Below are 57,671 nucleotides of genomic sequence, written 5' to 3'. Positions count from 1 at the left end.
GCAGCAGGGCGTAGGCGGCAAGCAGGACTGTGAAGAGGGTGCAGCCTTCGCTCGCGGCCAGTTGCTTCACCGTGCCGGAGAGGGGGGAGGGCAGGAGGGTGGTCTGTTCGCCGCCGCTGTCGTCGCTGCTTTCCGTCTCGAAGCCGGGCAGGGTCAGGCGGGCGGGGGCACCGGACAGGGTGGTGCGCCAGAATTCGGTCTGGCGGTCGGCTTCTCCCGCCTCCAGCCACGCCGCCTGCCAAAGCGCGAGGTCGGCATGCTGCACCGTCAGCTCGGACAGGGCGGGCGGGCGGCCCTGGCGCACGGCGTTGTAGGCGGCGGCGAGGTCTGCCATCAGCAGCCCGATGCTGGCGCCGTCGGCGGCGATGTGGTGCAGGGTGACCAGCAGCCCGTGCTCGTCGGGGCCAAGCCTTAGCAGGTCGGCACGCCAGGGGGAGTCGCGCTCCAGATCGAAGGGGGCGGCGGCGAGACGTTCGGCGAAGCCGGGGGCGGCGTCCGGCCGGTTGCTCAGGTCGTGGTGATGGAGGCGGACAGGGCGGTCGGGGAGGGGGACCGCCCACAGGCGACCGTCGCCGTCCTCCCGGTAGGCGGTGCGCAGGATTTCATGGCGGGCGGCGACCGCGTTCAGGGCTGCTTCCAGCGCTGTGGGATTGAGGCGGCCGCTCAGCCGGAAGGCGCCCGGCATGTGGTAGGCGGGCGATGCGGGGTCGAGACGCTGCAGGGTCCACAGTTGGCGCTGCGCGGGAGAGGCCGGGACGGGGGCCGCCGCGTCGCCCTGTCGCTTCGGAACGGGGAGCCGCGAAAAGGCGATGCCGCGCGCCCGCAGCGCGTCGAGGAAGCCGCGCCGCTTGTCCGTCGGCAGCCGGGCGAAGCCCCGCGCGATGTCATGCAGGCTGGGGGCGAGCGTATCGGCCATGGAGGCGTACCGTGTTGTCGTGGGGTGGGGAAATGCGGAATCCCCCTCTCCCCCCGCTCACGCGCAAACTTCGTTTGCGCTGACGCGACGGGCGGACCATAGGTCCGCCGATAGTGGGGAGAGGGGATCCAGGGGAAAGGGCGATTACGCCGCGGCGCGGTCGAGTTGACCCGGCTCGGCTTCCGTGGCGCGCAGGGCCTGGGCGAGGCCGGCCGGGGTCGGATGGTCGAAGACGAGGCCCGGCGGCACCTCCACCCCCAGGCGGCGGCGCAGGCGGGACACCAGCTTGATGACCATCAGCGAATGGCCGCCCAGGTCGAACAGGTTGTCGGCCGGACCGACCCGCTCACGTTCCAGCAGGGTGGCGATCAGCCCGGCGATCAACGTTTCCAGTGGGGCGGCGTCGTTGGCCGGTTGCGCCGAAACGCTGACCGGGTCGGGCAGGGCGGCGCGGTCGATCTTGCCGTTGCCGAGCCGCGGCAGGCGGTCGAGCGCCACGATCTCGGCCGGGACCATCGCGTCGGGCAGGCGGGCGCGCAAGGCTTCCCGCAGGGCGGCCGGGTCGGAGCCGGCCCCGGCCGTGGCGACCACATAGGCGACCAGCCGGTCGGTGCCCACCAGCTTCACCGCCGCCTGGGCGATGCCGGGCAGCGCGAGGAGGGCGGCCTCGATCTCCGCCGGTTCGACGCGGAAGCCGCGGATCTTGATCTGGTCGTCGATGCGGCCGATCAGCTCCAGCCCGCCGCCGGGCAGCACCCGGGCGCGGTCGCCGCTGCGGTAGAAGCGGGTGCCGTCGGGGTCGGTGAAGAAGGCCGCATCATCCGGGCGGTCGAGATAGCCGCGGGCGACCTGGGCGCCACCGATCACCAGCTCGCCCTCTCCACCCGTTTCAACCGGCTTGCCGGCCGGGTCTAGCAGCCGGACGCCGCTTCCCGCCAGAACGCGGTCGAGCGGCAGGCGGTCGGGCAGCGGCGCGTCCGAGGGCAGGGCATGGACCATCACGCCGACGGTGGTCTCGGTCGGGCCATAATGGTTGAAGACGCGGCAGGCCGGGGCGGCATTGCGGATCGCCTCCAGCAAGGGGCGGGTGGCGGGCTCGCCACCGAGGATCAGCGTGGCGGGCAGGACGGGAGCCGGGTGGTCGATGAGGGCGGCCAGATGCGACGGCACGATCTTCAGGCAGTCGATGGCCTCATCCCAGAGGAAGCGGGCGAAGGCGGCGCCGTCGGTCATCGTCGCCTCGTCCGCCACCACCAGACAGCCGCCTGCCGCCGGCGCCCCGAACAGGGTGGTGTTGCCGAGGTCGGCGGCGACGGTGGAGGTCAGGGCGAAGCGGCGGCAGGCGGTCAGGCCGAGCGCCGCCGTCACCGCCGCGACATAGGCGGCGAGCTGGGCATGTTCGACCACCACGCCCTTCGGCGTGCCGGTGGAGCCGGAGGTGAACAGCAGATAGGCGGCGTCCTGCGGCGCCGGGGGCGGTAGCGCGATGTCGGGCGCCCGCCGCTCCAGCAAGGCGGCGACATCGGCGGCGGTCAGCAGCCGGCACGGCCGGGCGGCATCGAGAACTGCGGTACGGCGGGCGTCCGGCCATGCCGGATCGACCGGCACATAGGCGCCGCCCGCCCGCATGACGGCATGCAGGGCGATGACCAGTTCGGCGGAGCGCGGCAGGGCCAGCGCCACCCGCTGCTCCGGTCCGACGCCGTCGCGGCGCAGATGGCGGGCCAGCCGGTCGACCAGCGCGTCCAGCGCGGCGTAGCTGAGGGTGCGCGCGCCGTCCTTCAGGGCCGGGGCGTCGGGGCTGTGTGCGGTCTGGGCGGAAAGCAGGGCGGGGATGGTGGTCTCGGCGCTCATCCCGGTTGTCATTTGGGCGGTCATCAGGCCATCTCCTCGAGTCCGGCGGCGACGGCCTGCCGCTCCACCATCGCGCCCATGGCGACGACGATGCGGCGGGGGCCTTCATAGGGGTCGCGGGCATGGGCGGTCAGCATGTTGTCGACCATCACCGCGTCCCCGCGCAGCCACTGGAAACGCACGGCGCAGTCCTCGTAGGCGTCGCCGATCAGGGCCATGGTCTCGTCCGGGATGGTCTCGCCGTCGCCGAACAGCACGTTGCGGGGCAGGCGGTCGATGCCGACGAGGTCCAGCAGATCCTCGCGCAGGTCGGGCTCCAGGCAGGCGGGGTGGTGGAGTTGCAGCTGATTGAAGAAGCTGCGCTCGCCGGTCAGCGGGTGGCGGATCACCGCCGGGGCGCGGGTGCGGGTCTGCGGCGTCTCGTCATCAAGCCAGCGCAGCTCGATGCCGCCGGCGGCACAGCGCGCCGCCACCGCCGCACGGTCGTCGGTCTTGAAGAAGTCGCGCCAGCCGACATCGAAGCGCGGGGTGAAGGTGCGGACATAGAGCAGGCCGCGCGTCTCCAGCGTCGCCACCAGATCGGCCGGCAGGCGCCTCAGCATCTCGCGGCAATCGACGATGGGGGTGCAGCCGCCGACCGGCGCCACCTGTTCGGCGAAGAACCACTGCTTGCGCGGCCAGCGGTCGAGATGGCTGCTCTCGTTGTGGTAGAGGATCATCTGCCGCTCCGGGTAGGGCGTGGAGCGGTAGGTGTTGCGCCCGCCCTCCTTCTTCGGCAGGTCGCCGTAGGAGCCGAACAGGCCGGTCGGCTCCATCGCTTCGGCGAAGGCCTCGAAGGCCTGTGGGTCGGGCAAGGCGAAGCCGCGGAACAGGATGGCGCCGTGGCGTAGAAGCAACTGGTCGATCAGGCCGCGGTTGTCGTGCGCCCAGGCGGCGGGGTCGAGGCCCGGCACGGCGGGCTCCAGCATGATCGGGAATTCGGAGCCCGGCATGGGGAAGGACCGGCGGACGGACATATCGGGGGAGGGGGTGGCGCTGGCGCGCCGGGTCTGGTCCATGGGGTGGAACTCCTGACCGGCAGAAGGAATATTGGGGCAGACGGGTTGGGTGGGGTCGGCGACGGCGCGCTCCAGCAGCGCCACCCAGTTGCGGTGGAAGCGCCGCATGGTTTCCGGATCGAACAGGGCGCTGGCGAACACCCAGTCGGCGGCCAGCGTCGGACCGTCGGCGGTCTGCTCCGGCTCCAGGAACAGGGCCATGTCGAACTTGGACTGGCGCTCGGCCGGGGCCGACTGTTCGACGGTCAGGCCGGGCAGTTCCAGCGGGCCGCCGGGGACGTTCTGGAGGACGAACAGTGCCTGGACCAGCGGGTTGCGGCTGCGGTCGCGCGGCACGCCGACCGCTTCGACGATGCGGTCGAAGGGGAGGGCGTCATGGTCGAAGGCATCCAGCGCCATCCGGCCGGTGCGGTCGAGCAGGCTGTCGAAGCTGTCTTCCGGCTCCAGGCGGGAGCGCAGCGGCACGACATTGACGAAGAAGCCGATCAGCCCTTCCAGCGCGCGGTCGGGGCGGCCGGCGGTGTCGGTTCCGACCAGCAAATCGTCCATGCCGGTCTCCGCATGCAGCATGGCGTTGAAGGCGGCGAGCAGCGCCATGAAGGCGGTGGCGCCGCGGCGGTGCGCCCAGTCCTCCACCCGCGCCAGCAGGGCGGGGTCGAGGGCGAGGCGCAGGCTGCCGCCGCTGGTGGTGGCGACCGGCGGTCGCGGCCGGTCGGTCGGCAGGGCGAGCGCCGTCGGCGCACCGGACAGGCGGTCGTGCCAGAAGCCGGTCAGCCTGGTCAGGCGCTCGCCCGACAGCAGATCGCGCTGCCACACCGCGTAGTCGGCATACTGCACCGGCAGCGGCGTCCAGTCCGGCGCCCGCCCGGCCAGCGCCGCGCGGTAGGCGGTGGCGAGGTCGCTGCACAGAACGCCGACCGACCAGCCGTCGGCGACGATGTGGTGCATGGCGAACAGCAGCCGGTGGCTGCCGGGCTCCAGCCGCAGCAGCCGGGCGCGCAGCAGCGGGCCGGCAGCGAGGTCGAAGGGGGTGCGGGCATCCTCCTCCGCCAGGGCCAGCGCGCAGGCGGTCCGCTCGGCCGGCGGCAGGCCGGACAGATCCTCCAGCGGCAGGGGCACGAACAGGGCGGGGGCGGCGACGGCGGCCGGCTCCTCATCCTGCTCGGGATAGGCTGTGCGCAGCACCTCGTGGCGGGCGACCACGGCGTTCAGCGCGGTTTCCAGCGCCACCGGATCGAGGTCGCCGGTCAGCAGCAGCGAGGCCGCCATCACATAGGCGCTGCCGCCGCCGGACAGCCGGTCGACCAGCCACAGGCGCTGCTGGGCGGGGGACACCGGCATGGCGTCGCGCCGCTCCACCGGCAGCAGGGGCGGGGTGTCGTCACCGGCCGGAGCGGTGAGGGCGTCGAGCCGGGAGGCGAGATCGCGCAGGACCGGTGTCTCGAAGACGGCGCGCAGGGGCAGGCCGGGCCAGCCGTCGCGGCGCAGGCGGGCGATCAGCCGGGCGGCGAGCAGCGAATGGCCGCCGAGCGCGAAGAAATCGGCGTCGCGGGCGATGTCGGTGCCGGGAAGCAGCTCCCGCCACAGAGTGGCGAGGCGGCGTTCGGTGCCGGTGGCGGGCGGCTCGGCCGCGATGGTGCCGGCGGGCTGGTCGGGGTCGGGCAGGGCCTTGCGGTCGAGCTTGCCGTTGGCGTTGCGCGGCCAGTCGGTCACCCGCACCCAGCGGGTCGGGACCATGTAGGGCGGCAGCAGGGCTGCGGCGTGCGTGGCGAGATCCGGGCTGGAGACCGCGGCGCCGTCGTCGGCTGCTTCCCACCACGCCGTCAGATGGTCGGCGCGGATGTGGACGGCGGCGCGGCGGACGGCGGGGTGGCGTTCCAGCGCGGCTTCGACCTCGCCGGCTTCGATGCGGAAGCCGCGCAGCTTCATCTGGAAATCGCCGCGCCCGGCCCATTCGATGACGCCGTCGGCCGTCCAGCGGCCAAGATCGCCGCTGCGGTAGAGGCGCGAACCCGGCGCGCCGTCCGGATCGGGCACGAAGGAGGCGGCGGTGCGGCGCGGATCGCCGAGATAGCCGCGCCCCACCCCGACGCCGCCGACGGCGATCTCGCCCACCGTGCCGACCGGCGCGGGGGAGAGGTCGCCATCGACGACGCGCAGCTCCGCCCCCGCCGTCGGCCGGCCGATGGGGACGGCGCTTCCGGCGGCGGGGGCGGTGTGCAGCGGGTGGAAGGCCACGTCGTCGGCGCATTCGGCCGGGCCGTAGGCGTTCATCAGCGGCACGGCGGGGTAGGCGTCGAACCAGGCGGCGGCATCGGCGGCGCTCAGCGCCTCCCCCGTCGGCAGGACCCAGCGCAGGGCAGGCAGCGGGCGGGGCCGGCCGTCGGCATCGCGGGTGTCCGCCAGCGTCCGCATCAGCGACGGCACCGGCTCGAACAGGGTGACGCCGGAGGTCGCCAGCCGGTCGAGCAGGGCGTCGGGGTCGCGCACCACCGCGTCGGGGACGATCTCCACCACGCCACCCAGCAGCGGGGCGGTCAGCGTCTGCCAGACGGAGATGTCGAAGCAGGCGGGGGCGGTCTGGGCGATCACGTCCCGGTCGGACAGGCCGAGCGGGTCGAGCTTCGCCAGCATGTTGTTCAGCATGCCGTCGCGGGTGACCATCGCCCCCTTCGGCGTGCCGGTCGAGCCGGAGGTGAACAGCACATAGGCGCGCTGGTCGCCGCGGGCAGGGCGCGTGCGCAGGCTGCCGGCGTCGGCGCGGGCCAGCAGGTCGGCAGTGGTCAGGGCGGGCAGGCCGCAGGAGACGGCGGGATCGCGGACCAGCAGCGGATTGCCGGCCTGTGCCATCACCTGGGCCCAGCGGGCGGGCGGATGGCCGGGGTCGAGCGGCACCCAGGCGCCGCCGGCCCGCAGCACCGCGACCATCAGGCACAGCAGCTCCAGCCCGCGCGGGGCGAGCAGGGCGACGGCATCGTCGGGGCGGACACCGGCGGCGATCAGGCCGCGGGCCAGCTGCTCCGAGTGCCGCCAGAGTTCGCCATAGGTCAGGCCGGCACCCTCGCAGCGGGCGGCGAGGCGGTCGGGGTGGGCGGCGACGCGGGCGGCGACCCTCTCGACCCAGCCGGGCGACAGGCTGTAGGGGGCGGGCGTCACGCTCCAGCGGCGCAAGGCTTGCGCCTCCGCCTCGCCCATGCGCGGCAGGGCGGCCAGCGGGGTGGCGGCGCCACGGGCCAACGACAGCAGGGCGGCGCGGAAGCCCTCGGCGATCCGGCTGAGCGACGTCGCATCGATGCGGCGGGCGTCGGCGTCGATGGCGGCGCCCAGCGCCTCGCCGGGGAAGACCTCCACCGTCAGGCCGTAATGGGTGCGTTCGACATTGGCGCGCTGGCGCAGGTCGAGCGCGCCGACCCGGCGCCGCCGGCCCTCCAGCATCGGCAGGTTCTGGAAGACCAGCAGCGTGTCGAACAGCGGGCCGACTCCTGCCTGCGCCTGGATGTCGGCCAGTGCGCTGTGCTCATGCTCGCGCATCGCGGCGCTGTCGGCCTGGATGCCGCGCAGATAGTCGCCGAGGCGCTGGCGGCCCGGCGCACGCACGCGCAGCGGCAGGGTGTTGATGAAGACGCCCAGCATATGCTCGGCGCCTTCCAGATCGGCCGGCCGGCCGGCGGAGGTGACGCCGAACAGCACGTCGTCCCGCCCCGAGCGGGCGGTCAGAACGAGGCCCCAGGCGCCCTGCACCAGCGTGTTGAGCGTGACGCCCAGCCCGCGCGCGGCGGCGGTCAGACGGGCGGTCTCCGCCTCGTCCAGCGTGACGGTGCGGGTGAGCGGGACGGCGCTGCCGGAGTCCGGGGTTGACTCCGGGGCCGGCGCCAGCAGGGGCAGCGGCGTGGCACCTTCCACCCCGGCGAGGAAGCTGCGCCAGAATTCGGCTGAGCGGCCGCTGTCCTGGCGCAGGGTCCAGGCGATGTGGTCGCGGAAGGGGCGGCGGGCGGGCAGGGCCGGGGTCTCGCCGGCCAGACAGGCGCGGTAGCGTTCCAGCACCTCGTCCAGCAGCAGGATCGAACACCAGCCGTCGACCACCAGATGATGGCGGCTCCACAGCAGCAGCCAGCGGCCGTCTCCGCAGCGGATCAGCACCAGCCGCATCAGCGGGGCGCGGTCCAGCGCGAAGCCGCGCGCCCGGTCCTCCGCCAGGAAGGCGGTCAGGGCGGCGTCGCGGGCGTTCTCCGTCAGGTCGCTCCAATCGCGCCGGGCGACGGGGAGGGTGGCGGCGCGCTCCACCAGCTGCAGCGGTCGGTCGGCACCCTCCCAGCGGAAGGCGGTGCGCAGGATCGGGTTGGCGGCGACGGTGTCCTGCCACGCGGCGGTGAAGCTGTCAGGATCGAAGGGGCCGTCCGCTTCGACCACCAGCTGGTTGACATAAGCGCCGCCGGCAGGGTCGATCAGGCTGTGGAACAACAGGCCCTGCTGGAGGGACGACAGCGGATAGGCGTCCTCCAGGGCCGGACGTTCGGCTTGCAGGGTTGCGAGCGCTTGCGGATCAAGGCCGCTGAGGGCGAAAGGCTCCATGCGCTTTTCGGCGGGCTCTTCGCTGGGCTTCCCGGCGGGCTTGGCCGCAGGCAATGCGGCGGCGATGGCGGCGATCGTGCGCTTCTGGAAGAACAGCTTCGGCTTCAGGGCCAACCCCTTCGGCCGCGCCTTGGCGATGACCTGGAGCGCCAGGATCGAATCGCCGCCGATGGCGAAGAAATCCTCATCCACGCCTACCGACGGGCGGCCCAGCACCTCGGCCCAGAGGGAGGACAGGGTCTCCTCGGCCGGGGTCAGGCTGCGTGAAGTCGCGGGGGCGACGGTTCGCGCAGGTTCGTCGTCGGGCAGGGACTTGCGGTCGATCTTGCCGTTGGGCAGGCGGGGCAGGACCGGCAGTGCCCGCAGGCTGGCGGGAACCATGGCGTCGGGCAGCGCCGCGGCCATGGCGCTGCGTAGCGCCTCGGTGTCGAGTGCTTCCGGTGCCACGAAGGCCGCGAGGCGCAACCCGTCACCGGTCGGGGACGGGCGGGCGACGGTGACGGCTTCGGCGACCCCGGGCTGCCCGCGCAACCAGCTGTCGACCTCGCCCAGCTCGACGCGGAAGCCACGGATCTTGACCTGATCGTCGGCGCGGCCGAGGAACTCGATCGGGCCGTCGGTCGTCATGCGCACGCGGTCGCCGGTGCGATAGAGCCGTCCGCCTTCGCCCCACGGGTCGGGAACGAAGCGCTCGGCGGTCAGGGCCGGGCGGGCGAGATAGCCGGCGGCGACGGTGGGACCGCCGATGGCCAGTTCGCCGACGACGCCGAGAGGGACGGGATCGCCATGGCGGTCCAGCACCACGGCGCGGATGCCGGGCAGGGGGGTGCCGATGGGGACCGGCAGGGTCGGATCCTGTGGGGCCGGGGATGTGAGGCAGCCGACGGTGGTCTCGGTCGGGCCGTAATGATTCAGTACGCGGCAGCCGGGGGCGAGACTGCGCAGTCGAGCGACGAAGCCGCCGTCCAGCGCCTCGCCGCCCAGGACGAGGCAGCGGCGCGGCAGCAGGCGGGCCGGGTCGGGGACCGCCATCAGGGCGGCGAGATGGGACGGCACGATCTTCAGCATGTCGACCGGCCGTGCGGCGAAATGACGGGCCAGCGCGTCGGGATCCTCGGCCAGCGCCGGGGCGACCAGCCGCAATGTCCGCCCGCCGAGCAGCGCACCGAACCATGCCGTATAGCCGAGATCGGCGGTGACCGAGGCCAGCGTGGCGAGGGTGGCGTCTTCCGGCAGGTCCATTGCCGCCAGCACGCCCCGGGCGTAGGTGGCGAGGTTGCCTTGCGTAACGACCACGCCCTTCGGCGTTCCGGTGGAGCCGGAGGTGTAGATCAGGTAGGCCGGCAGGTCCGGGTTGCCGGGGAGGTTGTCGGCGAGGGGGGCGGGCTCGGCCTCGTCGGATTGCCCGTCGATGTCGAGCCACGTCGCATCGCATCGCCAGTCGGGAGCCATGCCGGTGCCGACGATGGCGCGGCTGCGGCTGTCGGACGCCAGAAAGGCGAGACGGGCGTCGGGCAGGGCAGGGTCGAGGCAGAGATAGGCGGCCCCCGCCTTCCACGCCGCGATCATGCCGATGGCCAGCGCCGCACCACGCGGCAGCCACAGCCCGACGCGGTCGCCGGGACGCACGCCGGCAGCGCGCAGGCGCCGGGCGAGCCGGGCGGCGGCGGCGTCGAGGCCGGCATAGGTCAGGGCATGGCCGCCGTCCTCCACGGCGTTGCGGTCGGGGTGGCGGGAGGTGGCGGCGTTGAACAGGGCGAGGGCGGTGAGGCGAGATCCCCTCCCCCCGGGGAGAGGGAGAATTGGGGCGTCGAGGAGCGAGCAATCGGCTTCTTCGGCAGTCGCCTGCACCGTCGAAACCGGGGCATCCGCGTCCTCCAGCACACGCTCCAGCAGCGCCAGGAAGCCGCGCCGCATGCGGGCGGAGGTTTCCGGCGCGAACAGCGCCGGGTCGGCGCGCCACTGGCCGTTCAGGCGGTCGCCGCCGTCCACCCAGCGCAGGTTGAGCGCATTGGCGGCGCCGCGCTGGTGGGCGAACAGCTCGCGCCGGACGTTTCGGTCGATGGCGGCGCGCTGGCTGACCGGGACGTAGGTGGTCATGTGATGGAACAGCGGGCCGCCGGTCCCGGCCATCGACGTGATGCGGGCCAGCGGCAGGCGGCGGTGGCGCAGCAGCGCCATCAGCGTGCGATGGGCGGTGTGCGCCACGTCCGCGACCGTCGGATTGCCGGACAGGTCGGCGGACCAGGGCAGGGCGTTCAGCGTATAGCCGATCATCGCGCGGTCGGCGGCACCCTGGCGGCCGGACACCGGCGTGCCGATGGTGAAGCGGTCCTGGCCGCTCCAGCGGTGCAGGAAGATCTGGAAGACCGCCGTCAGCAATGGGAACAGCCCGACGCCGAGCCGGTCGGCGGTTGCGCGCAGACTCGCGGTCGCGACGGGATCCAGATGGAAATCGGCCTCCTCCGGCCGGCCGGGCGCGGTGCTGCGGTCGGCGGGCAGGTCGGGCGGCGGGGCGATGTCGACGGTCTGCGTGCGCCAGAAGCTCTCCAGCCGGGCGGCGTCCGGGCCGGATTGCAGGGTGCGCTGGCGCTCCAGCCATGCGGCGTAGCGGCCGCTCGGCAATGCCGGCTCTGCGGCGCCGGACGACAGCGCCTCGTAGGCGGTGAAAGCCTGTTCGCACAGGATCTCGAAGGACAGGTAATCGCCGGCGATGTGATGCAGCACGACCAGCAGGTGAAGCCGCTCCGCCGCTCCGGTCCCCGCCTCCGCCAGAAGCCGCACCCGGCAGGCGATGCCGCGGTCGAGCGGCAGCGGCGCGTCGGCCTCGCGCTCCAGCCAGTCCAGGCGGTCGGCATCGCTCAGCGGATCGGCGGCGTGGATGGAGACATCGGGCTGCAAGCCGTGCAGGCGCTCCATCACCAGCCGGCCGCCCGCGTCCTCGCGGTAGAGGCTCGACAGCGCCTCATGCCCGCTGATCACCCGGGCGAAGGCGGCGGCGAGGCGCTGCGGATCGGTGCCGGGGGCCAGCTCCGCCGCGTAGGTCATGTTGTAGGCGGGATCGTCGGGGGCGAGGCGCCATGCGGTCCACAGGGCGCGCTGTTCCTCTCCGGCGTGAAGCACGGCGGCGGTCGGGAAGATGCTGTCCATGCTGTTGTCCCCTACACTGCCGGAAGCTCTGGGGAGCGCACCGGATCGGCCATCGCCACCACCACCTTGCGGGCGCCGGTGAAGGGATCGCGGCCGTGGGCGGCCAGCATGTTGTCCAGCATCATCACGTCCCCCTCCTGCCAGGGGAAACTGCGGGTGCACTTGTCCAGGACGGCGCGGATATGGTCGAGGTCGGCGTCGGCGATGGGGCTGCCGTCGCCGTGGAAGACGTGGCGGGGAAGCTCCGTCTCGTCTTCCACCACCGCCAGCAGGCTGTCGCGCACGGCCGCCGGCAGGTTGGAGACGTGGAACAGGTGGGCCTGGTTGAACCACACCTCCTCTCCCGTCGCGGGATGGCGGGCGACGGCCTGACAGATCTGGCGGGTGCGCAGCTCGCCGTCCTCGGTCCAGTCCCAGGCGATGGCGTTGACGCGGCAGAAGCGCTCCACCGCCGCCGGGTCGTCGGTGTTGAACGCCCGCTGCCAGGGCAGGTCCAGCCCGTTGCCGTAGTTGCGCACATACATCAGCCGCTTGGCGGCGAAGCGGTCGCGGACGGCCGGATCGATCCGCCGGAACACCTCGCGGCTGTCGGCGATCGGCGTCGCCCCGCCGGTGGCGGCGGCGGTGACGCAGTGGAACCAGATCGTCCGCGGCCATTGCAGGGTATAGGCCTGCTCGTTGTGCAGCGGGATCGACTGGTGCGCCGGATATTCGGTGGAGGTGTAGACGCCCTTGTCCACCGCCGAGCGCGGGGTGGAGCCGAAATCATAGTCCAGCAGCGGCTTGCCGAAGCTCTCCACGAAGGTGCGGAACGGGGTGTCGCCGTGGATGCCGAAGCCACGGAACAGCAACCCGCCGGCCTGCCGCAACCGCTCCTCCACCAGCGCGCCGATGTCCGGCAGCAGCTCGCGCCATCCCTCCGGCCCCAGCGGGCCGTCCGCCGGCGTCACCAGCAGCGGCAGCTCGCCGTCGGGAAGCAGGGGGCTGACATGGAGGCGGCCGGATTGGGGGCAGCCGGTCTGCGGGAGGGCTTGCGGAGCCGGTCGCGGGTCGGAAAGGCGCTGGTCCATCGGTCGATTGTTCCGTCCAATTGCAGGCCCGAATGCGGGCAGATCGGCAAAAACGTCTTTACTGCAAGTAAGAATCGTTCGCATAGTGGGGCGCGATAGTGCGTCCTGCCGGCGGGTGGGCAGCAATCGCGGCGGGTGCCGGTGCCGGGTTGGGCACGCGGCAGTGCGGAGGTGGCGGAGACACCACGCAGTCTGCGGGTATCGCCGGTGCCATCCTTCAGCCGTGCCGAACGTTAGCCTACTGCAAATCGACTTGCAAATGAGAATCAATCTCATTATGCAAGAAAGCAGGACGCGATCTTCCCAGGGGGTCTTCCCCGAAAACGATCAACCCGTCCGCGCCCTCACCTGAAGGAGCTTCGGCCATGAGCTGGGACAGCCCCGACACGCGGTTCCACGTCGTGATGAACGAGGAGGAGCAATACTCGATCTGGCCCGACCACAAGCCGGTGCCGGCCGGTTGGCGCACCGTCGGCGTCAGCGGCCCCAAGGAGGACTGCCTCGCCCACATCGAGCGGGTGTGGACCGACATGCGCCCGCTCAGCCTGCGCCGCGCGCTGGGCGAAGCCGCCTGAGCGGCGGCACCCAATTCCCTATTCCCCCTGTGAGGGAGGTCTTCGCCATGACCGCGATCCTTGCGGCGTCCTTCGGGCTGGACGGTTTCCGCGGCCAGCCGCCGATCCGCCTGCGCGACGATCCGCTGCTGCGCCGGCAGGAGGCGCGCGAATCGAACGCGCGCTCATATCCCCGGCGCATCCCGCTGGCCTTGACCGAAGCACGCGGCATTTATGTGCGCGACAGTGCCGGGCAGTTGTTCATCGACTGCCTCGCCGGGGCTGGAACGCTGGCGCTGGGCCACAACCACCCCGACGTGGTGGCGGCGATCCGGGCGACGCTGGACAGCGGGCTGCCGCTGCACACGCTGGACCTCACCACGCCGGTCAAGGACGCCTTCGTCGAGGAGCTGTTCGCCGCGCTGCCGCCGGCCTTCGCCCGCGACGCCCGCATCCAGTTCTGCGGCCCGACCGGCGCCGACGGGATCGAGGCGGCGATGAAGCTGGCCCGCACCGCCACCGGGCGGCGGACCGTCGTCGGCTTCTCCGGCGGCTATCACGGCATGACCCAGGGCACGCTGGCGATCATGGGCAATCTGGCGCCGAAACGGCCGCTGGGCGGTGGGACCGGCGACGTGCACATGCTGCCCTATCCCTACGACTACCGCTGCCCCTTCGGGCTGGGCGGGGAGGCCGGGGTCGATGCCGGGCTGGCTCTGCTCGACCAGCTGCTGAGCGATCCGGAATCCGGCATCGTCACCCCCGCCGCCGTGGTGGTTGAGGTGGTGCAGGGCGAAGGCGGCGTGGTGCCGGCGCCGCTGCGCTGGCTCCAGGGCCTGCGCCGGCTGACCCGCGCCCATGGTGTGCCGCTGGTGTTCGACGAGGTGCAGACCGGGCTCGGCCGCACCGGGCGGCTGTTCGCCTTCGAGCATGCCGGGATCGAACCGGACGTTCTGGTGCTGTCCAAGGCCATCGGCGGCAGCCTGCCGCTGTCGGTGGTGGTCTATCGGGCGGAGCTGGATTGCTGGGCGCCGGGCGCCCATGCCGGCACCTTCCGAGGCAACCAGCTGGCGATGGCGGCGGGCATGGCGACTCTGCGCCGCATCCGCGCCGACCGGCTGGACGAGCATGCCGCCGTCCTGGGTGCGCGGCTGACCGCCCATCTGCGGGCCATCCAGGTGGACCATCCCTGCCTGGGTGACGTGCGGGGGCCGGGCCTGATGATCGGCGTCGAGATCGTGGACGAGCACCGGCCGCCCTCGCGCACCGGCGCCCGCCCGGCCGACGGCGAGCTTGCCCGGTCCCTGCAACGCCAGTGCCTGGAACGCGGGGTGATCCTGGAACTGGGCGGGCGGCATGGCGCCGTGGTGCGCTTCCTGCCGCCGCTGATCGTCGAGGCCGCGGAGGTGGACGAGATCGCCGAGCGTTTCCGTGCCGCCTTGCGTGCGGCCCTTGCCGAACGGGCGTCCGGTGCGGTGCCCACCGGGCTGGCAGCGGAATAGGCGGGGCCTAAGATGCTGGTAAGTCTCAATCGCGCCGAACTTGATCGCGTCGAGCGGACGGCGCCGCTGTCGCTGGCGCAGGAGCGGCTCTGGCTGCTCCACCGGCTGGACCCGGCCGATGCCGCCTACAACCTGACGCGGGCCTTCCGTCTGGCGGGCGCCCTGGATGCGGCGGCGCTGGAACGGGCGTTGGAGGCGCTGTCCTGGCGCCATGCCATCCTGCGCACCCGGTTCGAGGAGCAGGACGGCGCGCCGGTGCAGCTGGTGCTGTCGCGGCCGGCGCTGCGGTTGGACCGCGAAGCGGGGGATCTGGACGAAGCAGGGTTGGCGGAGCGGATTCTTGCAGAGACGCAACGGCCCTTCGACCTCGCCGCCGGACCGCCGCTGCGCGCCACGCTGCTGACGCTGACGGGCGGCGACGCGGTGCTGCTGCTAGCGATGCACCACATCCTGTCGGACGGGCCGTCGAATCCGATCCTCGCGCGCGACCTGCTGACCGCCTATGGCGCGGCGGTGGCCGACGAGGACGCGGAATCGGCAACCCTGTTGCCGCCGCTGACCCTGCATTATGCCGATTACGCGCTGGAGCAGCGCGGCGAGGCGGCGCAGGCGCGGATCGACCATGCCGTCGGGCGGGCGCTCGCCCGGCTCGGGACCGGCATTCCGGCGCTGGAGCTGCCGACCGACCGGCCGCGTCCGGCGGTTCGCGGCAGCGGTGGTGCGCGGGTGGAGTTCGCCCTGCCCGCCGAGATGGCGGCGACTTTGCGCGCTTTCTCGCGGGCGGAGGGCTGCACCCCCTTCGTGCCGCTGCTCGCGGCGTGGCAGGCGCTGCTCGGGCGCTGGTCCGGGCAGGCGGATTTCGCCGTCGGCGTGCCCGATGCCGGCCGTGCCGACGAGGCGCTGGAACCGCTGGTCGGCTTCTTCGTCGAAACCCAGGTCTTCCGCGCCCGGCTGACCCCGGACCTGACCGGCCGCGCCCTGTGCCGGCGGCTGCGCGGCGAGGTGCTGGCGGCGCTGAACGACGGTGCGGCTCCGGTCGAACGGCTGCTGGAGCGGCTGGACCCGGTGCGCGACGGCAGCCGCACGCCGCTGTTCCAGGCCATGCTGAATGTGCGGATGGAGGCACCGGCCAGCGTCCGCCTGCCGGGGCTGACGGTGATGGCCCTGCCGGTGCCGGAGACAACCGCGAAGCTCGACCTCGCGCTCGATGTGGCGGTTGGGGAGGCGGGCGTCGCTCTTGCGCTGGATTACGCCACCGAGCTGTTCGACGCCGCGACGGCGGAGCGGTTGGCGGTGGGTGTCCGGACGCTGCTGGGCGGGATGCTCGCCGATCCGGAGGCGCCCCTGGCCGACCTGCCGCTGACGACCGCGGAGGAACGGCTGACGGAGCTGACGCGCTGGAACCGTACCGCCCTGCCGCTCGACCCGGCGGAGGATCTGGCGGCGTTGTTCGAGCGCAAGGCCGCCGAGCTGCCGGACTGCGTGGCGTTGGTCGCCGGCGACGGGACGCTGACCTATGGCGCGCTGAATGCGCGGGCCAACCGGCTGGCGCGCTGGCTGGTTGAGCGTGGCGTCGGGCCGGACCGGCTGGTCGCGGTGGCGCTGCCGCGCGGCGCCGATCTGCTGGTTTCGCTGCTGGCGATCCAGAAGGCGGGCGGGGCCTATCTGCCGCTCGACCCCGACCAGCCGGCGGCACGCAACGCCCATATCCTGACCCATGCAGCGCCGGTGCTGATCATCGACGCGCCGCTGGACGAGTTCGCGGCCGGGTTCGAGGCGTTGGCGGGTGGCAATCCCGGGCGGCCGGCGCATCCGCACCAGCTTGCCTACACGCTCTACACCTCCGGATCGACCGGCGTGCCGAAGGGCGTGCAGATCGAGCGGCAGGCCTTCGCCAGCTTCCTCCACGCCATGCAGATGCAGGTCGGGCTGACGGCCGACGACCGGCTGCTGGCGGTGACGACGCTGGGCTTCGACATCGCCGGGCTGGAGCTGTTCCTGCCGCTGGTCACCGGCGCCCGCGTGGTGCTGGCGACGCGGGAGGAGGCGCGCGATCCCCAGGCGCTGGCCCGGCTGATCGACCGGCACGGCATCACCGCGATGCAGGCGACGCCGGCGACATGGCGGATGCTGCTGGAGGCGACCGAGCGGTCCTGGCCGGGCCTGCGCGCGCTGTGCGGCGGCGAAGCACTCGGCGGCGATCTGGCACGGCGCCTGCTGGCCCGCGGGGTGCGGCTGCTGAACGTCTATGGCCCGACCGAGACGACGGTCTGGTCCGCCGCCTGGGCGGTGGAGCGGGTGGCGGAGGGCGAGGCGGTGGTCCCCATCGGCCATGCCATCGCCAACAACCGCCTGCACATCCTGGACGGCCGGCTGGAGCCGGTGCCGCCCGGAATCGTCGGCGATCTGTGGATCGGCGGGATCGGGCTGGCGCGCGGCTATGGCGGACTGCCGGGGCTGACCGCGGCGAGCTTCCTGCCCAACCCCTTTCCCGACGATCAGGCGCCGGGAAGCGGGGTGGGCAGCCGCCTCTACCGCACCGGCGACCGCGCCCGGCGGCGCAACGACGGCACCATCGAGTTCCTCGGCCGCCGCGACCAGCAGATGAAGGTCCGCGGCTTCCGCATCGAGGCGGGAGAGGTGGAAGCGGCACTGGACAGCCATCCGCTGGTGCGTCAGTCCGCCGTCACCGCGCATGCGCCGGCCGGTGGGGAGGCGCTGCTCTGCGCCTATCTGGTGACGGCGGACGGTGGTGAGCCGGCCGACCTCCATGCCCATCTGGCGGCGCGGCTGCCGGCCTACATGCTGCCGTCGGTCTGCGTCGTGTTGGACCGGCTGCCGCTGAACGCCAACGGCAAGGTGGACCGCAAGGCGCTGCCGGCGCCGGACGCGCCCGCGCGCTCCGCCGTCTTCGAGCCGCCTGTCACCGAAACAGAAACCCAGCTCGCCGAGCTGTGGGACGAGGTGCTGGAGTGCCACGGGGTCGGGGCCAGCGACGATTTCTTCCGGCTGGGCGGCCATTCGCTGCGGCTGGTGCGGTTGCAGACCCGCATCCGCGGCGTGTTCGGCCATGACCTGCCGCTGGCCGAGCTGTTCCGGGCGCCGACGCTGCGCGCCATGGCGGCGCTGATCGACACGCGCGGCGTGCGCAACGAGGCCGACGACCTCGCCTTCATGGCCGGTCTGCTCGCCGATGCCGAAATGGCCGATATCGAAATGACCGACGCCGAGAAGGCGGGTGCGCCATGATGCTGCTCGGTCCGCTGTTGCGCCGCTTCCGCTGGCGCCTGCCGCTAGCGCTGGCGCTGGGGGCCGCCGGGTCGCTGGCCGGGCTGTCGGTGATCGCGCTGGTCAACCGGCTGATCGCCGGCAGCGCGTCGCCGGACGCGCCGACCATGACGCTGATCGCCCTGCTGCTGGCGGGGGTGTTCGGCTTCGGCTTCGCCGCACAGGAGATGCTGACGGCGCTCGGCCACCGGGTGGTGTGCGAGATGCGCACGGCGACGGTGAAGCGGCTGCTCGACACCGATGTGGAGCGGCTGGAGGCCATCGGGGCGCCGGCGCTCTACGCCACGCTGACCAAGGACATCGCCGCGGTCGGACAAGCCTTCAACCGGCTGCCCTTCATCTTCAGCAATGGCGTGCTGGTGCTGGGCGGTTTCCTCTATCTCGGCTGGCTGTCCTGGCAGCTGTTCCTGCTCAGCGCGGCGGTGGTCGGGCTGGGGGTGGCGGTCGCCTATGGCTGGGTGTCGGCGATGCGCCGGCTGATGATCGAGGTGCGCGAGACCGACGACCGCCTGTTCGCCGGCTATCGCGGCGCCGTCGAGGGCCGCAACGAGCTGGCGCTGAACAGCGCGCGCAAGCGCGTCTTCCACCGCCATGACGTGACCGGGGTGGCGGAGCATGCCCGCGACACCGAAACCCGCGCCGACCGCTATTGGGTGCTCAGCCTGAGCTGGACGGCGCTGGTCATCCTGGGGCTGATCGCCGGCATCTTTGCGGCGGGCGAGGCGCTGGGGCTGCCGCGGGCGCACACCGCCGGCTTCGTGCTGGTGCTGATGTTCCTGCGCATGCCGCTGAACGATCTGGTCGGCACGCTGCCGATCCTGCTGTCCGGCTCGGTCGCCCTGGCGAAGGTCGAGGCGCTGCGGCTGGAGCCGCATCGGGCGGAGTTCGGCGGATATGAACCGGCGCAGACGGCGCTGCCCGCCCATGGTCCGCTGCTGAGCCTGTCCGGCGTCGTCTACGACCATCCGGCGCAGGGCGGGGAGCCCGGCTTCCATCTCGGCCCGGTCGACCTGACGGTGCAGGCGGGGGAGACGCTGTTCATCGTCGGCGGCAACGGCGGCGGGAAATCCACCCTGCTGACCCTGCTGGCCGGCCTGCGCCGCCCGTCCTCCGGCAGCATCCGGCTGGCCGGGCTGGAGGTGACGGAGGAGCGGCGCGGCTGGCACCGCGAGCAGGTCAGCGCCGTCTTCTCCACCCCGCATCTGTTCGAGCGGCTGGTCGGGCCCGGCGGACAACTGGACGAGGATCTCGCCCAGGCTTTCCTGCGCCGGCTGCGGCTGGACCGCAAGGTGACGCTGGAGGGCGACCGGCTGTCCGACATCCGGCTGTCGCAGGGGCAGCGCAAGCGCCTCGCCCTGCTGGCCGCCGTCGTGGAGGAGCGGCCGATCCTGCTGCTCGACGAATGGGCGGCCGACCAGGACCCGCTGTTCCGCCGATTCTTCTACGAGGAGCTGCTGCCGGAGCTGAAGCGCGGCGGCCGGACCATCGTCGCCGTCAGCCACGACGACCGTTTCTTCCACCTCGCCGACCGGGTGCTGCGTTGCGATGCCGGGGTGCTGACGCCCTGGAGCGAGACGCCTGCGCAACCGATGCAGGCGGCGCAATGATCCCGAGAAGCCCGAACCCTTTCCCGAACGTTTTTCCGCCGCGTCCGGCGCGGCCGGACATGAGGAGGCGCCTTCGATGACCGCCGTTTCCGACACCCTGTCTGCCGATCCGGCCGCATCCGGCGGCGCCCCGTCGCCCTGCCGTACGCTGGGCCGCTCCTTCCGGTCCCTGTGGGAGGGAGCCGAATTGACCGTTCGGCTGGACGGCGCCGTGCAGCAGCGCTGGCGCCTCAGCGGCGAAGTGACCGGCGAGGCGCCGTCCGCCGAGCTGTCCCTGGTGCAGAGCGTGGCGGAGGGGGAAACCCGCCGGCTGGCCGCACTCGCCGCGCTGGAGGCGGCTTTCGTCCGCGCCGGTGATCCGGCCGTCCTGAGGCTGCTGGCGCCCGACGATCTGGCCGAGGCGCTGCGGCTGGACGGCGTGGCGGCGGAGGATGCCGGCGGCAACCTGCTGGCCTCGGCCGGCATGCTGTTCCAGCGGCCGGATCTGTGGCTGCTGGGGGCGGGATCCGGCGGTTATCCGCAGACGCATGTACTGTCGAACGGGCGCTACCACCCGCGCCGGCCGCCGAAGCCGACGGGCCTGCTCTATGCCCGCCACATTCCGTGGCTGGAGCAGACGCTGTCCTTCCGCGTCGCCGACATCGGCGAGGATCTGGAGCGCTTCCACCGCTGGCAGAACGACCCGCGCGTCGCCTTCTTCTGGCAGGAGGAGGGCGATCTCGCCAAGCACCGCGCCTATCTGGAGGCGCAGCTGTCCGACCCCCACACCATGCCGCTGATCGCCAGCCTGGACGGCGTGCCCTTCGGCTATTTCGAGGTCTATTGGGCCAAGGAGAACCGGATCGGCGCCTTCTACGACGCGCAGGATTACGACCGCGGCTGGCATGTGCTGATCGGCGAGGAGCATGTGCGCGGGCGGGCCTATGTCAGCGCCTGGCTGCCGTCGCTGGTGCATTTCATGTTCCTCGACGATGCCCGCACCCAGCGCATCGTCGGCGAGCCGCGCGCCGATCATCACCAGCAGATTCGCAACCTCGACCGCTCCGGCTTCGCCAAGGTCAAGGAGTTCGACTTCCCGCACAAGCGGGCGATGCTGGTCATGCTGCTGCGCGAACGCTATTTCGCCGACCGCCTGTGGGTGCCGCGCGCCGACCCCGTCACCCCGCGTCAGGGGGGCTGAGCGATGCACGGCTTCCCCTCCCTGATCGGCGACGGCGGGCGCGTTCTGGACCTTGCGGGCGTCGGGTTCGGGCCGTCGAACCTCGCGCTGGCGGTGGCGCTGCGCGAGGCGGATGCCGGGCTGGCGGTGCGGTTCCTGGAGAAGCGCGACCGCTTCGTCTGGCATGGCAACATGCTGCTCGACGGCAGCCGGATGCAGATCTCCTTCCTGAAGGATCTGGTCTCGCTGCGCGATCCGACCAGCCGCTACAGCTTCCTCAACTATCTGCACCGGCAGGGACGGCTGCAGGACTTCATCAACCTGCGGACCTTCTATCCCAGCCGGCGCGAGTTCAACGATTACCTGTCCTGGGTTGCGGCGGACTTCGACGGGGCTTGCGACTATGGGATGGAGGCGGTCGCCGTCGAGCCGGTGCGGGTCGGCGATTCCGTGCCGCATGTCCGCATCCGCGCCCGCGATGCCGCGGGGCGCGAGCGCAGCCTGCTGGCCCGCAACGTGGTGGTCGGCGCCGGGGCGACGCCGATGGTGCCGGACGCCTTCGACGGGCTGGTGCGCAAAGCTGCCGGTGGCGGCAGGGAGGCGGGCGGGCCCCTGGTCATCCATTCCAACGACTATCTCGCCGCCGCCGGGGATCTGGCGCGGGCCGGCCGGGTCGCGGTGGTCGGGCTGGGGCAGAGTGCGGCGGAGATCTTCCTCGACCTGCACGCGCGCGGCGTGGATGTCGACATCGTCGCCCGCGGGCCGGCGATGCGGCCGGCCGACAGCAGCCCCTTCGCCAATCAGGTCTTCGACGCCGGCTACACCACTTACCTCTACGGCCTTCCCCCGGCCGGGCGCGCCGAACTGCTGCGCGCCTTCCACAACACCAACTACGCCGTCGTCGATCCCGACCTGATCGACGCCATCTACGGCATCTTCTATCAGCAGAAGGTCGAGGGCAGCGAACGGCACGGCCTGCTGACGCGGCACGACGTGGTGGCGGCGCGGCCCGACGCCGCGACCGGCGGCGTGCTGCTCGACCTCGCCAGCCTGGACGGTGGGGAGCGGCGGGAATGCCGCTATGGCGCCGTGGTGCTCGCCACCGGCTACCGCCGCCGCATCCATGAAGAGCTTCTGCGACCGATGGAACCCTGGCTGACCGGCGGGGAGGTGGGGCGCGACTATCGCCTGCCGACCGTCCCCGGCTGCACCGCCGGCCTGTACCTGCAGGGCTGCTGCGAGGCGACGCACGGCCTCAGCGACACCCTGCTCTCCATCCTGCCGATCCGCGCGCAGGAAATCGCCACGGCCCTGACCGGGGGGACCGGCCTCGGCCGTGGCCAACAAATCCGTGAATTGACATCAGCACAGTGACGAATGGGGGATCATTGCAATGAAGACGATCGGGCAGCCCGGACGCCATGGGGGAAAGTACAGGGGGCGCGTCCGCCTGCTGGGATCGGTCGCGGCGGCAGCCCTGCTGCTGCCGGCCGTCGCACTAGCCCAAAATGCGGCCCAGAACGCAGAGCAAAAAGCCGGAAGCGCATCGTCCGAGACGATGACGCTGCCGACGATCGACGTCAGCGCCGACCGGCAGCGCGACGCCAACCCGCCGACCAGCGTCGGATCCAAGCTGCCGCTCGCCCCGCGCGAGGTGCCGCAGACCGTCACCACGGTGCCGCGCGAGCGCATCGAGGAACAGAAGCTCATCACGCTCGAAGACGCGATGAAGCAGACGCCGGGCGTCACGGTGGAGCCGATCGACGGCAACCGCCTGCAATTCTATTCGCGCGGCTTCGAGATGACGAATGTCCAGTTCGACGGCGTGCCGACGAGCCTGGACAGCCGCATCTTCGTCTCGCCCGATCTGGCGATGTATGAGCGGGTGGAGGTGCTGAAGGGACCGGCCGGGCTGCTGAACGGCATGGGCGGTCCCGGCGGCGCCATCAATCTTGTCCGGAAGACGCCGAAGAAGACGCTGGAGGGCTATGGCGAGCTGACCGCCGGTTCCTATGCCAACTACCGCGGCGAGGGCGACATCACCGGGCCGCTGAACCAGTCCGGCAGCCTGCGCGGGCGCTTCGTCGGCGCCTATCAGGACCGCAACGGTTTCCAGGATTGGACGACCCAGGACCGTGCGGTGGCCTATGGCAGCATCGCCGCCGACCTGACGCCCGACACCACCCTGACCGCCGGCGCCTGGTATCAGCGGATGAGCTACAAGGGCGCCTGGAACCTGCCGGGCTATGCCTCGGTGGTGAACGGACAGGCCCAGCTGCGGCTGCTCGACGTCGACCGCTCGACCTCGCTGGGCGAGGAATGGAACCGCGACATCTTCACCACCAAGGGCGGCTTCGCCGATCTGGAGCACAAGTTCGACAATGGCTGGGCGGTGAAGCTGGCCACCCATTACATCGACAATGAGATGGACCGGAAGATGGCCTACGCCTATTCGCCGGTCACGCCGGGGGTCAACCGGACGACGCTCTACGCCCAGAAGGTCCGCTACGATCAGGATCAGATCGGCGCCGACCTGTCGGCCAACGGCAATTTCGGGCTGTTCGGCCAGACCCACGAGGCGGTTGTCGGCGCCAATTACGAGCGCTGGACCTTCCGCCACCGCGCAGCCAATCCGGTCGGCAGCTGGTCGGTGACGCAGAACATCTTCTCGCCCAACTCCTCGGTCGCCGAACCGGCCTGGCGGGACTGGCAGAAGGACACCAAGACCACCACCGACAGCTGGGGCACCTACGGCGTCCTGCGCCTGAAGCTGGCCGAGCCGCTGAAGCTGATCGTCGGCGGTCGGATGAACTGGTGGCAGACCAAGGTCGATGCCGACGCGCTGGCCGGCACCGCGGAAAGCAGCGCCTCGGTCCGCGGCAAGGTCACGCCCTATGCCGGCCTCGTCTATGAGGTCAACTCCACCTACGCGCTCTACACCAGCGTGTCGCAGGTGTACCAGCCGCAATCCTATGTGGACGCGTCGGGCAAGGTGCTGGAGCCGCTGAAGGGTCGGCAGTATGAGGCCGGCGTCAAGGCCGATTACTTCGGCGGGCGCCTGCATGCCACCGCGTCGGTCTTCCACATCGAGGAGGAGAACCGGCCGCAGTCCGACCCGCGCTATCCCAACCAGTCGATCTACATCTCCGGCGGCAAGGCACAGAGCCGCGGCTTCGAGCTGGATGTCTCCGGCGAGATCCTGCCGGGCTGGGACGCCTATGCCGGCTACACCTTCACCCGCGCCAAGAGCCTCGACAGCAGCGCCAACTCTGCCAGCGCCTTCACCGCCATCGCGCCGATGCATCAGGTCAAGCTGTGGACCAACTACCGCCTGCCCGAGAGCATCGACGACCGGCTGAGCGTCGGCGGCGGCATCACCGCCCAGACCTCGATGTACAACGAGTTCCCGTCGCTGAACTATGCCCGCCTGACCCAGGGCGGCTATGCGACGGTGGACGCCCGCGTCGCCTATGACCTGACCGAGAAGGTCACGGCCGCGGTCAACGTCAAGAACCTGTTCGACCGCACTTACTACCAGCGCATCAACAACGTGCAGTCGGGCAACATCTATGGCGAGCCGCGCACCGTGCTGCTGACCCTGCGGGCGAAGCTGTAACCGTGCCGCTGCCGGGGCGGGGGCGTGGGCAACCCGCCCCCGCCCCGGCGGGTCCGCAATAAATCGCTTGTTCATCGCGGCGGGCGGGCGCAAAGCTCAAGCCTTCCGCCGGCCCTACCCCGATCGAAGGGAGGGGGCCGGCTCCGACCTTTCTCAAGTGCCACCGCGATGATGACCCTGTTCCGCCGCGCCGTCCTGCCGTTGGGGCTGGCGGCCGTCCTGTCCACCCTGCCGGCTGCCGCCATGGCGGGCCAGCGCAGCTATGCCGCCACCCACGGCGCGGCGCCCTTCGTGACGCAGCACCTGATCCCCGGATCGGACCTCGACCTCGCCCAGGTCGATCTGAGACTGCCGACGGCGAAGGTGGTGGCGTTGACCATCGACGACGGGCCGGACGGCCATGACCCGCGCATCCTCGACATCCTGCGGGCACATGGGGCGAAGGCGACCTTCTTCTACATCGGCGCCAAGATCCCCGAGCATCACGAGATCGCCAGGCTGGTGGCGGCGTCCGGCAACGAGGTCGGCAGCCACACCCAGACCCACCCGATGACCACCGACCTGAAGCCGGCCGAGCGAGAATGGAATCTCGCTCAGGCGGAAAAGGCGCTGGCGTCGGTCGGCGTCACGGCGACATGGTTCCGGCCGCCCTACGGCGATGTCGACGACGCTCTGGCGGCCTTGGCGCGGCACCATGGCATGGCGACGGTGCTGTGGACCGCCGACAGCCAGGACTGGAAGGACACCGGTCCCGACATCATCCGCCACCGCATCGTCGAGCGGCTGGTCCCCGGCGCCGTCGTGCTGATGCACAGCACCAAGGCGGCGACCGTCGCGGCGCTGCCGGCGATCCTTGAGGAAGGGGAGAAACGCGGCCTGCGCTTCGTCACCATGACGGAATGGGAAGCGGCGATGCGGCAGTCGGTGACGCCGGAACTGGCGCTGCTGCACCCGACCCCGCGCCGTCGGTGAGCGGTATGGCGGCGAGACATGTGGCGAGCCTGCTCGTAGCCTTGGCGATGAGCTGCGTACCGTTTTCCGCTTACGCAGCCGACCCCCTGGAGTCGTTCAACCGGACCATGTTCGCGGTCAACAAGGGGTTGCTCGATTGGGTCATCAACCCGACCGTCGATCACATAGGGCCATGGGTGCCCGCCCCGGTAACGGCCGGTCTGTCGAACGCCTATGCGAACCTGACCGAAATCGAGATGGTCCTCGACAACGCTTTGCAGGGCAAGGCAGGCGGTGCCGCCGCCTCGGCGGCGCGTTTCGGGATCAATTCGACGCTCGGCATCGGCGGCCTGTTCGATGTCGCCACACCGCTCGGCCTGGAGCGCCGGGAGGAGAATTTCGGCACGTCGCTCTGCAAGACCGGCCTCGCACCCGGTTCTTACCTTGTGCTGCCTTTCGTCGGCTCCACCAACACCGTGGCCGCGGTGGCGTTGACGGCGGGGATCGCCGCGGAGGTCTATGCGCTCAGTTTCATCTCGACGACACTGGCGACTGTGGATTTCGTGGTCATCGATCTGGGCGGCTCGGCATCGGCCCTTCGACACGCCAAGAACATTCCGGCGGAGGGGGAAGACCTCTACGCCGTCCAGCGTGATGAATACCGGCGGTACATCGAGACGGGATGCGCCTCGACCCATCCGGAAATGAAGGCCGACCTTTCGGAACCGGTTGCGGGAGATCTGTGAAGGCCGTGACCCGAGGGATGCAAGGATGTCCCATCGGCGGACGACGCCGGCCGGTGTAGGATGGTGCGGAGCAGCGCCGGTCGGAAGGCCGCTGCCGGGAAACACCGCCATGCCCGCCATACCCATCGAGCCCTTCACCCTGGTCCTCTCGCTGCTTCAGCAGATGTGCGTCTATCTGGTGATCGCCTATCTGCTGAGCCGGACGCCGCTGTTCCTGCCGCTGACCCATGTCACGGTGCGCTGGCCACACAAGCTGGCCTGCTATGTGATCTTCTCGATCTTCTGCATCATGGGCACCTATTTCGGCCTGCACATCGACGACAGCATCGCCAACACCCGCGCCATCGGCGCCGTGCTGGGCGGCATCTTCGGCGGGCCGTCGGTGGGGCTGGCGGTCGGGCTGACCGGCGGGATGCACCGCTATTCGCTGGGCGGCATTTCGGCACTTGCCTGCGCCATCTCCACCATGGCGGAGGGGCTGATCGGCGGGCTGGTCCACCGCCACATGGTGCGCCAGGGCCGGATCGAACCGCTGTTCAACCCGCTGCGCGTCGGCGCCGTCACCTTCGTGGCGGAGGTGGTGCAGATGCTCATCATCCTGGCGGTGGCCCGGCCGTTCGAGGCGGCGGTGCATCTGGTGGAGGTGGTGGCGGCCCCGATGATCGTCGCCAACACCGTGGGTGCCGCGCTGTTCATGCGCATCCTGCTGGAGCGCCGCGTTCTGGACGAGAAGCAGTCCAGCGCCTTCTCCGCCAAGGCGCTGAAGATCGCGGCGCGCTGCGACGGCGTGCTGCGCGGCGGCTTCAACAGCGAGAACAGCACCCGCGTCGCCCGCATCATCTTCGAGGAGACCGGCGTCGGCGCCGTCGCCATCACCGACCGCGACAAGCTGCTGGCCTTCATCGGCATGGGCGACGACCACCATCTGCCCGGCACGCCGATCAGCTCGCCGCAGACCCATCAGGCCATCGCCAACAACCAGGTCATCTATGCCGACGGCAACGAGGTGGCCTACCGCTGCTCGATCAGCCCGACCTGCCGGCTGGGGGCGGCGCTGGTGATCCCGCTGGTCGGCGAGGAGGGCGGGGTGATCGGCACCATCAAGCTGTACGAGCCGAAGACCAAGATCTTCTCCACCATCAACCGCACGCTGGGCGAGGGCGTCGCGCGGCTGCTGTCCAACCAGATCCTGGCCGGCCGCTACGAGCAGCAGAAGGCGCTGCTGGCGCAGTCGGAGATCAAGCTGCTGCATGCGCAGGTGAACCCGCATTTCCTGTTCAACGCGCTGAACACCATCTCCGCCGTCATCCGCAACGATCCGGAGCGGGCGCGGCAGCTGGTGCAGAACCTGTCGACCTTCTTCCGCAAGAACCTGAAGCGCCCCAGCCAGATGGCGACGCTGGCCGACGAGGTCGAGCATGTCAGCGCCTATCTCCAGATCGAGCTGGCCCGCTTCACCGGACGGCTGGCGGTGGAGATCGAGGTGCCGGAGGAGATTCGCCACGCCCGCCTGCCGGCCTTCTCGCTCCAGCCGCTGGTGGAGAATGCGATCAAGCACGGTACCGCCCAGCTTCTCGGCAATGGGCGGGTGCGCATCGCGGCCCGGCGGGAGGGTGGCGACCTGCTGCTGTCGGTGGAGGACAATGCCGGGCTCTACGAGGCCAAACCGGGCGGCGACGGGTTGGGGATGACCATCGTCGACCGCCGCATCCGCAACCGCTACGGTGAGGCTTACGGCGTCTCGGTCGCCTGCGAGCCCGATGCCTTCACCCGCGTCACCCTGCGCCTGCCTCTCGAAGAGACCGTACCCGCATGATGACTGTCCTGATCGTCGATGACGAGCCGCTGGCGCGGGAGGAGCTGCGCCGGATGCTGGAGGAGGCCGCCGATGTCCGCATCGTCGGCGAATGCGCCAACGCCATCGAGGCGATCGGCGCCATCAACCGGCAGGCGCCCGACGTGGTCTTCCTCGACATCCAGATGCCGCGGGTCAGCGGGCTGGAGATGCTGAGCATGCTCGATCCCGAGCGGATGCCGCGCATCGTCTTCCTGACCGCCCATGACGAATATGCCGTCCAGGCTTTCGAGGAGCATGCCTTCGACTATCTGCTGAAGCCGGCCGACCCGGCGCGGCTGGCGAAGACCTTGCAGCGGCTGCGCCGCCAGCATGCGCCGCAGGAGCTGTCGGTCCTGCCGGGGGCGGCGGAGCTGCGCCATATTCCCTGCACCGGGGTCAACCGCATCACCCTGATGAAGCTGGCCGATGTCGAGTATGTCGTCTCCCGCCCCGCCGGCGTCTATGTGGTGGGGGAGGATGGGCAGGAGCGCTTCACCGAGCTGACCCTGCACACCATTCAGGAAAAGAGCCAGCTGTTCCGTTGCCACCGCCAGCATCTGGTCAACCCGGAGCGCATCCGGGAGATCCGCTTCGTCGATGGCGGGCTGGCGGAGATCCAGACCATTGGCGGCCACGTGGTGCCGGTCAGCCGGCGCTTCCTGGGGGCGCTCAAGGAACGGCTGGGGATGGGGTGAGGGATTTGGGATGAGGGATTTCCGGTCGGCTCAAACCGCCGCCGCCGCTGTTACCGGAGGGAGTGATCCGGGACGGGAGGGCGGCGATGGGCGGCGTGCGGCGGTGGTGGGGGATCGTGGTCGATGCGGCCTATGGCTGGATGAACGACGACGCGATGAGCATGGCGGCGTCGATCGCCTTCTACACCATCTTCTCGCTGGCGCCGCTGGCCATCCTGGTGATCGCGCTGGCCGGGCTGGTGTTCGGCGACGAGGCGGCGCGCGGCGCGCTGGTCGACCAGCTGACGGCGCTGGTCGGGCATGATGCCGGCCAGACCCTTCAGGATCTGATCGCGCGGGCCGGCGCCAGGGAGACCGGGATCGTCGCCAGCGTCATCGGCATCGGCACCATCCTGGTTGGCGCCACCACCGTCTTCGTCGAGCTTCAGGCCGGGCTGAACCGCATCTGGCGGGTGGCGGCACCGCAGGAATCGACCATCACCTGGCTGGTGCGGGTGCGGCTGAAGGCGCTGGCGCTGATCGGCGCCATCGGCTTCCTGCTGATCGTCTCGCTGGTGGTCAGTGCGGCGCTGGCGGCGGCCGGCCGCTGGGCCGCCGGCTATCTGCCGGCGATGCCGTCGCTGCTGTGGCTGGTCGACGTGGTGGTGTCCTGGACGGTGCTGACCGGTCTGTTCGCGCTGATCTACCGCATCCTGCCCGACACCTACATCCGCTGGGCCGACGTCTGGCTGGGCGCGGCGGTGAATGCCTTCCTGTTCGCGGTGGGAAAATTCCTGATCGGCTTCTACATCGCCACCAGCGGGGTGGTGACGGTCTATGGCGCGGCCGGATCCTTCGTGCTGATCCTGCTGTGGGTCTATTATTCGGCGGTCATCTTCCTGTTCGGGGCGGAGCTGACCCGCGCCTATTCCGAACGCAGCGGCAGCCGGGCGCGGCTGCCCGGCCTGAAGCCGGAGGCGGGGCCTGGGGTGGGGGAGGGGGCTATCGGCCGCAGCAGCCGCGTCCCAGAGTCATCAGGATCTGGCGGGCCTTGAAGGCCTGGGGGTCGAGCGGCGGTTCGTCCGGGGTGAGGCGGGCCTGGGCCTCGCGGTAGCGGTCGTAGCTGTCATCGTTGAACAGGCGGCGCAGATTGGCGAGAGCCTTGCGCAGGGGGGTGCGTGAGCAGGGAGTGGTCATCGGAGATCTCTCGCGGCAGCCGGGGCCGAAGTCGGCGGTGTGGGACGTCCCACCTTAGCGTCGGCGCCGCGCCCGCCAGAGCGATTTCCGGCGAGCGGCGTTTTGACCGCCTGAGCGGTGCTTTCCGGGGCCTGAGCGGTCGCGGAGTCATCACGCCGGCCCTGATCTTTGGAAGCCCTGCCCTTATGCGCAGGGCGTTCAGAGGCGGAAGGTGGCGGATCGGCAACCCGTGAGGAAAACGAACAGTATCCTTGGTTGAAAGCATACTGGTCGATGAAACATCACGGGTATACCCTGCCGTCCGTTTGGGATCGGCCGGGCAATGCCTGTCGTGCCTTCGGGGAAGCCATTGAAGATGACGCCGAGAGATTGGTGGACAGAGAAGAAGAAAAGCCTGACAGGTGCCTGTCTGGCCCATGCGGTGCATGACGGGTACACTGACGCCCTCTATGTCTTCCTGCCGGTCTGGCAGGCGCAGTTCGGCCTGTCCTATGCGATGCTTGCCATCATTCGGGGCCTTTACTCCGGGACGATGGGAGGACTGCAAATCCCGGCCGACCGCGCCCTGCGCGGCCTGTCGCCGCGGGCGGCGCTGATCCTGTCGACACTTCTGGCGGCGGCGGGCCTGCTCATCATGGCGTTGCCGCTCGGCCTGCCGGGGCTGTGCGTCGGCCTTGTCCTGGCCGGCATCGGATCGAGCATCCAGCATCCCTGCGGCTCGACGCTGGTGACCGTCAGTTATGGCGCGGCATCGCGGCATCCGCTCGGCATCTACAATTTCTCAGGCGATCTCGGCAAAGCGGCACTGCCGGCGCTCGCCGCCGTGCTGTTGCCGGTGTTCGGCTGGCAGCCGGTGCTCGGGCTGATGGCGGCGATCGGACTGGTCCTGTCGCTCGCGCTGGTGCCGCTGGCGCCGGCAGTCCCCATCGCCAGGGCCGCCAGGACTGCGACCGGGACTGGGACCGGGATGGGGGGCCGCGGTCGCGGCGGCTTCGGTATCCTGACGGTGATCGGCGCGCTCGATACCGCGACCCGCATGGGCTATCTGATCTTCCTGCCCTTCCTCATCCATGGCCAGGGCGGGGATTCGGCGACGGTCGGGCTTGCCCTTGCCCTGCTGTTCATCGGTGGCGCGCTGGGAAAGGCGACCTGCAGCCTGCTTGGGGAGCGGCTGGGCATCGTCGGCAGCGTCATGGTGACCGAAGCCGCCACCGCCCTGCTGATCGCGGCGACGCTGCTCACGTCGCTGACGCCGACGCTCTTCCTGCTGCCGCTGCTCGGCATCGTGCTCAACGGCACCTCCTCGGTGCTCTATGGCGCCGTGCCGGAGCTTTCCAACGGCGACACCGGCCGGGCCTTCGCGGTCTTCTACACCAGCGTCATCGGCTCCGGCGGACTGGCGCCGATCCTCTACGGCGCGATCGCCGATCACGGCGGACAGACGGTCGGCGTCTTGGCTGCGGCGGCGACCGCCGCCCTGATCGTGCCCGTCGTCCTCACCTTGAGGCCGTATCTGGACGCGCCGGCCGGTGGAGCGGCGGCAACCGAACCGGTGTCGGACTCCGTTTAGCATCCAGGACCGGGCGGCAGGTCCGGGGGCTTGAGCGGCGCCGCTCGCCCCCTGCCGGCTGCCGCTCAGCATCTCCCGACTGCCGCTCGCGGCATTCCACCCCACAGGCGCGAGCAGAGGGATTACACCGGCGGCATATCCTTTTCAGGAGAGCCGTCATGGATCACGCCCTAACCTTTGTGATCGCGACACTCTGCATTCTTGCGCTCTGCTACCGCTTCTACGGCGTGTTCTTCGTGCGCAAGGTTCTCCGTGCCGACGATTCGGAAATCACCCCGTCCCACATCCTGGCGGACGGAAAGAACTACGTGCCCACCAAGAAGTGGGTGAATGCGGGTCAGCATTTCGCCGCCATCGCCGCCGCCGGCCCGCTGGTCGGTCCGGTGCTGGCCGCCCAGTTCGGCTATCTGCCGAGCTTCCTGTGGCTGCTGATCGGCTGCGTCATCGGCGGTGCGGTGCATGACACCGTCGTGCTGTTCGCCTCGATGAAGCACAAGGGCCAGTCGCTGTCCGAGGTCGCCAAGGCCGAACTCGGCCCGGTGGCCGGCTGGTGCACCGGTCTGGCGATGCTGTTCATCATCACCATCACCATGGCCGGCCTGTCGATGGTCGTCGTCCATGCGCTGGAACGCAACGCCTGGGGCGCCTTCGCGGTGTTCATGACGATCCCGATCGCCATCGCGCTTGGCCTCTACGAGAAGATCACCGGTTCGTCCAAGGGCGCCACCCAGGTCGGCATCGCCGCCATCGCCGCCTCGGTCTTCGCCGGCCCCTACATCCAGGGCACGCTGCTGGGCGAATGGCTGACGCTGCATGCCGAGACGGTCGCCGTCATCCTGCCGGTCTATGCCTTCTTCGCCACCGCCCTGCCGGTCTGGCTGCTGCTGACCCCGCGCGGTTACCTGTCCAGCTTCATGAAGGTCGGCGTGTTCGGCGCGCTGGTGGTCGGTGTCGTCTTCATCAACCCGGAGATCCGCTTCCCCGCCCTGACCGACTTCATCCATGGCGGCGGCCCGGTGCTGAACGGCCCGGTCTGGCCCTTCATCTCGATCACCATCGCCTGCGGCGCCATCTCGGGCTTCCATGCCTTCATCGGGTCGGGCACCACGCCCAAGCTGATCGACAAGTGGAGCGACATCCGTCCGGTGGCCTTCGGCGGCATGCTGGCGGAATGCCTGGTCGGCGTCATGGCGCTGATCGCCGCCACCGCCCTGCATCCGGCCGATTACTTCGCCATCAACTCCGCTCCGGCCGCCTTCAAGGCCCTGGGCATGACCGTCGTCGACCTGCCGCGGCTGAGCCAGGAAATCGGCCTCGACCTCTACGGCCGCACCGGCGGTGCGGTGACGCTGGCGGTCGGCATGACCGAGATCTTCACCCGCGTGCCGTGGTTCAACAGCCTCGCCTCCTACTTCTTCCAGTTCGTCGTGATGTTCGAGGCGGTGTTCATCCTGACCGCCGTTGACAGCGGCACCCGCGTCGCCCGTTACCTGATCCAGGACCTGCTGGGCGACGTCTATGCCCCGATGAAGCGGCTGGACTGGGTCCCCGGTTCGATCATCGCCAGCGTCATCGCCTGCGTGGCCTGGGGGTATCTGCTGACCTCGGGCGACATCAACTCGGTCTGGGCCCTGTTCGGCGTGTCGAACCAGCTGATGGCCTCGGTCGGCCTCATCATCGGCGCCACCATCATCCTGCGGCTGGCCCAGAAGCGGATCTACATGCTGACCTGCCTGATCCCGCTGGCCTACCTGTTCGTCACGGTGAACGTCGCCGGCTACTGGATGATCGCCAACGTCTATCTGAACAAGGCGGCCAAGGGCTACAACCCCTTCAACGCCGGCATCTCGATCATCATGCTGGCGCTGGGCTTCGTCATCCTGATCGCCGCCTTCCGCAAGTGGAAGGAACTGCTCCAGGCCCGCGCCGTCGAGGTTCCGATGGTCGCCACCCCGGCCGAATGATCGATCCGGTGTCGTAAAAGGCGAACGGGTCCTGTGGAACACTCCACAGGACCCGTTCGCTTTGTCCGTTTTGAAGGGGAGGGCGGTCAGGCCGCGACGCGCTCGTCCTCCGCGTCCACCGCCACCGGCGGGATCCAGGCGATCAGCTCCCGCCCGGTGTTGGCGAGGCGCTTCGGCTCGATCCGGCCGATCACGCGGGTGCCCTCTTTGGCGATGCGCAGGATGTCGCCATCCTCCGGAACCAGCGCGCGTTCGACGCCGCAGCTGCGGGCGAGGCGGGCGTGGGCCTCCATATGCTCGATGGTGCCATGGACCGGCACGGCGAAGCGTGGGCGGACCAACCCGTACATGCGGGCGAGGTCGTCGCGCTTCGGGTGGCCGGAGACATGGACCGGCGCGTCGGCCGGGGTGACGATCTCCACCCCCATGCCGCGCAGATGCTCGTGGATTTCGGCCAGCGCCTCCTCGTTGCCGGGGATGGCGCGGGCGGAGAAGATGACGGTGTCGCCCTCTTCCAGCCACAGGTCGCGGTGCTCGTTGCGGGCCAGACGGCTCAGTGCCGCCCGCTCCTCGCCCTGGCTGCCGGTGCACAGGAACACGAGGTTCTCGCGCGGGGTCCAGGAGGCCTCGCGGACATCCATGAAGTCCGGCACATGGTCGAGATAGCCGCAGGCCTGCGCCGCCTTTTCCATGCGCAGCATGGAGCGGCCGACCAGAACCACCTTGCGCCCGACCGCCGCCGCCGCTTCCGCCACGGCGGTCATGCGGGCGACGTTGGAGGCGAAGCCGGTCACCGCGATGGCGCCCGAGCGGTTGGCGAAGGCGCCGATCAGGCCGGCGCGGGCGTCGGCCTCGGAGCCGGTGGAACCGGGCACGTCGGCGTTGGTGCTGTCGCACATCATGGCGAGCAGACCCTCGTCGCCCAGGCGTTTCAGCGCGGCGAAGTCGGTGGTCCGGCCGATCAGCGGATCGGGATCGAACTTCCAGTCGCCGGTGTGCAGCACCGTGCCGGCCGCCGTGCGGATCGCCAGCGACATCGGTTCGGGGATCGAATGGGTGACGGCGATGGTCTCGATCCGGAACGGACCGATGGTCAGCGTGTCGCCGATCTCGAAGGTCTGAACCTTGGCGGCGCGGTGGGCGCCCTTTTCCTTCAGCCGGTCCCGGATGATGTGGGAGGCGAAGGGGCTGGCATAGATCGGGCAGCGCAGGCGCGGCCACAGATGGTGGATCGCGCCGATATGGTCCTCGTGCGCATGGGTCACCACCAGCCCGACGACGTCCTGCATCCGCTCCTCGATGAAGGCGGGATCTGCCATCAGGCTGTCGATGCCCGGCATCTCGTCGCCGACGAAGGCGACGCCGGCGTCGACGATCAGCCATTTGCCGGCATGGCCGTAGAGCGCCATGTTCATGCCGATGCGGGAACAACCGCCCAGCGGAAGGAACAGGATCTCGTCCTTGCCCGGAACCGGGCCGGTCGGGCCGCCGCCATGGATCGAGCTGGGCACCGCATTGGCGGGCGGGCGGGAGCCATCGAAGTCATCACGCGGACGCGGGTTGCGATTGCGTGCGCGGTTGTTCGGCGCCATCCGGCGCCGCTTTGAATCAAACGTCATGCCTCTGTCGTACGTCTCACATAAGCCGGCATTCGACGCTGCCGGACGGGCGTGCATCGCTCGTCGATGCGGATCTCGGGGGTTGGGAATGGACCCGGCCGGAGGCGCCTTGGCGGCGGCCATCATACGGCTGGGGGACGGCTGGGATCGGATGTTTCGTCAGGGCTTATGTGGGCAAAGGGAGGCGGACGTCAAGGGCGGACGTGAAAACTTGCGCGAAATGGTGGGGCATTGCTGGGATGCGTGGGCGGGAAGCGAGGCCCGGAATCGGACGATGGCCGAACCGGGCCGTCGATCGTTCAGGCGGCTGCGGCAATATGGGCGATGACCTTGATCTCGAAATCGAAGCCAGCCAGCCAGGTCACTCCCACCGCGGTCCAGTTGGGATAGGGCGGCCCGCCAATGACCTTGTCGCGCACGGCCATGATGGTCTCGAACTGGTTGGCCGGGTCGGTGTGGAAGGTGGTGACGTCCACGACGTCGTCGAGCGTGCAGCCTGCGGTCTTGAGGACGTTCTTGAGGTTTTCGAAAGCCAGTTGCACCTGCTTCTCGAAGTCGGGTTCCGGCGAACCGTCCGCGCGGCTGCCGACCTGCCCCGAAACGAACAGGAAGTCGCCCGAGCGGATTGCCGCCGAGTAACGGTGATTCTCATAGAGCGCGTGCCGGCTTTCGGGAACGATGGCCTCGCGTTGAGCCATTGGATTCTTCCTCCTTGCTGAGGGGCGGGCGATTTCGGGCTGAGCAGCCCGGCCCTGCGTCGGTCTTCACAATCGGGGCATGGTTTGATATACGCCTCGTATGTGAATGACGGCATACATACGCCCCGTATGTCAATACACATACGATACGTATGTCAGGAGAAAAGACCGTGGCCGGAAAGAAACGCGCCGAGATGATCGAAGAGACCCGCGCCAAGCTGGTCAGGTCCGCGCGCAAGGCCTTTTCCGAGAAAGGCTATGCGGCTGCCTCGATGGACGAACTGACGGCGGAGGCGGGGCTGACGCGCGGGGCGCTCTATCACAATTTCGGCGACAAGCGGGGCCTTCTGCAGGCGGTGGTCGACCAGATCGACGGGGAAATGGCGACACGTGCGCGCGTGATCGGCAGCTTGGCTGGCGACGGCTGGGAAGGGCTGCTGGCGGAGGGTGTCGCCTATATCGAGATGGCGCTGGAGCCCGAGGTCCAGCGCATCGTGCTGCTCGACGGACCGGCGGTTCTGGGCGATCCGTCGCAATGGCCCAGCCAGAACAGTTGCCTCCAGGCGACTCTCGACACGGTGACGGCACTCATTGCGCAAGGCATCGTCAAGCCGGTGGATGCCGAAGCGGCCGCCCGGCTTCTGAACGGCGCAGCGCTGAATGCCGCCCTCTGGGTTGCGGCCAGCGACCGGCCGCAAGAGGTGCTGGCCAAGGCGGTCGAGGCATTCCGGACGCTTGCCGGGGGCTGCTGGCCTCTCCCGGCCGATGACCGGCGCAGAAGCCGGGGTGCCCGCGACGCTGCCGCGGGCACCCCGGCATTGCCGCGTCAGTGGTTGTCGCGCGGGATCCCCATCGTCTGGGCGACGCGCTGGTACTTGACCGCCGGCTTCAGGACCATGCCTTCGTCCAGCTGGTCGACGATGCCGCGCTGGATTTCCTGCCAAGGGGTCTGGGAGGCCGGGGCGGGGTAGCCGCCGGCGGCTTCCAGGGCGGCCTTGCGGTCGGCAAGCTCCGCTTCCGGGATCAGGATGTCGGCGCTGCCGCGGCGCAGGTCGATGCGCACGCGGTCGCCGCTGCGCAGCAGGGCGAGGCCGCCGTTGGCCGCCGCCTCCGGCGAGGCGTTGAGGATCGAGGGCGAACCCGACGTGCCGGACTGGCGGCCGTCGCCGATGCAGGGCAGGGAATGGATGCCCTGCTTGATCAGGTCGGCGGGCGGACGCATGTTCACCACCTCGGCCGCACCCGGATAGCCGATGGGGCCGGCACCGCGGATCACCAGGATTGTGTAGGCGTCGATGCCCAGCGACGGATCGTCGATGCGGTGGTGATAGTCCTCCGGGCCGTCGAAGACCACGACCTTGCCCTCGAAGGCTTCCGGGTCCCGCGGGTTGGACAGGTAGCGCTCGCGGAACTCGTCGGAGATCACGCTGGTCTTCATGATGGCGGCGTTGAACAGGTTGCCGCGCAGCACGACGAAGCCGGCGTTGATCTTCAGCGGGTCGTCGATCGGGTGGATGACACGGGTGTCGAGGATCTCCGTGTTGCGGCAGTTCTCGCCGATGGTGCGGCCGTTGACGTTGGGGGCGTCCTCGCGGATCAGGCCCTTGGTCATCAGCTGACCGACCACGGCCGGCACGCCGCCGGCGCGGTGGAAGTCCTCGCCCAGATACTCGCCGGCCGGCTGGAGATTGACCAGCAGCGGAACGTCCAGCCCATGGGTCTGCCAGTCGTCGACCGTCAGCGGCACGCCGATGTGCTTGGCGATGGCGTTGATGTGGATCGGCGCGTTGGTCGAACCGCCGATCGCCGAATTGACGACGATGGCGTTGAGGAAGGCGTCGCGGGTCAGGATGTCCGACGGCTTGATGTCCTGGCGCACCATCTCGACGATGCGCTTGCCGGTCTCGTAGGCCGCCTGCTGGCGCTCGCGGTAGGGGGCGGGGATCGCGGCGGAGCCGGGGAGCTGCATGCCCAGCACCTCCGCCAGCGAATTCATGGTCGAGGCGGTGCCCATCGTGTTGCAGTAGCCGGTCGAGGGGGCCGAGGAGGCCACCAGCTCGATGAAGCCCTGATAGTCGATCTCGCCGGCCGCCATCATCTGGCGCGCCTTCCACACGATGGTGCCGGAGCCGGTGCGCTCGCCGCGGAACCAGCCGTTCAGCATCGGGCCGACCGACAGGGCGATGGCCGGGATGTTGACGGTGGCGGCGGCCATCAGGCAGGCCGGGGTGGTCTTGTCGCAGCCGATGGTCAGCACGACGCCGTCAAGCGGATAGCCGTGCAGAACCTCGACGAGGCCGAGATAGGCGAGATTGCGGTCGATCGAGGCGGTCGGCCGCTTGCCGGTCTCCTGGATCGGGTGGACCGGGAATTCGATGGCGATGCCGCCGGCGGTGCGGATGCCTTCACGCAGCCGTTCGGCCAGAACCAGATGATGGCGATTGCACGGGCTGAGGTCCGACCCGGTCTGGGCGATGCCGATGATCGGGGCGCCGGACTGAAGCTCTTCCCGCGTCAGGCCGAAATTCAGGTAACGCTCCAGATAGAGCGCGGTCATGTCGGGATTGGCGGGGTTGTCGAACCACGCGCGCGAACGCAGACGCCGTTCTGAACCGGGGGCTGAACCGTCGGCATTGGCGGGGAAGGGGGGCTTCGTCTCGGACATATCGACACCGGTTTCAGGTTGGGGCGCGGACCGGACGGCCCGGCGCCGGAGTTGTGGGTGTGTCTGGCTGGTCTTGCAGGACCATGGTCGGATCAGGCCGCGCGCATGTCCGCCAGGAAGCGGGACACGCAGCCTCGCAGGTCGTCGGCCTCGCCGGACAGGCCGTCGGCGGCGGATTTGACCTGACGCGATGCGTCGCTGGTGGCCTGGAAGGCGTGGGTCACGCCGGTGATGTTGTCGCGGACATCCTGGGTGCCGCGGGCGGCGCGCTGGATGCTGCCGCTGATCTCGTTGGTCGCCGCCCGCTGCTCGCCGATGGCGCTGGCGATGGTGGTGGAGACCTCGTTGACCTCGCCGATGACCTTGGTGATCTCGGTGATGGCGCCGGCCGCCTCGCTGCTGACGCGCTGGACGGCGACGATCTGCGCCTCGATCTCCTCGGTCGCCCTGGCGGTCTGGGCGGCGAGGCTCTTCACCTCGTTCGCCACCACGGCGAAGCCGCGTCCCGCCTCGCCGGCCCGTGCCGCCTCGATGGTGGCGTTCAGCGCCAGCAGGTTGGTCTGGGCTGCGATGGAGCCGATCAGCTGAACCACGTCGCCGATCTGGCGGGCGACGCCGGTCAGGCTGCGTACCGTCTCGTCGGTGACGCGGGCGATGCCGACCGCCTGTTCGGTCACCTCGGCGCTGTGGGCGACGTGCTGGCTGATGGCGGCGATGGAGACGGCCAGCTCCTCGGCGGCGGCGGCCACCGTCTCGACGCTGCCGGTGGTCTCGCCGGAGCAGCGGACGGCGTCGCCCGCCAGCCGGCTGGTCTCCTCGGTGGTCGACTGGATGGTCTGGGCGGTCGACTGGAGCTGGGTGGCGGCGCTGGCGACGCGGCCGAGCGTGCTTTCCACCATCCGCTCGAACTCCTGGGTCAGGCGGTCGATGCGCTCGCCGCGGCGGACGCGGGCCTCATGCTCGGCGGCCTTGTCGGCGGCCATGCGGTCGGCCTCGATCAGTCCGGCCTGGAAGACCTGCACGGCCTTGGCCATGCCGCCGATCTCGTCGCGGCGGGCGAGCCCGGGGATGGTGACGGAGCGGTCGCCGCCGGCCAGCCGGGTCATGGCGTCGGTCATGGCGACCACCGGGCGCGACAGGTTGCGGGCGATCAGCACGGCCGCGGCAAGGCCGAGGATCAGGCCGGCGGCCGATGCGATGGCCATGGCCCGGCGATAGCCGGCGATGTCGGCGGTGGTGTCGGCGCGCAGCTGCTGTTCGTCGTTCACGCCCTGTTCGGTCAGGCTGCGGGCCTGATCGCCGATGGCGGTGCCGAGCGGGGTCAGCGTGTCGTTGACCAGGGCGTCGCGGCGCTGGGTGGTCTCCACCAGCCGGTCGAAGCCGGCGGCGTAGCCGTCGAGCGTCTTGAGGAAGGCGGACACCAGACCGCGCAGCGCCGGATCGGTCAGCGTCTTCGCCATGGCGTCGCCATTCTGGGCGGCGGTCTTCAGCTCGGTCCGGGTCGCGGTGGCGAGGCCGGCCGAGCCCTCTCCCTGGAAGCGGGCGGCGACGGTGCGGGCGGCCTGGACATGCATCGCCGCCTGGGCGGCGAGGTTCAGGGCGTCGACGTTGCCGCTGCCCTTGGCGTTGGTCAGGATGGTGCTGAGCATGGTCTGGAGCTTCGCCCCGAACTTCGCCACCTCGGCCACCGCCTCGCTGCGCTGGGTGTGGGCGTCGCGGACGGCGGCGAAGCTGTCGCGATACTGGGCGACCCGGGCCTTCATCTGCTGCACGGCTGCGGTGTCACCGCCGCCGGCAAGGCGCTGGTCGACGGCGGCGACGAGGTTCGCGGCCTCCGTCGACAGGGAGGTGACGGCATCGGCATCCTCGTCGCGGCCGTTCAGCAGGAAGGCGGTGGTCTTCAGCCGCATGTCCAGCATCAGGGTCTGCATGCGGCCGAGATCGACCACCTGTTCCGCCAGCACGCCGTTGCGGCGCACCACCGTCTCCGTCTCCGACAGGGCGTTGATGCCCACGCCGGCGACGGCGGCGAGGAACAGCAGGATGCCGGCGCTGCCGGCGGTGATCCGGTGGCCGATGCGGGTGCCGATCGCTATGGGCATGCGGTGGATCTCCCTGTTGCGGGCCCTGGCGTGAAGGGATGCTACCAGTCGAAGGAGGCGGTGCGGTGCCAGCGGCCGACCATGCAGGCATCGGCGACCAGCGACAGCGGGCGGCCGTCGACATCGCTCGCCCCATCGCCGATCAGGCGGTGGAAATGGCGGTAGATGCGCTGATACTCGGTGTCGGGCTCGGCGAGGACCGGCGCGCCGTCCGCGAACAGGCGGGTGCCGCCATGGGTCAGGTCGAGCCGGCCATCGGCCGTGTCGATGACGATCGACCAGGTCTGCTCGCCCTGCTGGAGGAAGTCGAAATCGGCGGTGACGCGGCCGATGCGCGAGCCGGGGGCCGCACTCATCTCCAGCGTCGCGGCGATCGGAGTGTCGCGGTTGGCCGGCACATGCAGGTCGGCGGAGCGGACGAAGACCGGCGCCGGCAGGATGTCGGTCAGGATCGACAGGGCGTTGATGCCTGGATCGAAGACGCCGAAGCCGCCGGCCGCGAAGATCCAGTCCTGGCCCGGATGCCAGCGCCGCACATCCTCCTTCCAGGTGATGGCGACGCTGCGGATGGTGGTGTCAGCCAGCCGGCACTTGGTCTCTTCGACCGCCGGGTTGAACTGCGAATGCCAGGCGGTGAACAGGGTGCGCCGCGCGGCCCCGGCCTCGGCCACCAGATCGTGAAGCTCCGACAGGGTGGCGGCGGGCGGCTTCTCGATCAGCACATGCTTGCCGGCGCGCAGCGCCTCAACCGTCAGGCCGTGGCGGACGCCGGGCGGGGTGCAGAGCGCGACCGCGTCCAGGCCGGGCAGGGCGGCCAGCATCTCCGCCTGGGTGCGGAAGGTCGGCACGCCGTCAGCGGTGGCACCGTCCGGGCTGACCACGGCGGCGAGCCGGAACAGGCCGGTGGCGGCAATCGCCGGGATATGCTGGTCGCGGGCGATCTTTCCCAGACCGACAAGTCCGAGGGTGGGGAGCGTCATGGCAATATGTCCGGTCGGGGAAGGGGAGGCGCGACCCATGAGGGCCGCGTCAGGCCTTGCCCTTGTTGTAGACGTCGAAGCAGACGGCGGCGAGCAGCACCAGCCCCTTGATCACCTGCTGCCAGTCGATGCCGATGCCGAGGATCGACATGCCGTTGTTCATCACGCCCATGATGAAGGCGCCGATCACCGCGCCGGTCACCCGGCCGACACCGCCAGACGCCGAGGCACCGCCGATGAAGCAGGCGGCGATCACGTCCAGCTCGAACGACACGCCGGCCTTCGGCGTGGCGGTGTTCAGGCGGGCGGCGAAGATCAGGCCGGCCAGCGCGGCCAGCACGCCCATGTTGACGAAGGTGTAGAAGGACAGGCGGCGGGTGTCGATGCCCGACAGCTTGGCGGCCTTCTCGTTGCCGCCCAGCGCGTAGATGCGGCGGCCGATGGTGGTGTCGCGGGTGACGAAGGCGTAGAGGCCGATCAGCAGCGCCATGATGATGAGGACGTTCGGCAGGCCCTTGTAGGTCGACAGCAGCCAGCCGACATAGGCGACCACGGCGAACAGGCCGGCGCTCTTCAGCAGGAACAGGGCCAGCGGCTCCTGTTCGATGGCGAAGCGGTGGCGGCGGATGCGGGCGGCGACGCTGAAGGCGATCAGGATCGCCGGGGTCGCCAGGCACAGCACCAGCGTGGTGGTGTGGAAGCCCTGGGTGCCGAAGATGTCCGGGATGAAGCCGGAGCTGAGGCGCTGGAACTCCACCGGGAAGGGGCCGACGGACTGGCCGGCCAGCAGGGCGAGGCTGAGGCCGCGGAAGACCAGCATGCCGGCCAGCGTCACGATGAAGGACGGGATGCGGAAATAGGCGACCCAGTAGCCCTGGGCGGCGCCGATGGCCGCACCGGCGATCAGGCTGACGATGGCGGTCGGGATGAAGTGCCAGTGGAACTGCACCATCAGGATGGCGGCCAGCGCGCCGATGAAGCCGACGATGGAGCCGACCGACAGGTCGATGTGCCCGGCGACGATCACCAGCAGCATGCCCAGCGCCATGATGACGATGTAGCTGTTCTGGAGAACGAGGTTGGTGAGGTTCAGCGGCTGCAGCAGCGTGCCGTCGGTGACGTACTGGAAGAAGGCGACGATCGCCAGCAGCGAGATCAGCATGCCGTAATCGCGCATGTGGCTCTTCAGGAACTTGGCCATCGAGGCCTGGCGCGGCTGCTGGGCGGGCAGGTTCAATTCGGCACTCATTGCAGGGACTCCCGGGCAGCAGCGGCGACGGCGGCGCGCGCCGCCGTGGCTTTCGAGGCGGACGACATGATGGCGTGCATGATCTTTTCCTGGCTGGCCTCGGCCGCCGGCATCTCGGCGACCAGCGCGCCTTCGTTCATCACATAGATGCGGTCGGCGACACCGAGAAGCTCCGGCAGTTCGGACGAGATCAGGATGACGCCGCGGCCTTCGGCCACCAGCTGGTTGACGATGGTGTAGATTTCATATTTGGCGCCGACGTCGATGCCGCGGGTCGGCTCGTCCAGGATCAGCACCTGCGGGTCGGCGAACAGCCATTTGCTGAGCACGACCTTCTGCTGGTTGCCGCCGGACAGGTTGACCGTCTGCTGGAACACGTCGGAACAGCGGATGCGCAGGCGGCGGCGGAAGTCGTTGGCGACCTCGATCTCGCGCTCGTGGTGGATGACGCCGCGCTTGGCCACACCGTCCAGATTGGCCAGCGTCACGTTATGGCGGATGTCGTTGTCCAGCACGAGGCCGTAATGCTTGCGGTCCTCGGTGGCATAGGCGAGGCCGTTGTCCATCGCCTTGCGGATGGTCGACACGTCGATCTCGCGCCCGCCGAGGAAGGCCCGGCCCCGGATGTTGCGGCCGTAGGAGCGGCCGAACAGGCTCATGGCGAATTCGGTGCGGCCGGCGCCCATCAGGCCGGCGATGCCCACCACCTCGCCCCGGCGGACATGCAGGTCGATGTCCTTGACGATGCGGCGGCCGGCATGGATCGGGTGGTCGGCGCTCCAGCCCTTCACCTCGAACAGGATGTTGCCCGGGTTGCTGGTGCGGCGCGGATAGCGGTCGGCGAGGTCGCGGCCGACCATGCCCTTGATGATGCGGTCCTGGCTGATCGGTGCGTCGTGGCAGTCCAGCGTCTCCACCGTGGTGCCGTCGCGCAGGATGGTGACGCGGTCGGCGACCTTGGCGATCTCGTTCAGCTTGTGCGAGATCAGGATGGAGGAGATGCCCTGTTCCTTGAAGCGCAGCAGCAGGGCCAGCAGCGCGTCGCTGTCGCTCTCGTTCAGGCTGGCGGTCGGCTCGTCCAGGATCAGCAGCTTGACCTGCTTGGACAGGGCCTTGGCGATCTCCACCAGCTGCTGCTTGCCGACGCCGATGTCGGTGATGAGCGTCTCCGGCGAATCGGTCAGCCCGACCATGCGCAGCAGTTCACGCGCGCGCGCGGTGGCGGCGACCCAGTCGATCCGGCCCCGTTTCGCCTGTTCGTTGCCGAGAAACAGATTCTCGGTGATCGACAGCAGCGGCACCAGCGCCAGTTCCTGGTGGATGATGATGATGCCCAGCTTCTCGCTGTCGGCGATGCCGCGAAAGGCGACGGGCTGGCCGCGGAAGCGGATTTCGCCCTCGTAGGTGCCGTGCGGGTAGACGCCGCTGAGCACCTTCATCAGCGTCGATTTGCCGGCGCCGTTTTCGCCGATCAGCGCGTGGATCTCCCCCTCGCGGACCGAGAGGTTGACGTTGTCGAGCGCCTTGACGCCCGGAAACGTCTTTGTGATGCCGCGCATCTCAAGAATGCTGTCCATGGATAAATCCCCGATCGCCCGGCTGTACGGTTCGACCTGCCGTTGGGCGTGGCGCGGAAGCGGGGGCCATCCGGCCCCCGCTTCCGCGCCGTTCACTCACTTGATCTGCGATTCCTTGTAGTAGCCGCCGTCGACCAGGACCTGCTTCCAGTTCGTGGCGTCGACCAGCACCGGCTTCAGCAGATAGGAGGGGACGACCTTCTTGCCGTTGTCGTAGGTCTTGGTGTCGTTGACCTGCGGGGTGCGGCCGGCCAGCAGGTCATCGACCATGCCAACCGTGACCTTCGCCAGTTCGCGGGTGTCCTTGAAGACGGTCGAGCGCTGCTCCCCCGCCAGGATCGACTTGACCGACTGCACCTCGGCGTCCTGGCCGGTGACGACCGGCATCGGCTGCGAGGCCGAGCCGTAGCCGACGCCCTTCAGCGAGGAGATGATGCCGATGCTGAGACCGTCATAGGGCGACAGCACGGCGTCCACCCGCTTGTTGCCGTAATAGGCGCTCAGCAGATTGTCCATGCGGGCCTGGGCGACGGCGCCGTCCCAGCGCAGGGTCGACACCTTGTCCATGCCGACCTGGCCGCTGCCGACCTTCAGCTTGCCGCTGTCGATGTAGGGCTGCAGCACCGACATGGCGCCGTTGTAGAAGAAGTAGGCGTTGTTGTCGTCGGGCGAACCGCCGAACAGCTCGATGTTGAACGGACCCTTGCCGTCCTTCAGGCCCAGCGCCTTCTCGATGTAGGAGGCCTGGAGGACGCCGACCTGGAAGTTGTCGAAGGTGGCGTAGTAGTCGACATTGGCCGAACCGCGGATCAGGCGGTCGTAGGCGATGACCTTCACACCCTGCTCCGCCGCCTTCTGCAGCACGTCGGTCAGCGTCGTCCCGTCGATGGCGGCGATCACCAGAACCTTTTCGTTCTTGGTGACCATGTTCTCGATCTGGGCGAGCTGGTTGGGGATGTCGTCCTCTGCATATTGCAGGTCGGTCTTGTATCCCTTTTCCTGGAAATACTTGACCATGTTGTTGCCGTCGTCGATCCAGCGCGCCGACGACTTGGTCGGCATGGAGATGCCGACGGTCGGCTTGGTCTGGGCCATGGCCGGGGCACCGGCGCCGGTGGCGACCAGAATGCCGACGGCGAGGCCGGCGAATTTGGAAGTGATGGAAATGCGCTTAGCGGACGACATGGACCGGAATCCTCCCCGTTACTACGGCACGCGATACGCCGCCCCCGCGTTCTGTGGCGCGGATGGCGTTTGACGCGATGGTTGGTGTCCCTAGCAATCCTCCCTTTTCCCATAACTGTCAAATATGATTATTCGGCAAATCGATATGAATTTCGGTATCGACCATCACGGCGGTCGGGGTGGCCGCCGCCTTCTGCCGCATCTTGCGCTCCGACGCTGCGCGCACCGCCGACAGCACGGTGCGGGCGCCCGGCGACAGCGGCCGGTCCTTCAGCCAGAAGATGCCATAAGGCTCGACGCTGAAACGCTTGTGGAAGGGCATGATGGCGCAGCAGCCGCTGGGCGAGAACACCTGGGCGAGAGCGCGGGCGAAGACGGTCACCGAATCGGTTTCCGCCACCATCGCCATGGAGATGACGGGAGAGGCGCTTTCGATCACCTTGTGCGGCAACCGGGCGCCTTCGGCGCGGAACAGCGCCTCCACCCGGTCGCGCAGCAGGGTGCCGACGGGCTGGAGGATCCAGGTGGCGTCGGTCAGGTCGGCGGCGGTCAGCGGACGGCCGAGCCGCAGCAGCGGGTTGCCGTCGCGGCAGATGAAGCACAGCTCCTCGCTGCTGATCTCCTGATATTCGAAGGCGGTGGGGTCGAAATGGCCGGGCAGGCGGCCGATGGCGAAATCCATCACCCCCTGGCGGACCCGGTCGGCCAGCACGTCGCTGGTCTCCACCGCCACGGCGATCTTCAGGTTGGGATGCTCGCGGGTCAGGCTGCTGATGACCGGCACCATCAGCTCCACCGCCGGGGCCATGACGGTGCCGATCGACACCCGGCCGCTGTGGCCGGCGAGCAGGGTGTTCAGCTCCTCACCCGTCTCCTGCAACTCGCTGAGGATCATCCGGGCATGGCGGATCATCATGCTGCCGTACCAGTTCGGCTCGATCCCGCGGCCGTGCCGGTCGAACAGCTCGATCCCCAGCGTCTCCTCCAGGTCGCCCAGCAGTTTGGAGGCGGCGGGCTGCGACATGTTCAGGCTGGCGGCGGCGCGGTGCAGGTTGCGGTGCTCGTCGAGCGCCGCGAACAGCTGGAGATGGCGCAGCTTCAGCCTCGCCTTCTGGAACCAGTTCGGCGCGAAACGTTGGGTGGTCACGGGCGGATGCCTCCGATGGGCGGGGACGCCTTGATCGCGGGATGTCGGGGATACGACATTTGGTATCGCAAGCGCCGATCTTCATATTGGACGATTATCAAGAGGCCCCTTATCGTTTGGGCCGTCAACAAAATTTAAAAAGGCCGCTGTCGGGAGCGGCCATCGGGGCGATGGGGGAGTAAAGCGGCATGGCGCAGGAAGCGCGTTGCGTCTGGCAGGTCCGGGCGCTGCTGGGGGAAGGTCCGCTCTGGTCCCCGCGGCAGGATGCCGTCTATTTCGTCGACATCCGGGGATCCCGCATCCTGCGCCGCGGCCTGTCCGACGGTTCGCAGGCGGGGTGGGAACTGGAGGATGCCGCCTGCTGGCTGGTGGAAAGCGCCGATGGCGACGGCTTCATCGCCGGCCTGCGCTCGCGCCGGGTGGTCCGGCTGCGGCTGGAGCCTGGTCAGGTGACGATCACCGGGGAGATTGCCCGAATCGAGCCCGACGGGTTCGGCAACCGCCTGAACGACGGCAAGGCCGACGCCCTGGGCCGGCTGTGGATCGGCAGCATGGACGATGCGGAGGAGGCGCCGGCCGGCAGCTTCTACCGCATCGACGCCGATGGGGCGGGAGGCGGCTCGGTCACGCAGGTCGACACCGGCTACACCGTCGCCAACGGCCCGGCGCTGTCGCCGGACGGCCGGACGATCTACCACACCGACAGCGCGGCGCGGACCGTCTATGCCTTCGACATCGGCGCCGACGGCGGCCTGTCGGGCAAGCGTGTCCATATCCGCTTCACCGAGGCCGACGGCTATCCCGACGGCATGACCTGCGATGCCGAGGGCGGCCTGTGGATCGCCCATTGGGACGGTGCCCGCGTCAGCCGGTTCCGCCCCGACGGGACCCTGGACCGCGCGGTCGCGCTGCCGGTGTCCCGCGTCACCTCCTGCGTTTTCGCCGGTCCGGACCTGGACCGGCTGTTCATCACCACCGCGGCGCATGGCCGGGATGAGGAGCCGCTGGCAGGATCGCTGTTCGAGTGTGATCCGGGCGTGCGCGGCCTTCCGCCCTGCGGGTTCGGAAGCCTGCGCTCCTGAACCGTTGCGCCCACTGTCGCTTAAGATTTCGAGGAAGGACCCTACCGCCATGTCGTCCAGCGCCCGCCCCTATCGTGGCGTCTTCCCAGTCGTCCCCACCATCTTCACCGAATCGGGAGAACTGGACCTCGATGGTCAGAAGCGCTGCGTCGATTTCATGATCGACGCCGGCTCCACCGGCCTGTGCATCCTCGCCAACTTCTCCGAACAGTTCGTGCTGACCGACGACGAGCGCACGGTGCTGATGGAGACGATGCTGTCCCATGTCGCCGGCCGGGTGCCGGTGATCGTCACCACCACCCATTTCAGCACCCGCGCCTGCGCCGACCGCAGCCGCCGCGCCCAGGATCTGGGGGCCGCGATGGTCATGGTGATGCCGCCCTATCACGGCGCCACCATCCGCGTGCCGGAGGCGGGAATCGTCGAGTTTTTCCAGCGGGTGTCCGACGCCATCGACATTCCGATCATGATCCAGGACGCGCCGGTCAGCGGCACGCCGCTGCCGGCCCCGCTGCTGGCCCGCATGGCGCGCGAGATCGCCAACGTCTCCTATTTCAAGATCGAGGTGCCGCAGGCGGCGGCCAAGCTGCGCACCCTGATCGAGCTGGGCGGCGACGCCATCGAGGGGCCGTGGGACGGCGAGGAGGCGATCACCCTGCTGGCCGACCTCGACGCCGGCGCCACCGGTGCCATGACCGGCGGCGGCTATCCGGACGGCATCCGCCAGATCGTCGATCCCTACCTGGCCGGCGACCGTGAGGCGGCGGTGGCCGCCTATGGGCGCTGGCTGCCGCTGATCAACCACGAGAACCGCCAGTGCGGCATCGCCACCGCCAAGATCCTGATGAAGGAGGGCGGCGTCATCAAGTCCGACGCGATGCGCCACCCGATGGCCAGCCCGCACCCCATCAGCCGCGAAGGCCTGCTGGACGCCGCCAAGCGGCTCGATCCGCTGGTGCTGCGCTGGGCGCGCTGAGCGGCCATCGAGCCAAGGAGACACCGTACATGACCATCACCGGCGAGATGCTGATCGGCGCCCAGGCGCATCGCGGCAGCCAGAGCGAGTTCCGCGGCTTTGACCCCGCCACGGGCGAGGCGCTGGAGCCCGTGTTCGGCGGCGGCGGTGCCGCCGAGGTCGAGCGTGCCTGCGCGCTGGCCTGGGCCGCCTTCGACGCCTTCCGCGAAACCGGCCTGGAGCAACGCGCCGCCTTCCTGGAGACGGTCGCCCAGAACATCCTCGACATCGGCGACGACCTCATCACCCGCGCCATGGCCGAGACCGGCCTGCCGCGCGCCCGTCTGGAGGGCGAGCGCGGCCGCACCGTCGGTCAGCTCCGCCTGTTCGCCCAGGTCGTGCGCGAGGGCAGCTGGCTCGAGGCCCGCATCGATCCCGCCATGCCGGCGCGCGCGCCGCTGCCGCGCGCCGACCTGCGTCAGCGCCACATCCCGCTGGGACCGGTCGCGGTGTTCGGCGCGTCGAACTTCCCGCTGGCCTTCTCGGTGGCGGGCGGCGACACCGCGTCGGCCTTCGCCGCCGGCTGCCCGGTGGTGGTCAAGGGCCATGGCGCCCACCCCGGCACCTCGGAACTGGTCGGCCGCGCCGTCCAGGCGGCGGTCGCCTCCTGCGGCCTGCCCGAGGGCGTCTTCTCGCTGCTGTTCGGCAATGGCCGGGACATCGGCACGGCGCTGGTCGCCGATCCGCGCATCAAGGCGGTCGGCTTCACCGGCTCGCGCGGCGGCGGGGTGGCGCTGATGGGGGTGGCGGCCAGGCGGCCGGAGCCGATCCCGGTCTATGCCGAGATGAGCAGCATCAACCCGGTCTTCCTGATGCCGGCGGCGCTGGCGTCGCGCGCCGAGGCGCTGGGCAAGGCCTTCGTCGCCTCGCTGACCATGGGCGCCGGCCAATTCTGCACCAACCCCGGCATCCTGCTGGCGGTGGAGGGTCCGGACCTCGACCGCTTCGTCGCGGCGGCGGTGGAGGCTCTGGGTGGCAGCGCCGCCTCGACCATGCTGACGCCGGGCATCCATGCCGCCTTCGACAGCGGCGTGGCGAAGCTGGCCGACAGCGCTGCGGTGGAGACGCTGGCCCGCGGTCTGGCCTGCAGCGGGCCGAACCAGGCGCAGGCGGCCTTCTTCACCACGACGGCTGAGGCCTTCCTGGCTGATACGGAGTTGCAGGAGGAGGTGTTCGGCGCCGCGTCGCTGCTGATCCGCTGCCCGGACGTGGCGGCGATGACGGCGGTTGCCGAGCGTCTGGAAGGACAGCTGACGGCGACGGTGCAGATGGATGCCGAGGACAAGGCGGCGGTGGCGGGTCTGATCCCGACGCTGGAGCGCAAGGCCGGCCGCATCCTGGCGAATGGCTGGCCGACGGGGGTCGAGGTCTGCCACGCGATGGTGCATGGCGGTCCGTTCCCGGCGACGTCGGACCCGCGCAGCACCTCGGTCGGCACGCTGGCGATCCGCCGCTTCCTCCGCCCGGTCTGCTATCAGGACATCCCCGCAGAGCTGCTGCCGGAAGCCCTGCGCGACGGCAATCCGCTCGCGCTGTGGCGCAGGGTCGACGGAACCCTCGGCAAGGAGTGAACACCGCCTCGCTGCGTCAGGGGAGCGCTGACGCAGGATCGCCGTCCCCACCTGGCCGACCGCCGGGAGGATGGCCGCAGGACCGCTCCGGTTTGGCACCTTGGACGCAATAACAAGCAACGTTAAAAGAGGAAATCCTGATGGTGAGATCCGCTCTGCTGCTTGGAGCAGCCACCCTTTCTCTCGCCTTGGTCATGGGGGCCGGTTCGGCCTCGGCCCAGTCGAAGTTCGACATCACGCTTGGCGGCGACGCCTATTTCGAGGGCGGCTACGTCAACCAGGACCGTGACAGCGGCCTGCGCAACACCGAGTTCCGCAACCGCCTGCGCTTGCTGGTGACGCCGAAGGCCAAGGCCGACAACGGGCTGGAATACGGCGCCCGCATCCGCCTGCTGGCGGAGAACGGCACGGGCAACGTCCGCACCGTCACCAATGACCGCGCCTTCATGTTCGTCAACGGCAGCTTCGGCACTGTGCATCTGGGTGTCGAGAACGGCCCCAGCGACGACAGCGGCGTGATCGCCCCGTCCGACTGGGGCACCGGCGGCGTCGACGGCTCCTTCCCGTCCTGGCTCGGCAACAGCGCCGCCAACGCGCCGGTCACCATCGGCAACATCCGCGCGCTGATCTCCGGCAACAGCGCCACCCGCGCCACCTACTGGACCCCGGAATTCGCCGGCTTCAAGTTCGGCGCCTCCTACCAGCCCTCCTCGGACAGCAGCAACACCGACATCAACCGCTCCAAGCTGGCGCTGGCCTCCGCCAACCGCACCGGCGCCTACCGCGACGTCTATGAAGTCGGCGGCACCTACACCAACACGCTGGGCGGCGTGGCGGTCAACGGCAGCCTGTTCTATCTCGGCGGCCAGGCCAAGAACTCCACCACCACCCCGGCGGCGAGCTTCGACGATCTGTCCTCGACCCATGCCGGCCTGACGCTGGCCTATGCCGGCTTCAAGATCGGAGGCAGCTATGCCTGGTCGGGCGACAGCGGCTATGCCAAGTCCAGCGCCACCATCGTCAGCCGCGAGAAGCAGGACGTCTGGACCGCCGGCGCCCAGTACACCTTCGGCGCCACCACGCTCGGTGTCGGCTACCTGAACGCCAAGGATGCCGGCGACCTCACCGTCCGCGGCCGCAGCAAGTTCGAGCTGTTCACCGTCGGCGCCAAGTATGTCGTCGCACCCGGCTTCAGCGTCGCGCCCGAATACAACCACTTCAAGCTCAGCTCCGACGTCGCCGCAAACAGCGACAAGGGCGACATCTTCATCATCCGCACCGATCTCGCATTCTAATAGCCCGGGCTCGAAACCTCGGGTTAAGAGCCTCGGGCTCTGAAAAAGGGCCAACTGACGTCCTGGCCTTTTTCTTCTCCTTCGGCTTCGCGCCGCCGCGGCGATCTTGTCCATCCCACCGCGGCGGTCGCGTCCCGGCGCGCTCTCCCTCGGGTGCGTCGGCCCCGCTTCAGAGCGAAGCGGGGTCTCCTGACGGCCGGGCTGCGTTTGCCGCCCGGCCATTTTTTTATCCAATTCCAGGTGAGATCTTCGGCTGGATATATCCTTTTCGGGATCGCATCGGTCGAGAATCGTATTGGACAGTTATGGTTCTACGTACTTAAAGTAGGCGTGACGAACAAATTCGGACCGGGCTGCGATCACGATCTTTCCGCGCCCCGTCCCGTCGCCTGCCCCTCCTCCAATCACCGCAATAAAACCTCGCCATAAATCCTCTAGGGAGTGAATCGGATGTCCAGGAAATGGGTGATCTCCGCCGCCACCGCCGCTGCGGCGCTGTTCATCGGACTGGGCGGCGTCCAGGCCGCCGACAAGAAGCTGGTCGTCGGCTTCTCGCAGATCGGCTCCGAATCGGGCTGGCGCGCGGCTGAGACCAAGACCGCCAAGGCCGAAGCCGACAAGCGCGGCATCGACCTGAAGATCTCCGACGCCCAGCAGAAGCAGGAGAACCAGATCAAGGCGGTGCGCTCGTTCGTCGCCCAAGGCGTCGATGCGATCTTCATCGCGCCGGTGGTGGCGACCGGCTGGGACTCGGTGCTGAAGGAGGCCAAGGAGGCCAAGATTCCGGTGGTTCTGCTCGACCGCCAGATCGAGACCAAGGACCAGAGCCTCTACATGACCGCCGTCACCTCCGACACCGTGCATGAGGGCCGGGTGGCCGGCGAGTGGCTGGCCAAGCAGACCGGCGGCAAGTGCGCCGTGGTCGAGCTGCAGGGCACCGTCGGCTCGTCGCCCGCCATCAACCGCAAGAAGGGCTTCGACGAGATCGTCGCCAAGAATCCGGGGATGAAGATCATCCGCACCCAGTCCGGTGACTTCACCCGTGCCAAGGGCAAGGAGGTGATGGAGAGCTTCATCAAGGCCGAGAATGGCGGCAAGGGGATCTGCGCCGTCTACGCCCACAATGACGATATGGCCGTCGGCGCCATCCAGGCGATCAAGGAAGCCGGCCTGAAGCCGGGCAAGGACATCCTGGTTGTCTCGATCGACGGCGTGCCGGACATCTTCAAGGCGATGGCCGAGGGCGAGGCGAACGCCACGGTCGAGCTGACGCCGAACATGGCCGGTCCGGCCTATGACGCGCTGATCGCCTTCAAGAAGGATGGCAAGGCGCCGCCGAAGTGGATCCAGACGGAATCGAAGCTGTTCACGCCGGACACCGCCAAGGCCGAGTACGAGCGCCGCAAGGACGCCTACTGATCGGGGTTGAGGTCCATGGCTGCGGGAGCACCCCTCCCGCGGCCTCACATGTTTTGTTGCGCATCCGGCGAGGTCCGCCATGACGGCATCCACCGCTCCCCCTTCCGCATCTTCCTCGGGGCCGCTGCTGGCGATCCGTGGGTTGTCCAAGGCCTTCCTCGGCGTCCAGGCGTTGGACGGCGTCGACTTCACCCTGCGCCATGGCGAAATCCATGCCCTGCTGGGCGAGAATGGCGCCGGCAAATCGACGCTGATCAAGACGCTGACCGGTGTCTATCAGCGCGACGGCGGCACCGTGGCGCTGGAAGGGCGGGAGATCGCGCCGCGCGGGGTCGAGGAGGCGCAGCGCCTGCACATCGGTACCGTCTATCAGGAGGTCAACCTGCTGCCGAACCTGTCGGTGGCGGAGAATTTGTTCCTGGGGCGCCAGCCGATGCGTTGGGGGCTGGTCGACCGCGGTGCCATGCGGCGGCGGGCGCGGGCGGTGCTGCAACCCTACGGGCTGTCCATCGACGTGACCGCGCCGCTCGGGCGCTTTTCGGTCGCCACCCAGCAGATCATCGCCATTGCCCGGGCGGTCGACATGTCGGCCAAGGTGCTGATCCTCGACGAGCCGACTGCCAGCCTCGACGCGCAGGAGGTGGCGGTGCTGTTCCGGGTGATGCGGACCCTGCGGTCGCGCGGCATCGGCATCGTCTTCGTCACCCATTTCCTCGACCAGGTCTATGAGGTCTGCGACAGCATCACCGTGCTGCGCAACGGCCGGCTGGTCGGCGAACGGCGCACGGCGGACCTGCCGCGCCTCGACCTCGTCGCCATGATGCTGGGGCGGGAGCTGGAGGCGGCGGCGCACCGCATCGACCTCGGCCCGGCGGAGGTGGACAGCCGTCCGCCGCTGGCCAGTTTCAAGGGATTCGGCAAGGCGCGCAGCGTCGAGCCCTTCGACCTCGACATCCGCCCCGGCGAGGTGGTGGCGCTTGCCGGATTGCTGGGCTCCGGCCGGACCGAGACCGTGCGGCTGGTCTTCGGCATGGACCGTGCCGACAAGGGCGAGGCGGCGGTGGACGGGCAGGCGGTGCGGCTGAAGGGGCCGCGCGACGCCGTGCAACTCGGTTTCGGCTTCTGCCCGGAGGATCGCAAGAAGGAGGGCATCGTCGGCGAGTTGTCGGTGCGCGAGAACATCATTCTGGCGCTCCAGGCGCGGCAGGGCTGGCTGAAGCCGATCCCGCGCCGCCGCCAGGAGGAGATCGCCGACCGCTTCATCCGCCTGCTCGACATCCGCACGCCGGACGCCGAACGGCCGATCCAGCTGCTGTCGGGCGGCAACCAGCAGAAGGCGCTGCTGGCGCGCTGGCTGGCGACCGAACCGCGGCTGCTGATCCTCGACGAGCCGACGCGGGGCATCGATGTCGGCGCCCATGCCGAGATCATCCGCCTGATCGAGCGGCTGTGCGCCGACGGCATGGCGCTGCTGGTGGTCTCGTCGGAGCTTGAGGAGATCGTCGCCTACAGCCGCCGCGTCGTCGTGCTGCGCGACCGCCGCCATGTGGCGGAACTGAGGGGAGGGGAGGTCAGCGTGGAGCGCATCGTCGCCGCCATCGCGTCGGAGACGCCGGCCACCGGATCGGGCGCGGAGGTGCGGCAATGACGCTGTCCGCCCCCGGCCCGTCGCGCAACCTGCCGCAATATGGCGCGCTGATCGCCGTTCTGCTGGCCAACTGGCTGCTGTTCCCCGATTTCTTCGCCATCCGTCTTCAGGACGGCCGGCTGTTCGGCAGCCTGATCGACGTGCTGAACCGCGGCGCCCCGGTGGCGCTGCTCGCCATCGGCATGACGATGGTCATCGCCACCCGCGGTGTCGACCTGTCGGTGGGTGCGGTCATGGCGATCTCCGGCGCCATCGCCGCCACCATGACCGGGGCGGGCTGGAGCCTGCCGGCGGTGCTGGCGGCGTCGCTGGCGGCAGGCCTGCTGTGCGGGCTGTGGAACGGGCTGCTGGTGGCGGTTCTGCGCATCCAGCCGATCATCGCCACTCTGATCCTGATGGTCGCCGGCCGCGGCATCGCCCAGCTGGTGACCGAGGGGCAGATCGTCACCTTCACCAGCCCGGCGCTGGCCTTCATCGGCAGCGGATCCTTCCTGACCGTCCCGATGCCGGTGGTGCTGACCATCGTGGCGCTGGCGGTCACGGCGCTGCTGGTGCGGGCGACCGCGCTGGGGCTGATGATCGAGGCGGTCGGCGTCAACCGGCTGTCGAGCGCCGGGGCCGGCGTCAACACGCCGGTGGTTCTGGTCGCCGTCTATGTCTGGTGCGGGCTGTGCGCGGCTGTGGCCGGGCTGATCGTCACCGCCGACATCCGCGGCGCCGACGCCAACAATGCCGGGCTATGGCTGGAGCTGGACGCCATCCTCGCGGTGGTGGTCGGCGGCACCTCGCTGCTTGGCGGGCGCTTCGGGCTGGTGCTGTCGGTGGTGGGGGCGCTGATCATCCAGTCGATGAACACCGGCATCCTGCTGAGCGGCTTCAAGCCGGAATTCAACCTGATCGTCAAGGCGGGCGTCCTGCTGGTCGTCCTGCTGCTGCAATCGCCGGCGCTGACCCTGTTGCTGCCGCGGCCCAAGGGCGCCCGGCCGATCGGGACGGTCAAGCCGCCGGTGGCGCCGACCAGCGGAGGGGCGAAACCATGACCGGTGCACTCCAGCGGTTCCTTCCGCTGATCGTCACCACCGCCGTGCTGGTGGTGGGCTTCCTGATCTGTGCCGCGCAGTTCCCCAACTTCGCCTCCTGGCGGGTGGTGGGCAACCTTTTGACCGACAACGCCTTTCTCGGCATCACCGCGGTCGGCATGACCTTCGTCATCCTGTCCGGCGGGATCGACCTGTCGGTGGGTGCGGTGATCGGCTTCACCACCGTGCTGTTGGCCGTGCTGATCGAGCAGGGCGGCTGGCACCCCATTCCCGCCTTCGCCGTGGCGCTGATCGCCGCCGGCGGATTCGGCGCGGCGATGGGCGGGGTGATCCATGTCTTCCAGATGCCGCCCTTCATCGTCACGCTGGCCGGCATGTTCATCGCCCGCGGCCTGGGCTTCGTCCTGACCACCGATTCGGTGCCGATCAACCACCCGCTCTATGGCGAGCTGAACGACATGGCGCTGCGCTTCGACTTCGGGCTGAAGCTGAGCCTGCCGGCGCTGCTGATGCTGGGGGTGGTGCTGGCGGCGGTGGTGCTGGCGCACTGGACGCGCTTCGGCGCCAACCTCTATGCGCTGGGCGGCAACCGCCAGTCGGCGGAGCTGATGGGCGTGCCGGTGGCGCGGACGACGGTGGCGGTCTACGGGCTGTCGGGGCTGCTGGCCGGGCTGGCCGGGATCGTCTTCTCGCTCTACACCGGCGCCGGCTATTCGCTGGCGGCTACGGGCGTGGAACTGGACACCATCACCGCGGTGGTGATCGGCGGCACGCAGCTGACCGGCGGCTACGGCTATGTCGTCGGCACCTTCGTCGGCGTGCTGATCCAGGGGCTGATCCAGACCTACATCACCTTCGACGGCAGCTTGAGCAGCTGGTGGACCAAGATCGCCATCGGCGTGCTGCTGTTCGTCTTCATCCTGTTGCAGAAGGGTCTGCTGGTGGTCTGGGCCGGCCGCGGCGGCGAACCGGCGGAGGCGTGATGCCCATCGAGAGATTTCTGTTCGATACGCACGAAGGACGGCCGGTCGAGGGCTTCATCCTGTCTGCCGGCGGGCTGGAGACGACGCTGACCGCCCATGGCGCCCGGCTGGTGCGGATGCTGGTTCCCGGCCGGGATGGAGTTTCGGCCGACGTGGTGCTGGGCTTCGACCGGCTGGCGGATTACCTGGCGAGCGACGCCTATTTCGGCGCCACCTGCGGCCGCTACGGCAACCGCATCGGCGGGGCGGCCTTCTCGCTGGATGGCGTGCGCTACGGGCTGGCCGTCAACGAGCCGCCGAACCAGCTGCATGGCGGGCCGGACGGGTTCGACCGGCGGATTTGGGACGCCCAGGTGGAGGAGGCGGAGAATGCCGTCACCTTCACCCTGGTCTCGCCCGACGGCGACCAGGGCTATCCCGGGACGCTGACGGCGACGACCCGCTACCAGCTGGGCGAGGACGGGGTGCTGGACATCCGGATGACGGCGACGACCGACCGGGCGACCATCGTCAACATCGTCCATCACAGCTATTGGAACCTGGGTGGGCATGCGTCGGGCGACCTGCGCGACCACCGGCTGACGGTGCGCGGCGGTTTCACCACGCCGGTCGGCGCCGACCTGATCCCGACGGGGGAGGTGCGGCCAGTGGACGGCACCCCCTTCGACCTGCGCGGCGGGGTGGTGCTGAGCGAGGCGCTGGACGCCGTCGGCGGCTTCGGCTTCGACCACAACTGGTGCCTGGAGGGACCGGCGGGGGAGCTGCGGCCGGTGGCGGTGCTGGAGCATCCCGGCAGCGGCCGGCGGATGGAGCTGGCGACCGACCAGCCCGGCCTTCAGGTCTATACCGGCGGCTATCTCAGCGAGAAGATCGTCGGCAAGGGCGGGCAGCCCTATCGCCGCTTCGCCGGTCTGGCGCTTGAATGCCAGCGCTTCCCCGGCAGCCCGAACATCGGCCATTTCCCGTCGGCGCGGCTCGATCCCGGCGAGACCTACCGGCACCGCATGCAGCTGCGATTCCGGACGAGCTGAGGCGGGAAGCGGAACCGTCCGCCGGCCCGCGGGGTTCATCGAAGGCACGGCAGCGGTCCCGCTGCCGACCCCGCGATGCC

General features: G+C 69.7%; 37 protein-coding genes and 1 pseudogene (1 of these 38 cut by a window edge). 24 read left to right on the top strand and 14 right to left on the bottom strand.

Annotated features, from left to right (window positions below):
• The 4 genes from E6C72_RS28535 to E6C72_RS28520 form a co-directional block, all read right to left on the bottom strand.
• Positions 1-916 carry the 5' portion of a non-ribosomal peptide synthetase gene (locus tag E6C72_RS28535; RefSeq protein WP_136700867.1) on the bottom strand. It extends 5,090 nt beyond the left edge of the window, so only the first 916 of its 6,006 coding nucleotides appear in the window; the start codon lies at positions 914-916; its stop codon lies off the left edge, out of view.
• 144 nt (positions 917-1,060) lie between these two features.
• Positions 1,061-2,794, bottom strand: a complete 1,734-nt coding sequence (locus E6C72_RS28530) for a non-ribosomal peptide synthetase (protein ID WP_109442879.1) — start codon at positions 2,792-2,794, stop codon at positions 1,061-1,063.
• The gene (locus E6C72_RS28525; protein WP_109442880.1) at positions 2,794-11,550 is read right to left on the bottom strand and encodes a non-ribosomal peptide synthetase; all 8,757 of its coding nucleotides are present in this window, start codon (positions 11,548-11,550) and stop codon (positions 2,794-2,796) included. Before E6C72_RS28525 ends, E6C72_RS28530 begins: the two co-directional genes overlap by 1 nt.
• Before the next feature lie 11 nt (positions 11,551-11,561).
• Complete coding sequence (locus tag E6C72_RS28520; RefSeq protein WP_109442881.1) at positions 11,562-12,620, bottom strand: TauD/TfdA family dioxygenase; 1,059 nt, start codon at positions 12,618-12,620, stop codon at positions 11,562-11,564.
• A gap of 365 nt (positions 12,621-12,985) precedes the next feature.
• Between E6C72_RS28520 and E6C72_RS28515 the strand changes: the two genes are divergently transcribed.
• The 12 genes from E6C72_RS28515 (at position 12,986) to E6C72_RS28460 (ending at position 29,609) form a co-directional block, all read left to right on the top strand.
• Positions 12,986-13,195, top strand: coding sequence for an MbtH family NRPS accessory protein (locus tag E6C72_RS28515; RefSeq protein WP_109442882.1), 210 nt, complete (start codon positions 12,986-12,988; stop codon positions 13,193-13,195).
• 47 nt (positions 13,196-13,242) lie between these two features.
• Positions 13,243-14,676, top strand: coding sequence for a diaminobutyrate--2-oxoglutarate transaminase (locus E6C72_RS28510; protein ID WP_109442883.1), 1,434 nt, complete (start codon positions 13,243-13,245; stop codon positions 14,674-14,676).
• A 12-nt stretch (positions 14,677-14,688) separates the two neighbouring features.
• Complete coding sequence (locus E6C72_RS28505) at positions 14,689-17,925, top strand: non-ribosomal peptide synthetase (RefSeq protein ID WP_109442884.1); 3,237 nt, start codon at positions 14,689-14,691, stop codon at positions 17,923-17,925.
• On the top strand, positions 17,922-19,571 hold the full coding sequence (locus tag E6C72_RS28500; RefSeq protein ID WP_109442885.1) for a cyclic peptide export ABC transporter: 1,650 nt from the start codon (positions 17,922-17,924) through the stop codon (positions 19,569-19,571). The genes E6C72_RS28505 and E6C72_RS28500 overlap by 4 nt, the downstream gene beginning before the upstream one ends.
• A 76-nt stretch (positions 19,572-19,647) precedes the next feature.
• Entirely contained in the window at positions 19,648-20,751 is a 1,104-nt protein-coding gene (locus E6C72_RS32455; protein WP_109442886.1) for a GNAT family N-acetyltransferase, read from the top strand.
• Between the two features lie 3 nt (positions 20,752-20,754).
• Positions 20,755-22,104, top strand: a complete 1,350-nt coding sequence (locus tag E6C72_RS28490) for a lysine N(6)-hydroxylase/L-ornithine N(5)-oxygenase family protein (protein ID WP_109442887.1) — start codon at positions 20,755-20,757, stop codon at positions 22,102-22,104.
• 184 nt (positions 22,105-22,288) lie between these two features.
• Positions 22,289-24,346, top strand: a complete 2,058-nt coding sequence (locus E6C72_RS28485; protein ID WP_158280208.1) for a TonB-dependent siderophore receptor — start codon at positions 22,289-22,291, stop codon at positions 24,344-24,346.
• A gap of 168 nt (positions 24,347-24,514) precedes the next feature.
• The gene (locus E6C72_RS28480; RefSeq protein ID WP_109442889.1) at positions 24,515-25,318 is read left to right on the top strand and encodes a polysaccharide deacetylase family protein; all 804 of its coding nucleotides are present in this window, start codon (positions 24,515-24,517) and stop codon (positions 25,316-25,318) included.
• 20 nt (positions 25,319-25,338) lie between these two features.
• Positions 25,339-26,043, top strand: a complete 705-nt coding sequence (locus E6C72_RS28475; RefSeq protein ID WP_247875926.1) for an MlaA family lipoprotein — start codon at positions 25,339-25,341, stop codon at positions 26,041-26,043.
• 109 nt (positions 26,044-26,152) lie between these two features.
• Positions 26,153-27,859: a sensor histidine kinase gene (locus tag E6C72_RS28470; RefSeq protein ID WP_109442891.1), complete on the top strand. Its 1,707-nt coding sequence runs from the start codon at positions 26,153-26,155 to the stop codon at positions 27,857-27,859.
• The gene (btsR, locus tag E6C72_RS28465; protein WP_199228852.1) at positions 27,856-28,575 is read left to right on the top strand and encodes a two-component system response regulator BtsR; all 720 of its coding nucleotides are present in this window, start codon (positions 27,856-27,858) and stop codon (positions 28,573-28,575) included. The genes E6C72_RS28470 and btsR overlap by 4 nt, the downstream gene beginning before the upstream one ends.
• A gap of 62 nt (positions 28,576-28,637) precedes the next feature.
• Positions 28,638-29,609 (top strand): YihY/virulence factor BrkB family protein, encoded by a 972-nt coding sequence (locus E6C72_RS28460; RefSeq protein ID WP_247875927.1) that lies wholly within the window; start codon positions 28,638-28,640, stop codon positions 29,607-29,609.
• Here the strand turns inward: E6C72_RS28460 and E6C72_RS28455 are convergent.
• Positions 29,557-29,751, bottom strand: a complete 195-nt coding sequence (locus E6C72_RS28455; protein WP_109442893.1) for a hypothetical protein — start codon at positions 29,749-29,751, stop codon at positions 29,557-29,559. The two genes, E6C72_RS28460 and E6C72_RS28455, sit on opposite strands and share 53 nt — an antisense overlap.
• 355 nt (positions 29,752-30,106) lie before the next feature.
• Between E6C72_RS28455 and E6C72_RS28450 the strand changes: the two genes are divergently transcribed.
• Together E6C72_RS28450 and E6C72_RS28445 are read left to right on the top strand one after the other, a co-directional pair.
• Positions 30,107-31,321 carry an MFS transporter gene (locus E6C72_RS28450; protein WP_199228854.1) on the top strand — a complete coding sequence of 405 codons (1,215 nt, stop codon included), beginning with the start codon at positions 30,107-30,109 and terminating at the stop codon, positions 31,319-31,321.
• A gap of 158 nt (positions 31,322-31,479) precedes the next feature.
• On the top strand, positions 31,480-33,285 hold the full coding sequence (locus tag E6C72_RS28445) for a carbon starvation protein A (protein WP_109442895.1): 1,806 nt from the start codon (positions 31,480-31,482) through the stop codon (positions 33,283-33,285).
• Between the two features lie 86 nt (positions 33,286-33,371).
• Here E6C72_RS28445 and E6C72_RS28440 read toward each other — a convergent pair whose 3' ends face one another.
• Positions 33,372-34,904, bottom strand: a complete 1,533-nt coding sequence (locus E6C72_RS28440) for a ribonuclease J (protein ID WP_247875928.1) — start codon at positions 34,902-34,904, stop codon at positions 33,372-33,374.
• Positions 34,905-35,203: 299 nt separating this feature from the next.
• Positions 35,204-35,602 carry a RidA family protein gene (locus E6C72_RS28435; protein WP_109442897.1) on the bottom strand — a complete coding sequence of 133 codons (399 nt, stop codon included), beginning with the start codon at positions 35,600-35,602 and terminating at the stop codon, positions 35,204-35,206.
• A gap of 152 nt (positions 35,603-35,754) precedes the next feature.
• Between E6C72_RS28435 and E6C72_RS32755 the strand changes: the two are divergent.
• Positions 35,755-36,336, top strand: a pseudogene (locus E6C72_RS32755) (TetR/AcrR family transcriptional regulator); the annotation flags it as partial.
• 92 nt (positions 36,337-36,428) lie between these two features.
• Here the strand turns inward: E6C72_RS32755 and E6C72_RS28425 are convergent.
• From E6C72_RS28425 to E6C72_RS28395, 7 genes are all read right to left on the bottom strand, one after another.
• Positions 36,429-38,267 carry an IlvD/Edd family dehydratase gene (locus E6C72_RS28425; protein WP_109442898.1) on the bottom strand — a complete coding sequence of 613 codons (1,839 nt, stop codon included), beginning with the start codon at positions 38,265-38,267 and terminating at the stop codon, positions 36,429-36,431.
• Positions 38,268-38,359: 92 nt separating this feature from the next.
• Positions 38,360-40,369: a methyl-accepting chemotaxis protein gene (locus E6C72_RS28420; RefSeq protein WP_109442899.1), complete on the bottom strand. Its 2,010-nt coding sequence runs from the start codon at positions 40,367-40,369 to the stop codon at positions 38,360-38,362.
• Between the two features lie 41 nt (positions 40,370-40,410).
• Positions 40,411-41,349 (bottom strand): Gfo/Idh/MocA family protein, encoded by a 939-nt coding sequence (locus E6C72_RS28415; protein ID WP_109442900.1) that lies wholly within the window; start codon positions 41,347-41,349, stop codon positions 40,411-40,413.
• Positions 41,350-41,398: 49 nt separating this feature from the next.
• The gene (mmsB, locus tag E6C72_RS28410) at positions 41,399-42,598 is read right to left on the bottom strand and encodes a multiple monosaccharide ABC transporter permease (protein ID WP_109442901.1); all 1,200 of its coding nucleotides are present in this window, start codon (positions 42,596-42,598) and stop codon (positions 41,399-41,401) included.
• Positions 42,595-44,175, bottom strand: a complete 1,581-nt coding sequence (mmsA, locus tag E6C72_RS28405; protein ID WP_109442902.1) for a multiple monosaccharide ABC transporter ATP-binding protein — start codon at positions 44,173-44,175, stop codon at positions 42,595-42,597. The genes mmsB and mmsA overlap by 4 nt, the downstream gene beginning before the upstream one ends.
• 96 nt (positions 44,176-44,271) lie before the next feature.
• Complete coding sequence (chvE, locus tag E6C72_RS28400; protein ID WP_109442903.1) at positions 44,272-45,360, bottom strand: multiple monosaccharide ABC transporter substrate-binding protein; 1,089 nt, start codon at positions 45,358-45,360, stop codon at positions 44,272-44,274.
• Between the two features lie 118 nt (positions 45,361-45,478).
• Complete coding sequence (locus E6C72_RS28395; RefSeq protein WP_109442904.1) at positions 45,479-46,507, bottom strand: LysR family transcriptional regulator; 1,029 nt, start codon at positions 46,505-46,507, stop codon at positions 45,479-45,481.
• A gap of 188 nt (positions 46,508-46,695) precedes the next feature.
• Between E6C72_RS28395 and E6C72_RS28390 the strand changes: the two genes are divergently transcribed.
• The 9 genes from E6C72_RS28390 to E6C72_RS28350 all read left to right on the top strand — a co-directional run bounded on the left by E6C72_RS28390 (position 46,696) and on the right by E6C72_RS28350 (position 57,591).
• Complete coding sequence (locus E6C72_RS28390; protein WP_109442905.1) at positions 46,696-47,589, top strand: SMP-30/gluconolactonase/LRE family protein; 894 nt, start codon at positions 46,696-46,698, stop codon at positions 47,587-47,589.
• A 49-nt stretch (positions 47,590-47,638) separates the two neighbouring features.
• The gene (locus E6C72_RS28385) at positions 47,639-48,565 is read left to right on the top strand and encodes a dihydrodipicolinate synthase family protein (RefSeq protein ID WP_109442906.1); all 927 of its coding nucleotides are present in this window, start codon (positions 47,639-47,641) and stop codon (positions 48,563-48,565) included.
• A gap of 29 nt (positions 48,566-48,594) precedes the next feature.
• Positions 48,595-50,175, top strand: a complete 1,581-nt coding sequence (locus E6C72_RS28380) for an aldehyde dehydrogenase (NADP(+)) (RefSeq protein WP_136700866.1) — start codon at positions 48,595-48,597, stop codon at positions 50,173-50,175.
• Between the two features lie 140 nt (positions 50,176-50,315).
• Positions 50,316-51,470, top strand: coding sequence for a porin (locus E6C72_RS28375; protein ID WP_136700846.1), 1,155 nt, complete (start codon positions 50,316-50,318; stop codon positions 51,468-51,470).
• A 450-nt stretch (positions 51,471-51,920) separates the two neighbouring features.
• Positions 51,921-52,889: a galactofuranose ABC transporter, galactofuranose-binding protein YtfQ gene (ytfQ, locus tag E6C72_RS28370; RefSeq protein ID WP_109865385.1), complete on the top strand. Its 969-nt coding sequence runs from the start codon at positions 51,921-51,923 to the stop codon at positions 52,887-52,889.
• Between the two features lie 79 nt (positions 52,890-52,968).
• Entirely contained in the window at positions 52,969-54,537 is a 1,569-nt protein-coding gene (ytfR, locus tag E6C72_RS28365) for a galactofuranose ABC transporter, ATP-binding protein YtfR (RefSeq protein WP_109865386.1), read from the top strand.
• Complete coding sequence (locus E6C72_RS28360) at positions 54,534-55,577, top strand: ABC transporter permease (RefSeq protein ID WP_109865387.1); 1,044 nt, start codon at positions 54,534-54,536, stop codon at positions 55,575-55,577. The genes ytfR and E6C72_RS28360 overlap by 4 nt, the downstream gene beginning before the upstream one ends.
• Positions 55,574-56,560, top strand: a complete 987-nt coding sequence (gene yjfF / locus E6C72_RS28355; protein ID WP_109865388.1) for a galactofuranose ABC transporter, permease protein YjfF — start codon at positions 55,574-55,576, stop codon at positions 56,558-56,560. The genes E6C72_RS28360 and yjfF overlap by 4 nt, the downstream gene beginning before the upstream one ends.
• Positions 56,560-57,591: an aldose epimerase family protein gene (locus E6C72_RS28350; RefSeq protein ID WP_109865389.1), complete on the top strand. Its 1,032-nt coding sequence runs from the start codon at positions 56,560-56,562 to the stop codon at positions 57,589-57,591. The genes yjfF and E6C72_RS28350 overlap by 1 nt, the downstream gene beginning before the upstream one ends.
• The last annotated feature ends 80 nt before the right edge of the window (positions 57,592-57,671 follow it).

This window comes from Azospirillum sp. TSH100 (genome assembly GCF_004923295.1).
Taxonomy (GTDB): Bacteria; Pseudomonadota; Alphaproteobacteria; order Azospirillales; family Azospirillaceae; genus Azospirillum.
This window is presented reverse-complemented; position numbering and strand designations above follow the sequence as displayed.

Excerpts from the sequence above, each read along its gene's own strand:
- E6C72_RS28380 (WP_136700866.1), top strand. The coding sequence starts at position 48,595 with ATGACCATCACCGGCGAGATGCTGATCGGCGCCCAGGCGCATCGCGGC.
- E6C72_RS28470 (WP_109442891.1), top strand. The coding sequence starts at position 26,153 with ATGCCCGCCATACCCATCGAGCCCTTCACCCTGGTCCTCTCGCTGCTT.
- E6C72_RS28525 (WP_109442880.1), bottom strand. The coding sequence starts at position 11,550 with ATGGACAGCATCTTCCCGACCGCCGCCGTGCTTCACGCCGGAGAGGAA.
- E6C72_RS28485 (WP_158280208.1), top strand. The coding sequence starts at position 22,289 with ATGACGCTGCCGACGATCGACGTCAGCGCCGACCGGCAGCGCGACGCC.
- E6C72_RS28515 (WP_109442882.1), top strand. The coding sequence starts at position 12,986 with ATGAGCTGGGACAGCCCCGACACGCGGTTCCACGTCGTGATGAACGAG.
- E6C72_RS28480 (WP_109442889.1), top strand. The coding sequence starts at position 24,515 with ATGATGACCCTGTTCCGCCGCGCCGTCCTGCCGTTGGGGCTGGCGGCC.
- E6C72_RS28505 (WP_109442884.1), top strand. The coding sequence starts at position 14,689 with ATGCTGGTAAGTCTCAATCGCGCCGAACTTGATCGCGTCGAGCGGACG.
- E6C72_RS28510 (WP_109442883.1), top strand. The coding sequence starts at position 13,243 with ATGACCGCGATCCTTGCGGCGTCCTTCGGGCTGGACGGTTTCCGCGGC.
- E6C72_RS32455 (WP_109442886.1), top strand. The coding sequence starts at position 19,648 with ATGACCGCCGTTTCCGACACCCTGTCTGCCGATCCGGCCGCATCCGGC.
- E6C72_RS28450 (WP_199228854.1), top strand. The coding sequence starts at position 30,107 with ATGACGCCGAGAGATTGGTGGACAGAGAAGAAGAAAAGCCTGACAGGT.
- E6C72_RS28390 (WP_109442905.1), top strand. The coding sequence starts at position 46,696 with ATGGCGCAGGAAGCGCGTTGCGTCTGGCAGGTCCGGGCGCTGCTGGGG.
- btsR (WP_199228852.1), top strand. The coding sequence starts at position 27,856 with ATGATGACTGTCCTGATCGTCGATGACGAGCCGCTGGCGCGGGAGGAG.
- E6C72_RS28375 (WP_136700846.1), top strand. The coding sequence starts at position 50,316 with ATGGTGAGATCCGCTCTGCTGCTTGGAGCAGCCACCCTTTCTCTCGCC.
- ytfQ (WP_109865385.1), top strand. The coding sequence starts at position 51,921 with ATGTCCAGGAAATGGGTGATCTCCGCCGCCACCGCCGCTGCGGCGCTG.
- yjfF (WP_109865388.1), top strand. The coding sequence starts at position 55,574 with ATGACCGGTGCACTCCAGCGGTTCCTTCCGCTGATCGTCACCACCGCC.
- E6C72_RS28435 (WP_109442897.1), bottom strand. The coding sequence starts at position 35,602 with ATGGCTCAACGCGAGGCCATCGTTCCCGAAAGCCGGCACGCGCTCTAT.
- E6C72_RS28445 (WP_109442895.1), top strand. The coding sequence starts at position 31,480 with ATGGATCACGCCCTAACCTTTGTGATCGCGACACTCTGCATTCTTGCG.
- E6C72_RS28520 (WP_109442881.1), bottom strand. The coding sequence starts at position 12,620 with ATGGACCAGCGCCTTTCCGACCCGCGACCGGCTCCGCAAGCCCTCCCG.
- E6C72_RS28500 (WP_109442885.1), top strand. The coding sequence starts at position 17,922 with ATGATGCTGCTCGGTCCGCTGTTGCGCCGCTTCCGCTGGCGCCTGCCG.
- E6C72_RS28530 (WP_109442879.1), bottom strand. The coding sequence starts at position 2,794 with ATGACCGCCCAAATGACAACCGGGATGAGCGCCGAGACCACCATCCCC.
- E6C72_RS28350 (WP_109865389.1), top strand. The coding sequence starts at position 56,560 with ATGCCCATCGAGAGATTTCTGTTCGATACGCACGAAGGACGGCCGGTC.
- E6C72_RS28490 (WP_109442887.1), top strand. The coding sequence starts at position 20,755 with ATGCACGGCTTCCCCTCCCTGATCGGCGACGGCGGGCGCGTTCTGGAC.
- ytfR (WP_109865386.1), top strand. The coding sequence starts at position 52,969 with ATGACGGCATCCACCGCTCCCCCTTCCGCATCTTCCTCGGGGCCGCTG.
- E6C72_RS28440 (WP_247875928.1), bottom strand. The coding sequence starts at position 34,904 with ATGACGTTTGATTCAAAGCGGCGCCGGATGGCGCCGAACAACCGCGCA.
- chvE (WP_109442903.1), bottom strand. The coding sequence starts at position 45,360 with ATGTCGTCCGCTAAGCGCATTTCCATCACTTCCAAATTCGCCGGCCTC.
- E6C72_RS28360 (WP_109865387.1), top strand. The coding sequence starts at position 54,534 with ATGACGCTGTCCGCCCCCGGCCCGTCGCGCAACCTGCCGCAATATGGC.
- E6C72_RS28455 (WP_109442893.1), bottom strand. The coding sequence starts at position 29,751 with ATGACCACTCCCTGCTCACGCACCCCCCTGCGCAAGGCTCTCGCCAAT.
- E6C72_RS28415 (WP_109442900.1), bottom strand. The coding sequence starts at position 41,349 with ATGACGCTCCCCACCCTCGGACTTGTCGGTCTGGGAAAGATCGCCCGC.
- mmsB (WP_109442901.1), bottom strand. The coding sequence starts at position 42,598 with ATGAGTGCCGAATTGAACCTGCCCGCCCAGCAGCCGCGCCAGGCCTCG.
- E6C72_RS28385 (WP_109442906.1), top strand. The coding sequence starts at position 47,639 with ATGTCGTCCAGCGCCCGCCCCTATCGTGGCGTCTTCCCAGTCGTCCCC.
- E6C72_RS28420 (WP_109442899.1), bottom strand. The coding sequence starts at position 40,369 with ATGCCCATAGCGATCGGCACCCGCATCGGCCACCGGATCACCGCCGGC.
- E6C72_RS28425 (WP_109442898.1), bottom strand. The coding sequence starts at position 38,267 with ATGTCCGAGACGAAGCCCCCCTTCCCCGCCAATGCCGACGGTTCAGCC.
- mmsA (WP_109442902.1), bottom strand. The coding sequence starts at position 44,175 with ATGGACAGCATTCTTGAGATGCGCGGCATCACAAAGACGTTTCCGGGC.